We start from the raw sequence: 56,218 nt of genomic DNA, 5'->3' as shown, positions 1-56,218 counted from the left end.
CAAGATTCGCCTCAGTTCCGATCCGGCAAGCCGGTCCAAGTCTATCAAGTCTATAATGGGACCGACCGGTTCTGCGGATCACTTCGGCACCTTGTGGCGGTTGCGCATGAGCATGGCGGGCTGCGTGCAAGGGGGCACAGCAAAAGGAAAAGGCCATGACTAATCCAAAACCCAGGCCAACCATCGCCCATGGCGAAACGCACGCCTATCCCGTGCTGCCGCTGCGCGACATCGTCGTCTTCCCGCACATGATCGTCCCGCTCTTCGTCGGCCGCGAGAAGTCGATCCGCGCGCTCGAAGAGGTGATGAAGAACGATGCGCTGATCATGCTCGCGACGCAGAAGAACGCGTCCGACGATGATCCGGCGCCCGATGCCATTTACGAGACCGGTACGCTTGCCAGCGTGCTCCAGCTCTTGAAGCTTCCCGACGGCACCGTGAAGGTGCTGGTCGAAGGGCTCGAGCGGGCGCGCGTGCAGAAGTACACCGATCGCAGCGAGTATTATGAAGCAACTGCGATTGCGCTCGCCGACACCGATGCGAAATCGGTCGAGGCGGAAGCGTTGTCGCGCTCGGTCGTGTCCGACTTCGAGAGCTACGTGAAGCTCAACAAGAAGATCTCGGCTGAGGTCGTCGGCGTGGTGCAGGCGATCACTGATTTCGCCAAGCTGGCCGACACCGTTGCTTCGCATCTCGCCGTCAAGATCGCGGATCGCCAGCAAATCCTGGAGACGCTGTCGGTCACGCAGCGCCTGGAGAAGGTGCTCGGCTTGATGGAGAGCGAGATTTCGGTGCTCCAGGTCGAGAAGCGCATCCGCTCGCGCGTCAAGCGCCAGATGGAGAAGACCCAGCGCGAGTATTATCTCAACGAGCAGATGAAGGCGATCCAGAAGGAGCTCGGCGACGATGACGGTCGCGATGAGCTCGCCGATCTCGAAGAAAAGATCTCCAAGACCAAGCTCTCCAAGGAAGCCCGCGAGAAGGCGCAGCATGAATTGAAGAAGCTGCGCCAGATGTCGCCGATGTCCGCGGAAGCGACCGTCGTGCGCAACTATCTGGATTGGCTGCTGTCGATCCCGTGGAACAAGAAGTCCAAGGTGAAAAAGGATCTGGAAGCCGCCCAGGCGGTTCTGGATGCCGATCACTACGGGCTGGAGAAGGTCAAGGACCGCATCGTCGAGTATCTCGCGGTGCAGTCGCGCGCCAACAAGCTGACCGGACCGATCCTGTGCCTCGTCGGGCCTCCCGGCGTCGGCAAGACCTCGCTGGGCAAGTCGATCGCGAAGGCGACGGGGCGCGAATTCGTGCGCGTCTCGCTCGGCGGCGTGCGCGACGAGGCCGAGATCCGCGGTCACCGCCGCACCTATATCGGCTCGATGCCCGGCAAGATCATCCAGTCGATGCGCAAGGCGAAGTCGTCCAATCCGCTGTTCCTGCTGGACGAGATCGACAAGATGGGCGCCGATTTCCGCGGCGATCCGTCCTCGGCGCTGCTCGAGGTTCTCGATCCCGAGCAGAACGCGACCTTCAACGATCACTATCTCGAGGTCGACTACGATCTGTCCAACGTGATGTTCATCACGACCGCGAATACGCTCAATATTCCCGGCCCGCTGATGGACCGCATGGAGATCATCCGGATCGCGGGCTACACCGAGAACGAGAAGGTCGAGATCGCGCGCAAGCATCTGATCCCGACAGCGGTGTCCAAGCACGGCCTGGACTCCAAGGAGTTCTCGATCGACGACGACGCGCTGCTGCTTCTGATCCGCCGCTACACCCGCGAAGCGGGCGTGCGTAACCTGGAGCGTGAGCTTTCGACACTCGCCCGCAAGGCGGTGAAGGAGCTGATGATCTCCAAGAAGAAGTCGGTCAAGGTCACCGAGAAGACTCTGGAAGAGTTGCTCGGCGTGCCGAAGTACCGCTTCGGCGAGATCGAGAGCGAGCCGCAGGTCGGCATCGTCACCGGCCTTGCCTGGACCGATGTCGGCGGCGAGTTGCTGACCATCGAAGGCGTCATGATGCCCGGCAAGGGCAAGATGACGGTCACGGGCAATCTGCGCGACGTGATGAAGGAATCGATCTCGGCGGCGGCGTCCTACGTCCGCTCGCGCGCGATCGTCTACGGCATCGAGCCGCCGCTGTTCGACCGGCGCGACATCCACGTGCACGTGCCGGAAGGTGCGACGCCGAAGGACGGTCCGTCGGCGGGCGTGGCAATGGCCACCGCGATCATCTCGGTCATGACCGGCATTCCGGTTCGCCATGATGTCGCGATGACCGGCGAGATCACGCTGCGCGGCCGCGTGCTGCCGATCGGCGGCTTGAAGGAGAAGCTGCTGGCTGCTGCCCGCGGTGGCATCAAGACGGTGCTGATCCCCGAGGACAACGCCAAGGATCTCACGGAGATTTCCGATGCGATCAAGGGCGGCATGGAGATCATCCCGGTGTCGCGTCTGGACGACGTCGTCGCCAAGGCGCTGGTGAAGAAGCCGGTGCCGATCGTCTGGGAAGAGGACACCAAGGTGACGGTGAAGTCCGACGGCGACGAAGCCGCTGGCGGCCTGACCGCTCACTAAGGTTCAACGAAACATGATAAAACGGCGCCTTCGGGCGCCGTTTTTGCTTGGGGGGCAAGGGACGAGGTCAATGCAGATCGACGGGCAATGCCATTGCGGGAAGATCACCTATGAGGCCGAGATCGACCCGGAGGCCGTCTCGGTCTGCCACTGCCGCGACTGTCAGACCCTGACGGGATCGCCGTTCCGGGTGACCGCGGTCTGCACCAGTGCCGACGTCAAGCTGACCGGCGGCATGCCAAGAATCTACGGCAAGCGCGGCGACAACGGTCGAATGCGCTTCCAGCACTTCTGCGGCGATTGCGGTTCCCCGCTGTTCACGAGCGGCGAGGGCGACCAGGCCGACGATTGGGGCATTCGCTGGGGCAGCATCCGCCAGCGCGACGTCTTGCGGCCGAGCCGCCAGATCTGGTGCCAGTCGGCTGTGGTGTGGATCGACGCGGTGCCCGGTCTGCCGGGGAGGCCGGGGGATTGAGCCCGGCTTGCCAAACCGAAGCTCGCGAAGCGGTCGAAGGCTGGTGGGCGGTCACGGATTCGAACCGCGGACCCTCTCGGTGTAAACGAGATGCTCTAACCAGCTGAGCTAACCGCCCCACAGCGTCTCTTTAGCCCCGCGGCGGGTGTTGGAGCAAGGGCCGTACGCGTCGTAGTTCTGCCCCAGGCAATTGGGCGCGGAGCAGGTGTCCGACGGAATGTTGACAGCGGCCCCTTGGCCAAATGCTGTGAGCATTTGACCGCTTTGTTCGCGTCGCACAAGAACCCCCCCGGCAGGTCCCGCTGCCAGGGCATTCCCTTTTTTGCAGTGCGAATCTGTCATCGGAGCAGGATCGATTTCAACGCCCCTTCGCGACGAGGAGGCGATGTTCGTGCCCGCCCGCCGCCGCAGCACTTCGACGAGACCTCCCGCCCGGTCTCAGGCGGTCTTGGTGAACATCGTCAGGACGCCGTCCGCGATGTTGATCGCGACGACTTGCGACGAATTCAAGCCCTTGGCCTTAAGGACGGACGCAGCCTGCGGCGTGGCGTCGATAGACTTCCGAAGCGACTGTATGTCTTCGTCGCTTGTATGCGCCACGATTTCATCGACCTTCGCGCGCACTGCCGGCTGCAATTCCTTGACATCGACGACCTCTATGCTCCGTATCACTGTCTTGGACTGATCGGACTGAGACTCGGTGCCCGGTTGCGAAGAAGGTTTCTGTGCCTGCACGAGAGCCGGCGTTCCGATGGAGAGAGCTGCAACGATGACGGATACCGTGAAGCTGCGCATGGTCATGCCTTTCCGGTTTGAGGAACGGGAAGACTATCGACCAAATCTGGTTGGCGTCTGATTCTGATGTGGCCGTTCGGTGAAACCAATGCGGCTGTAATGCGCACACACCGCGGCGGCTCTGGTAATGTTCCCTCGTCTGCCGGTCTTGGTCCGAAGTCGACGCGTTGAACTGGACAGGATGCAGTCACATGACATTCGTCTTGACAATATTGGAGAGGAATAATGGGCAGCGCTACTGGCCACGAACCCAATGCCGACCAGATCGCCTACTGGAACGGGCCGGGCGGGCAGCGCTGGGCCGATCGCCACGCGGCGCAGGAAAGCCTGCTTGGACCCATTGCCGACGTGCTGATCGACCGCGCCAGGCCGAGGCCGGGCGAACGCGTCCTCGATGTCGGCTGCGGCTCCGGTGCGACGACGTTCGCGTTCGCGAAGGCGGTCGCGCCTGATGGCTTTGCGCTCGGCCTCGACGTTTCCGACCCGATGCTGTCGCAGGCACGCATGCTGGCGCCAAAAGGCCTGCCGCTCGATTTCGTGCTGGCGGATGCGACGGTGCATCCGTTCGAGCCGGCGAGTTTTGATCTGCTGGCCTCGCGTTTCGGCGTGATGTTCTTCGCCGATCCGGTCGCGTCCTTCACGAACCTCCGTCGCGCGCTGAAACCGTCGGGACGGCTGGCGTTTGCCTGCTGGCGCGAGCCGAAGGAAAACCCCTGGATGATGGCGCCGCTGACGGCGGTCTACAAACACGTCCCGAAAATGCCGCCGGTCGGGCCGGAAGAGCCGGGCCCGTTTGCCTTCGCATCCGAAGAGCGCGTGGTGCGCATCCTCAAGGGCGCCGGCTTCGTCGACGTGGCGATGGAGCCGCACAATCTCGCGATGGACATCGCGATCGGCGGTGGTCTCGAAGCCGCGGTCGACGGCTCGCTCCAGATCGGTCCCGCCAGCCGCGCGCTCCAGGGCCATCCGCCGGAGACGTACCAGGCCGCAAAAGCCTCGATCCGCGAGATGCTCGCGCCGTTCCTGAAGGGGCAGAGCGTGGTGTTGCAGGGCGCGATCTGGATCGTGACGGCGAACGCGGCGTAAGGCGCTGCTGTTTGAACGTTGCTGTATGTAAGCTGTTTGCCAAACATTCAGTGTCGTCCCGGCGAAGGCCGGGATCCATACCCCGGGGAGTGGTTGTAGCGTCAAGCTGCAACCCCGAGTCTTCGCCAAACCACGTCCTGTGCTTATGGGTCCGGATCTACGCGCGCTTTGGGCGCGCTTGTCCGGAACGACGCCGGAAATTGGGGCCAAGCCAATACGGCCTCACACCACATCATCCGGCGCCAGCGCGCAGCCATTGTCGGGATGCGTCTCCACCTGAAGCGTGGTGTGGCCGATGCGGAACGACGCCTTCAGCTTCTGTGCCGTCTCCATCAGGAACACGTCGCCGGCGCCGGCGGGCATGACCAGATGACAGGTCAGCGCCGTCTCTGTGGTCGAGATCGGCCAGACGTGGAGATCGTGGATCGCGGCAACACCGGGACGCGCGAGCAAAAAGGCCCTGATCGCCGCAAGGTCAGTGCCCTTGGGCGCCGCCGCCATCGACATGTCGATGGAGCCGCGCAGCAGGCTGGTGGTGCTCCAGAGGATGGTGACGCAGATGATGAGGCTGGTGACGGGATCGAGCCAGAGCCAGCCGGTCCAGATGATCAGCGCCGCCGAAACCACCACGCCGAGCGAGACCGCAGCGTCGGCCGCCATGTGCAGATAGGCGCCCTCGATGTTGATGTCGTCCTTGCGTCCGCGCGCGAACAGCAGGGCGGTGAAGCCGTTGACGAGGATGCCGATGCCGGCGACCACCATCACCGTGATGCCCGCGACCGGCTCCGGCTCGCGCAGCCGCAAAATCGCCTCCCAGCCGATCGCACCGGTTGCGACCAGCAGGAACACGGCGTTCGCCAGCGCTGCCAGGATGGTGGAGGCGCGAAAGCCATAGGTGAAGCGGCCGCTCGGCGCGCGCCTTGCCGCAATCGATGCGCCCCAGGCCACGACGAGGCCGAGCACGTCGCTGAGATTATGGCCGGCGTCCGCGAGCAGGGCAGTGGAGTTGCCGATATAGCCATAGACCGCTTCGGCCACGACCAGCGCTGCGTTGAGCGATATGCTGATCGTGAACGCCTTGCCGAAATTTGCGGGAGCATGGACATGGGCGTGGCCGTGGTCGTGACCATGACCATGCGCCTGGCCGCCATGATCGTGGTGGCGATGACCGTGATGGTCGTGGCTGCTCAAATCTAGCGCTCCGCGGACGCTGCCAAATCAGGCGCCATTGTAGGCGTTTCGTTTGCCGCGTCACGACGGAACAGCACGTAGAGCGCCGGCAGCACCAGCAGCGTCAGCACCGTCGAGGAGATGATCCCGCCGATCACCACGGTCGCGAGCGGCCGCTGCACCTCGGCGCCAGCGCCGGTGGCGAGCGCCATCGGCACGAAACCGAGGGAGGCGACCAGCGCGGTCATCAACACCGGCCGCAGCCGCGTCAGCGCGCCCTCGCGCACGGCCTCCACGATGGGCCGTCCCTCGCTGCGCAGCCGCTCGATGAAGGCGATGATGACGAGGCCGTTGAGCACGGCGACGCCCGACAGCGCGATGAAGCCGACACCGGCGCTGATCGACAGCGGGATGTCGCGCAGCAGCAGCGCCGCAACGCCGCCGGTCAACGCCAGCGGCACGCCGGAGAACACGAGCGCCGCATCCGCCGCCGATCCCATGCCCATGAACAGCAGCAGGAACACCAGCAGGAGCGCCACCGGCACCACGATCGTCAGCCGCTTGGTCGCTGAGACCAACTGCTCGAACTGTCCGCCCCAGCCGATCCAGTAGCCCGGCGGCAGCTTGACCTTCTGCGCCACGGCCGCCTCGGCCTCGGTGACGAAGGAGCGCAGGTCGCGTCCGCGGACGTTGGCCATCACCACCACACGGCGCTTGCCGTTCTCGCGGCTGATCTGGTTCGGGCCCGGCGCGATCTCGATCGTTGCGACAGAGGACAGGGGGACGTACCGCAGCGTTGTACTCGCGGTCCCCGGCCATGCGGTTTTGGTGACGGCTGTCGTGTCCTCGCCCGGCGGCAGCGGGATCGGCAGCGACTTGATTGCATCCGGGCTGGCGCGAAGGTTTTCTGGCAGGCGCACCACGATATCGAAGCGGCGATCGCCCTCGAACAGTTTTCCAACGGGTTTTCCTCCGATCGCGATCTCGACGAGGTTTTGCACCTCGCCGACGCTGAGGCCGTAACGCGACAGCGCCTGGCGGTCGAGCTTCACGGTGAGGATCGGCAGGCCGGCGATTTGCTCCGTCTTGACGTCGGCTGCGCCTTCGATGCCGCGAACCGCGCCGTGGACCTGCTGGGCGATGCCCGCGAGCACGTCGAGATCGTCGCCGAAGATCTTGATGCCGACGTCGCTCCTGATCCCCGCGATCAGCTCGTTGAAGCGCATCTGGATCGGCTGGGTCATGCCATAGGCGGCGCCGGGGAGGGTGTTGGCCGCACGTTCGAGTTCGACGACCACTTCATCCTTTGGCTTCGCAGGATCGGGCCATTCCTCGCGCGGCTTCAGCGTCACATAGGTGTCTGCCACGTTCGGCGGCATCGGGTCGTTGGCGATCTCGGCGGTGCCGACCTTGGAAAAGATGGTCGCCACCTCCGGAACCTGCTTGATTGCCTTCTCCAGCCGAAGCTGCATGTCGACGCTCTGGGTGAGGCTGGTGCCAGGAATCCGGATGGTCTCGATGGTGATGTCGCCTTCGTCGAGGCTTGGGATGAACTCGCCACCCATGCGGGTTGCGGCAAGAAGGCTGCCGGCGACGATCAGGACGGCGCCGAGCGCGACGCTGCGGCGGAAGCGGATGGTGCGGTCGAGCAGCGGGACGTAGAGCCGCTTGGCTGCGCGCATGAACATGTTTTCGTTTTCCGAGATCCTGCCGGTAACGAAGATCGCGACCGCGGCCGGGACAAAGGTCACCGACAGCAATGCGGCGCTGGCGAGCGCCATCAGCACGGTGAGCGCCATCGGCGTGAACATCTTGCCCTCGGTCCCCGTCAGTGTCAGGACCGGAAGATAGACCACGGCAATGATGAGTGTACCGAACAGGCTCGGCTTGATGACCTCGCTGGCGCCCGCGAGGATCGTCTCCATCCGCTCCTCCAGTGAGAGCAGGCGTCCGCGATGGTGCTGCTCGGCGGCGAGCACCCTGAGGCAGTTCTCGACGATGATGACAGCACCATCGACGATGATGCCGAAATCGATCGCTCCCAGGCTCATCAGATTGGCGCTGACCTTGCTCCCGACCATGCCGCTGATCGTGAACAGCATGGAGAGGGGAATGACACAGGCGGTGATCAGCGCGGCGCGGATGTTGCCGAGAATCAGGAACAGCACTGCGATCACCAGCGCTGCGCCCTCGACCAGATTGGTCTCGACTGTCTGGATGGTCGCTTCCACCAGATGCGTGCGGTCATAGACGGCGTGCGCAATCACGCCCTCGGGGAGCGATTTGGCGATCTCCTTGAGCCTTGCGGCGACGCGCTGGGCCACGGTGCGGCTGTTTTCGCCGATCAGCAGCATGGCGGTGCCGAGCACGGTCTCCTTGCCGTTCGCCGACGCCGCGCCCGTGCGCAGGTCTTGGCCCTCCTGCACGTCGGCGACATCGCGGATGCGCACCGGCACTCCGCCGCGCGAGCCGATCACGATGTCCTTGATTTCCTGGATATTGGCGACCTGCCCGGGGGCACGGACGAGATATTGCTCGCCGTTGCGCTCGATATAGCCGGCGCCGACGTTGGCATTGTTGACGGCAAGCGCCGTCATGATGTCGCGAAAGCTGAGGCGATAGGCCATCAGCCGGCCCGGGATCGGCAGCACGTGGAACTGCCGCTCATAGCCGCCGATCGAGTTGACCTCGATCACGCCGGGGATCGTGCGCAGCTGCGGCTTGATGATCCAGTCCTGGACGGTCCGCAGCTCGGTCGGAGTGAAATCGGCGCCGGTCGCCGATTTCGCGCCGGGCTTGGCTTCGACGGAATAGACGTAGATTTCACCGAGGCCGGTGGAGATCGGCCCCATCGCGACCTCGGTGCCGGCCGGCAACTGGTCGCGGGCTTGCTGGATGCGTTCATTGACGAGCTGGCGCGCGAAATAGATGTCGGTGCCGTCCTGGAACACGACCGTGACCTGGCTCAGGCCGTAGCGCGAGATCGAGCGCGTGTAGTCGAGCTTGGGCAAGCCCCCCATTACGGTCTCGATCGGGAAGGTGATGCGCTGCTCGGCTTCAAGCGGCGACAGGCCGGGTGCTCGGGTGTTGATCTGAACCTGGACGTTGGTGACGTCGGGTACGGCGTCGATCGGAAGCCGGGTGAAATTCCAGGCGCCGAAAACGCCAGCCGCGAGCGCGAGGAGAACCACGAGCCAGCGTTGACGAATGGAGACGGCGAGGAGGGCGTCAATCATGATCGGCATCTCCCTTGCCCATCTCCGCCTTGACCACAAAACTGTTTTCGGCGACGTAGCGCTCGCCGGCCGACAGTCCCGCCCGGATCTCCACGAATTGCGGGTCGGAATCCCCGAGCTCGACGGGGCGCGCCTCGATCTTGTCGCCGTCCTCGCGGACGAACACGATGGTCCTGTTCTCCAGTGTCTGGATCGCGCTTCGGCGCACGGCAACCGCGACGTTGCGCGCGGCGAGGATCAACCGCGCCGTGACGAACAGGCCGGGACGCAAACGCCCGTCCGGATTTGACAGCACCACGCGGGCGAGGGCGGTTTGGGTCTCACTACTGCCGATCGGCGCCATGTAGGAGATCGTGCCCTTGATCTCGCCACGGCCATCGTCGGGCTCGATCAGAACTTCGTCGTTGAGGCGAACGCGCCGCAGATCCTGCCGATAGATCGAGAGGTCGACCCAGATGGTGGAGAGGTCGGCGACGACGAAGGCCGGCTTCTGCTCGGAGGCGTATTCGCCGAGTGAAATCTGCCGTTCGATGACGGTACCCGCGATCGGCGCCTTGAGCTCATAGACGGTGAGGCTCTGGTTGCTCTCGATCGTGGCAAGCAATTCGTCCTTGCCGACCTTATCGCCGATGCGCTTCTGGATCGACTTGGCGAGCCCGGGAAAGCGCGGCGTCACCTGCACGACCGCTTCCTGGTTGGCGCGCAAGATGCCGTTGAAAGACAGCGTATCGGTCAGCGTCGCGCTTGCGGCTTGCGCCAGCGTCACGCCTGCGGCCGCCAGCTTGACGTCGGAGATGCGGATGCGATCGGCGCCGTGCTCGTCCTGCTCGACATGGTCGTTCGGCTTCTCCGGCTTCTTCTCCGCGGCGTGCTCGGCGGGCGCGACCCTGGCCGGCGCGAGCATGGAGTAGCCGTAAGCGCCGAGTGCGGCGGCAACGAGCGCGACGAGAATGGTGGAGGACGTCTTCATCGTGCGCTCTCCCGCGCCAGCGCAAAGGGATTGCCGACGAGGCCTTCGATGGTCGCAACACCCGCGTGGAAGTTTTGGAGCGCCTCCTGCTCGCGCAGCCGCGCTTGCGCGACGCTCGCCTGGGCGTCGAGCACTTCGAGCAGGGTGAAGCGGCCCTGGCCGTAGCCCTGCGCGATCGCTTCCGACGCTTCGGTCGCCTTCGGAATCGCGGTGTCGCGCAGCAGCGCGAGCTCGCGCAGCGAGCCCTGGAGCGAATCGTAGGCGCGGCCGGCGACCACGATCAACGTGTTGCGGTTGGCCTCGCGCTCGGCCTTGGTCTTGGTGAGGCTTTCCTGCGCCGAAAGGATGTTGCCCTGGTTCTGATCGAACACGGGGATCGGCACCGAGACGGTGATGCGCGCCGCATCGTCATTGGTTTCGTTGAAGTGACGCCAACCGGCGGCGATCCGCACGTCGGGATAGGGCTTGAGCCGCGCCAGCAACAGCTCCGCGTTGCGCTGCGCATACACCGCGGTCCAGCGCGCCAGTTGGGGATTGGCGTCGATGGCGGCGACCACGGACTGGAACATGGGTGGCCGTCCCGTGTCGAGCCGGCCGGAGACTTCGCCGAATTTCGGCGCGGGATCGCCCATCAGCACCGCAAGCTCGCGCCGGGCGCTGGCCAGGGTTGCCTTGAAGCGTTCGCGGTCCGCCTTGACCAAGGCGGAGGCGACTTCGGCGCGGCCGGTCTCAGCCGGCGAGGAGGCGCCGGCCTCGACGCGGCGGCGCAACAGCGGCGTCAGCCGGTCGATTGCCGCAATCTGCTCGTCGAGGATCTGGATGCGGCGCTGCGCGCCGAGCACGCTCAGAAAAGCGATGGCAGTCTCGGACAGCACCTCGAGCCTGACGGCCTTGCGCTGGATCGCGGCGACCTCGACGCCGGCGACGCCCGCGGCAATCCGCGCGTCGCGCTTGCCGAACAGCTCGAAGGCCTGGCTGATCTGAACCGTGGTCTCGGCCGATTTTGTGCCGCGATAGATGCCCGACCCGAACGAATTGTCCTGTTCATAGGACAGTTCCGGATTGAGCAGGGCGCCGGCCTGGATGCGCTGGCCCGTGGCGATGCCGACGTCGCGCTCCGCTGCGGTGAGCCGCGGGCTCGCAGTCAGCGCGCGCGACAGCGCGGCGCGCATGGTCAAAGTCTGGCCGTGAGACGGAGCAAGCGCCAATCCGGCAATCAGACACGCTGCCGCGCACGTCAGGCGCGCGGCCATTCCCCTGCGAAACATGAAACCGACCTGTGAAGGATGAACCTAATGGGCGCGGGGCACCCGACCAATCCGTTCAGGCAATATGCTTGGGAGGCGGGGAGTCGGTATCGGGGATAATTCCGGTGAGCCGGGGTGCATGTTGCGGGCTCGATGCAGACACGAGCGCGCTCGATGCGGCCGGCGGCGTCGGCTGCGCCACCGTCACCGAGAAGCAGCCATGGCAATGATGGCCGCCGATTGTCTTGTAGTCGCCGTGGCCGGCGGAGCCATCAAGGACCGCGGCGATCTCCGAGCCGCCGCCGGGCGTGGTGACGTCGATGTCGTGCAGGCCGTGCAGCGCGCCCGCGAGCAGATAGACAACCGCGATCAGCACAGACAGCAGCCCGCGCCAGTTGGGCGGGCGGCAAGATCCTGAGGCTTGGCGGTTCGCGAGCACGACGTCACTCTGGTTGCGGTCTGCGCCCGGCCTAACATAGGGGTGGGAACAGTGTCGACCCGCAACATTGTTTCGTCCGTGGAACAATTGCCGCAGCAGCGCGTGCGTTGTGACCGCTTTTCATTGGCGCGCGATGACGCGCGGGCGTGAGGCGAAGGTCTCGATCGCCGCTGTGCGGGCCGGCTCCGGAGCACAGCAAGTGTCGTCAGCCTCAACCGTAATGACGGCGTGATAGCTGGCTTCCATTGCCCGTTCCAGCCATTTAATGGCTTCATCGATCCATTGGTCGTGGTGCTCGGGATCAGCGATCGCCTTCTCCCGGAATGCATTCGCCTGATGCAGGCACGCCGTTCTGCGATCCACGCGGTGCTCCCCATCTGGAGGTTCCGCCCCGAATCGCATCTTTGATGATCGCGGCACCGGCGTCGTTAACATAGGACAAGGAGGGGACAGATTGGGCGGTGCAAACGGAAAGGCCCAGCCCGGGGCTGACCGGCTGAGGCCTTTGTGCTCACAATCTTCATCCTTGGGACTTGAGCAGATAATCCACATCGCCCCGGTTCGTTCCCTGGGGATGCCGAATTAGGAACGTTCCTCATTCCTCCTGATTAGCGACCAAGAATGTTTGACAGGAATGGTTGAGGAGGACGGACCATGGATGGATTGATCTATCTCATCGGCTTGATCGTCGTGATCATGGCGATCTTGTCGTTCTTCGGCCTGCGCTGAGAGAGCTGCGATGGCGATCGAAACTCTGGTGCAGGACAACCTGATGGAAGGCGGACTCGCAGCCGCCGAGGAACGCCGGAGCATCCAGTGGAGCTCCGTCATCGCCGGCGCTTTGGCCGCGGGCGCGATGTCGTTCATCCTGGTCAGCTTTGGCGTCGCCATTGGCCTGGGTGTCAGCTCGGCTTCACCGACCTGGCGCGATGCATCGGCTGCGCTGGCGCTGCTGTCGGGGCTCTATTTGATGATCCAGGCGATCATCAGCTTCGGCTTCGGCGGCTACATCGCCGGCCGGACAGCGCGGCCGGCACCTGCGCTGGCCACGATCGAGGACGACGGCGAGCGGCGCGATGGGCTTCATGGGTTGACGTCCTGGGCTCTCGCCGTCTTGATCGGCGCGGCGCTGCTGGCGATCATCAGCGCGGCCGCGGTCGACCGTTCGTCGATGCGCAACTCGTCCGGGAATGCGACCTCCGCCGAGCCGCTGTTGAGCTACGAGCTCGACAAGCTGTTCCGCGCGCCGCGGCGGCCTCCCAACACCGACATGCGGGACGCCCGCGCCGAAGCCGGACGCATCCTGATGACGTCATCGAGCCATAGCGGCGTCAGTACGGACGATCGCAACTACCTCGTGCAGCAGGTCTCCGCGCTGACAGGATTGGCGGCGGCCGAGTCCGAACGTCGGGTCGACGCCCTGATCGCGGATGCGCGGACGGCAATCAACCGCGCGCGGCGCAACTCGGTCATCGTCGCCTTCTCGGTGGCTGCAGCGGCCCTGATCGGCGCTGCGGTGGCCTGGGCTGCGGCGGCTGCCGGCGGGCGGCACCGCGATGGCAAGCCGCTGCCGAACTGGATGGCGAGCTCGAACCGCTTCCATCGCAGCCCTCGCTCCATGCCGGTGCCGTAGCTCCCAAGATGATGGCTCCCAAGATGATGGCTCTCAAGATGATGGCCGGAGCAAGCCCGGCCACATCGCCTCCAAGAGAGGTATCAAGACAGGTGCTACGCCTTCTCTTCCCAGATCATGGCGAGATGCACGATCGTCTGCACCGCCTTCTCCATGTCCTGCCGGCTGACCCATTCGAGCCGCGAATGAAACGCGTGCTCGCCGGCAAAGATGTTGGGGCAGGGCAGGCCCATGAAGGACAGCCGTGAGCCGTCGGTGCCGCCGCGGATCGCTGTGCGCATCGGGCGCAGGCCGGCGCGGCGGATCGCCTCGACGGCGTATTCGAGGATGTGCGGGTGACGGTCGATCACCTGCTTCATATTGCGGTATTGCTCCCTCACCTCGAACTTGTAGGTCGAGCGCGGATAGTCCTTTATCACGTCCCTGACGATGTTCTCGAGCAGGACTTCCTTCTCCTTCAGCCCTTCCTCGGTGAAGTCGCGGACGATGAAGGAGAGCGTTGCCTGCTCCAGCGCGCCCTCGATGCCGATCGGATGCAGAAAGCCCTGCTTGCCCGAGGTCGTCTCCGGCGAGCAGCCTTCCTTGGGCAGACGCTCGACGATGGCGGCCGCGATCTTGATCGCGTGCTCCATCTTGCCCTTGGCATAGCCGGGATGGGCGCTGACGCCGTTGATGGTGATGGTGGCCCCGTCGGCCGAGAAAGTCTCGTCCTCGACGCAGCCGGCGCTCTCGCCGTCCATGGTGTAGCCGAAATCGGCGCCGAGCTTCTTCAGGTCGACATTGTCGACGCCGCGGCCGATCTCCTCGTCCGGCGTGAACAGGATCTTGATGGTGCCGTGCTTCACGTCGGGGTTGTTGACGAAGAAATACGCGGCATCCATGATCTCGGCGACGCCGGCCTTGTTGTCGGCCCCCAGCAGCGTGGTGCCGTCCGTGGTGATGATGTCGTTGCCGATCTGGTTCTTCAGCGCGGGATGCTCGGCGAAGCGGATCATCTGGCTGGTGTCGCCGGGCAGCGTGATATCGCCGCCGCGATAATTCTTCACCACCTGCGGCTTGACGTCCTTGCCCGAGCAGTCGGGCGAGGTGTCCATGTGCGAGCAGAAGCAGATCACCGGCACCTTCTTGTCGGTGTTGGCCGGGATCGTTCCGTAGACGTAGCCGTAGTCGTCGAGATGGGCGTCCGCGATGCCGATCGCTTTCAACTCCGCGGCGAGCACGCGGCCGAGGTCTTTCTGCTTCTCGGTCGAGGGCGAGGCCGGGGATTCCGGATCGGACTGGGTGTCGATGGTGACGTAGCGCAGGAAGCGCTCGGTCACGGTATGCGTGAAGGTGAGGAAGGACATTTCTGGTCAAACCGCCGGGCCTGAGGGAAGCTGGCGGTATACCAGAAAAGCGGGCCGCGTTGCGGCCGGACCGCGGCCGGATCAGGCTTAACGAAGCGTAAGCTGCTAGATCGCCTCTTTCAGTTCCTTGACCGGGCGGAACGCGACCTTCTTGCTGGCCTTGATGTGGATCGGCTCGCCGGTCGCGGGATTGCGACCGGTGCGGGCGGCGCGCTTGCGGACCTGAAGGATGCCGAGACCGACGATGCGGACACGGTCGCCCTTCTTGAGGTGCCTGGTGATCAGGTCGACCATGTCGGTGAGGACGGCTTCGGCGCGCTTCTTCGAGAGGTCCTGGCTCTCCGCGATGTCAGCGGCGAGGTGCTTGAGCGTGATGGTGGCGGGAGCGGCTGCCTTCTTCGCCATGTCTGGCCTTCCTCGATTGTCCAACGGCAGGGGAATCCCCGGAAAAGTCGAAAAAGGTGAAGGGATCCTCTTGATCCTGGCAGGCCTAGACGATTCGGGCGCCGGCTGACTATGCCGCGGGTCCACCGACAAGCGCCATCGACGGCCAGCGCAGACACGCAGGACCTTGAGAAGTTCGAGCCAAGACTATGAAGGGATTGCCAAAATGGCGCGAGAGACGGGGCTCGAACCCGCGACCTCCGGCGTGACAGGCCGGCGCTCTAACCAACTGAGCTACTCCCGCGTGGTTCGCTCGAAGCGCGCGGAACGAGGGGGGACTTAAAGGCGGGGCTTGGTGAAGTCAAGGATGTTACGCTTCGCCGGGGCGCCTCAGCTAAGTATTGCTCTGGAAAACGAAAAGGCCGCCCGGAGGCGGCCGCTGGTCGGCCCGGAAGGTCGTCCGTCAGCGAATCTCCGAACTCCCCGCGCTGGTCACCACCACCGGCTTGCCGGCCTTGATCACGTGGGTGGACTGGGCGGTCTGGCTGTAATCGGCATTGGTGCGGGCTGCGATCCCGAAACCGGCCACTGCAATGCCGGCCACCAGCGCCACCACCACGATCTTCAGGTGGGTCGCGCGATCAGCAGAGTGAATTGAGTGGTTCATCTGAGCCTCCCGACGGACTTTGCCGCCGTCTATGGCTCCCCTTCTAAGGATCATCTGTTTCCGGATGGTTTCGCGGGTTCCGCAAAATGGTTTCATCTCCCGTCCGGCTGGTTTCGCCGGTTTGCGGGCGGTCGGTCTCAGGCTGCGGCCCGGCCGATATCGTTCCGGATCGTGCAGGCGGCCAGACGAACAGCAGGGCGCCGAGCGTGGTCGTGACCGCCGCCGAGAGCAGGGAATAGCGCACGGCGTGCGCGCCATAAGTGCCCTTCAGGGCGTCGTTGACCACACCCACGGCAAGCGGGCCGACGCCCTGGCCGAAGCAGGTGGCGGTGAGCGCGATGAGGGCGGAGGCCAGAGCCCGCATGCTCGGCGTCAACGATGTTCCAGAATGCGTCTTAATCGCATTTCGATCAGGCTGGGGAGGTTGGGCTACGAACACTTGGCACGCCCTGGCTTTCTTGGCAGAGGTGGATCATGAGCCAGACATCGAGCAGGGATGGGCACGCGTCGCCCGATGCGGACGAAAGTCACTCGCCGGCGCCGATCACCGTGATGCTGTCATCGCGGCTGATGGTGCTCGCCAATTTGCTCAAGCGCGGCGCGATCCTGCGCTACAAGCGCCTCGCCGGACTGTCCTCGGTCGAGTTCGGTCTCGTTGCTTCGCTTGGCCGGCGGCCGCCGATGAGCGTGGCGCGGCTCGCCGAAGCTGTCGGCCAGGACAAGGGCCAGATCAGCCGCGCGCTCGCGGAACTCGTGTCGCGCAAGCTGATCGCGAAATCGGCAAACCCGAAGGACAGCCGCGAGGTGCTGGTCTCGCTGACCGCGGCAGGGCTCGCCGCGCATGATGCGATCGTCGCCGGCGCGCAGGAGCGCAATCGGCAATTGCTGGAACAGTTGAGCAAGGACGAGTTCGAGATGCTGATGGCGCAGATCGACCGTCTCACGGCGACAGCCGAAAAGATGCTCGAAGCCGAGAAAGTTCCGCGCTGATCTCTCGGAAATCTCGGGAAATATTAGATCGTCTCCAAATATTAGATCATTTCTAAGAGTCGTTCTAAGAAGCTTTCAATTAGGGAATTCCCGCGCCCTCCCATAAGCCTCACCTCAAGCGCATGCTGTCCTGGGACCGGCGGCATGATGCATCAAAAATATGCAGCTTTGGGGTGGCGCGTTGAACAGTCTTGGAATGCTGCGGTCGGCCGTCCTGGCGACCGCGTCTGCTTTTGTATTGATGCCGCAGGCATCGCTCGCACAATCGTTAGCGCAAAGTGGCGCACAAAATCTGCCGTCGGTGACCGTGAACGCGCCGGAAGCACGCCGCCGCGCGCCCGCTGCGGCCGTGCGCCGCGCGGCGCGGTCCTCGGTGCAGACCGCCGCCAGCCGTAAACCGCAGCCGCAGCGCAACGTCGGCTTTGTCGAGACGCCCCGCGGACCGGTGAACGGCTACGTCGCCGGTCTCAGCTCGTCAGGCACCAAGACCAACACGCCGATCATGGAGACGCCGCAGTCGGTGTCGGTGATCGGCGCCGACCAGATCCGCGACCAGAAGCCGAACAAGCTCGACGAAGTCCTGCGCTACACCGCCGGCGTGCGCGCCGGAACCTTCGGCGCCGACACCCGCAACGATTGGTGGCTGATCCGCGGCTTCAAGTCCGATGACGTCGGGCTGTTCCTCGACGGCATACAGCTGTTCTACACGTCCTATGCGAGCTGGAAGCTCCAGCCTCCGAATATGGAACGCGTCGAGGTGCTGCGCGGCCCGTCGGCGGTGCTTTACGGCGGATCGAGCCCGAGCGGCATCGTCAACGTCATCAGCAAGCTGCCGCCGGCCGAGCCGGTTCGCTACACCGAGACCGGCGTCAACAATTTCGGCAACGCCTATGTCGGTTTCGATGTCGGCGGTCCCGTGGCGACGCAGCCCCAGGACGGCAAGCTGTTCTACCGTGTCGTCGGCCAGGTCCAGAACGGCCCGACGCAGGTCAACTTCACGCCCGACAACAACTACTTCATCGCACCGTCGTTTACGTGGAAGCCGGACGCGGACACGACATTCACGGTGCTGGCATCGGCCTCGAAGCAGGACACGCGCGGCATCAATTTCCTGCCCTACCAGGGCACGGTGACCAACGCGCCATTCGGCAAGATCCCGACCAGCTTCTTCGTGGGCGATCCCAGCGTCGACAAGTTCACGCGCGAGCAGGAGATGCTCGGCTATCAGTTCGAGCGCAATCTCACCGACGATCTGACGTTCCGGCAGAATGCGCGATTTGCACATATCGACCTGACCTATCGCGGCTACATCGGTAATGGCTGGGACAATATCAATACGGCTACGATGGGTCGCTACAATTGGTATGCAAAGAACACCGCCAATCAGGCCAATCTCGACAACCAACTCGAGTATCGCTTCAACAGCGGCCCGGTCAGGCACACGATGCTGTTCGGTGTCGATCTGAAGGGCTATCAGATCGATGACTATCAGGCCTTCAACTTCGGCACGGTTCCTCCGATCAACGTCTTCAATCCGGCCTATGGTATCGACATCCCCCTCGCGGGCGCGCCGTTCCGCAACTTCCTGCTCACGCAGAAGCAGGCGGGTGCCTATCTCCAGGACCAGATGAAGCTCGGCAATTTCACGCTGGTGCTGAGCGGACGTAATGACTGGGTCGAGACGTCACAGGTCGCGCGCGACACTGGCGCAAACATCGCCCAACGCGACGACAGCAGATTCAGCGGCCGCGCGGGGTTGATCTACAATTTCGACAACGGCATCGCGCCGTACATCTCCTATTCGTCGAGCTACAATCCGATTATCGGTCTCAACGCCCAGAACCAGCTATTCCTGCCGGAGACCGGCAAGCAGGCCGAGATCGGCGTCAAGGTCGCGCCCAAGGGATTTGACGGCTACTTCACCGCCTCAGTGTTCGACCTGAAGCGCCAGAATGTGCCGACGACCGATCCGTCGAATGTGCTGCTGCAGAACCAGACCGGAGAGGTGACCTCGCGCGGCATCGAGCTCGAAGCGGTGGCCAATGCCACGAAGGAGCTGAAGTTGATCGGCGCCTTCACGGCCTATCATCTCTTCAACAGCAGGGACCTCGATCCGACGCTGGTCGGCAAGACACCAACCAACACGCCTCAGACACTGATCTCGGGCTGGGCGGACTACACCTTCAAGGACGGGCCGCTCGAAGGATTTGGTTTCGGCGGCGGCGTGCGTTATGTCGGCTCTTCCTGGGCCGATGCCGCCAACACCCTCGAGGTTCCCTCCGTGGTGCTCGGCGATCTCGCGGTCCATTACGAATGGCAGAACTGGCGCACGGCTATCAATGTGATCAATCTGACCGACAAGATCTATGTCGCGAGCTGTGCCTCGGCGTCGTCCTGCTTCTACGGTGACCGCCGCCGCGTCACAGCCAGCGTCTCCTACAAATGGTGAAGCCGGACGAGGGGAGGATCTCGTGAAGGCGCGCACGGTCAGGCTCTGGTCCGTGGTCCACACCTGGACCAGCCTGATCTCGACCGTCTTCCTGCTCCTGCTCTGCCTGACCGGCCTGCCGCTGATCTTCCATCACGAGATCGATGAGCTCCTGGGCTATGCCCCCCAGCCCGAAGCTCACGCGGGCGCGGCGCGTGCGACGACGCAAGCCGTCGCCGACGCCGCGCTCGCCGCCGATCCCGGCCGCGTGCTGCAATATATCTCCTGGGACAAGGACGAGCCCGGGATCGTCACGGCGTTCACCAACAGCGCCGTCGACGGGCTGCCTGACAACACGACCGTGCGTGCCTTTGATGCAGGATCGACCAAGCTGCTCGGACCGGTCGGCATCGGGCCGATGCTGGTCGTGCTCAAGCTGCACACCGACATGTTTGCCGGCCAGCCCGGAAAGCTGTTCCTCGGCGGGATGGGCCTGCTATTCGCCGTCGCCATCGTCTCCGGCGTGGTGCTGTATTGGCCGTTCACCCGCCGCCAGCGGTTTGCCACCATCCGCGATCACGCCTCGCGCCGCGTGGTCTGGCTCGACTGGCACAATCTGATCGGCGTGGTGACGGTCGCCTGGGCGCTGGTGGTTGGCCTCACCGGCGTCGTCAACACCTGGGCCGAGCTGATGCTCAACCAGTGGAAGGCAACCGAGCTCGCCAGCATGGTCGCGCCCTATGCCGGCAAGCCGCCGCCCTCGCATCTCGCTTCGCTCGACGACGTCGTCGCGCGTGCCAGACAGACGGCTCCCGGCATGGAGGTCGCGTTCATCGCGTTTCCTGGCACGCCGTTCACCTCCTCGCACCATTTCGCCGCCTTCATGCGCGGCGACACGGCGCTGACGGCGCGGCTCCTCAAGCCGGTCCTGCTCGACGGCGAGACGGGGGAGGTCGCCGACAGCCGGGCGCTGCCGGTCTATCTCCAGGCGCTCCTGATCTCGCAGCCGCTGCATTTCGGCGACTATGGCGGGATGCCGCTCAAGGTGATCTGGGCCGTCCTCGATACTCTCACGATCGTTGTGATCGGCAGCGGCCTCTATCTCTGGCTGGCACGGCGGCGCAAGCGTGCGCCCGCCCGGTCCGCCGCATTCGCCAGTCGAACCCCGGTCCCGTCGTGATGCATGGCTCCTCTGACCGCTCGCGCCTGTGGATGCGTGTCTTTGCTGCACCTGTCCTGCTCGCGGTTGCGACCATCACCGGTCTGCTGGCTGCGCTGCTCTGGGGAACGGTTGGCCAGTATGTTGCCTGGGTGAGCGTGGGCGCCCCGGTGCTGGTCATTGTCTGGGTTTGGGTGCGCTGCCGCACTCAAAAAAGCGGGCAATTTTCGCGGGCGACACGCGGCAAATAGCTGTCTCGGCCGGTGCGCCGCAATCTTCGGACAGCTGCCCTGCAAAACCGTGGCCGCCCTTGCTGGGTCTGACGATCTGCTTCATACCAGCGGCGGGGTGATTCCGGGATTTCTACCGTTCTGGGAGCGGCAAAGGGCCTAAAAAGAGCGTGTCTTGCGCCCATTGGTGCACTGCGCTAAGGCTCAGAACAATTCCAAACTGGACGAATCCGCGGCTCCCGAGGCTGCGGGAAAAAGGGCTCGTCAATGAGCGGCATTCTTCAGAACTATCTTCCACTTGTCGTCTTTATAGGGGTGGCGGGCCTCATCGGCCTCGTGCTGCTGATCGCGCCCTTCGTCGTGGCGTTCCAGCAGCCGGACCCGGAAAAGCTGTCGGCGTATGAGTGCGGTTTCAACGCCTTCGACGATGCCCGCATGAAGTTCGACGTGCGCTTCTATCTGGTCGCCATCCTCTTCATCATCTTCGACCTCGAGGTGGCGTTCCTGTTTCCCTGGGCGGTGGCGTTCGGCAAGCTTGGCGCGACCGGCTTCTGGTCCATGGTGGTGTTCCTCGGCGTGCTGACGGTCGGGTTCGCCTATGAATGGAAGAAAGGGGCACTGGAATGGGATTGAACCCTGCACCGTCCGCTGGTCCGGTCATCACACCGGCCCCCAAGGGCATCCTGGATCCGTCGACCGGCAAGCCGATCGGGGCCAACGATCCGTTCTTTCTCGAGGTCAATTCCGAGCTGTCCGACAAGGGCTTCTTCGTGGCCGCGACCGACGACCTCATCACCTGGGCCCGCACCGGCTCGCTGATGTGGATGACGTTCGGTCTCGCCTGCTGCGCGGTCGAGATGATGCAGGTGTCGATGCCGCGCTATGACATCGAGCGCTTCGGTTTCGCGCCGCGTGCCTCGCCGCGCCAGTCCGACGTGATGATCGTCGCTGGCACCCTGACCAACAAGATGGCGCCTGCGCTGCGCAAGGTCTACGACCAGATGCCCGAGCCGCGCTACGTCATCTCGATGGGCTCCTGCGCCAATGGCGGCGGCTATTATCATTATTCCTACTCGGTCGTGCGCGGCTGCGACCGCATCGTGCCGATCGACATCTACGTGCCGGGCTGTCCGCCCACGGCGGAAGCGCTGCTCTACGGCGTGCTGCTGCTGCAGAAGAAGATCCGCCGCACCGGCACCATCGAACGCTAAGGTTTTACGTCATGGACGACGCCAAGCTCGACGCCCTGGGGCAGACGATCGTTAGCGCGCTTCCGGGCGCCGCCCTCGGTCACTCGGTCGCCTTCAATCAGCTCACGGTCGATGTCGAGGCCAGCAAGATCGTCGAGGTGGTCAAGTACCTCCGTGACGACCCGAAGTGCCGCTTCGTCAACTTCACCGACATCACGGCGGCTGACTATCCCTCGCGCGAGAAGCGCTTCGACGTGATCTATCACTTCCTGTCGCCGACCCTGAACACGCGGATCCGGCTCAAGGCCCAGGCCGACGAGACCACGCAGGTGCCGTCGCTGATCGAGGTGTTTCCCGGCGCGGACTGGTTCGAGCGCGAGGCCTACGATCTCTATGGCGTGTTCTTCGTCGGCCATCCGGACATGCGGCGCCTGCTGACCGATTACGGCTTCGAGGGCCATCCGCTGCGCAAGGACTTTCCACTCACCGGGTTCGTCGAAGTCCGCTACGACGACCAGGAGAAGCGCGTAGTGTACGAGCCCGTCAGGCTCAACCAGGAATTCCGCAAGTTCGATTTTTTGTCCCCGTGGGAGGGAGCGGACTATCCCTTGCCGGGCGATGAGAAGGCGGGGCCGAAGGTCTGATCATGAACGAGCAACCCGAACAGCTTCGCAACTTCACCATCAATTTTGGACCGCAGCATCCGGCGGCGCACGGCGTGTTGCGCCTGGTGCTGGAGCTTGACGGCGAAATCGTCGCGCGCGTCGACCCGCATATCGGCCTGCTTCATCGTGGCACCGAGAAGCTGATCGAGCAGAAGACCTATCTCCAGGCGATCCCTTACTTCGACCGCCTCGACTACGTCGCGCCGATGAACCAGGAGCATGCCTTCTGTCTCGCCGCTGAAAAGCTGCTCGGCATCGAGGTGCCGCGCCGCGGTCAGCTGATCCGCGTGCTCTATTGCGAGATCGGCCGCATCCTGTCGCATCTGCTCAACGTCACCACGCAGGCGATGGACGTCGGCGCGCTGACCCCGCCACTGTGGGGTTTTGAAGAGCGCGAGAAGCTGATGGTGTTCTACGAGCGCGCCTCGGGCAGCCGCATGCACGCGGCCTACTTCCGGGTCGGCGGCGTGCATCAGGACCTGCCGCAGAAGCTGGTCGACGACATCGACGCCTGGTGCGATCCGTTCCTGAAAGTGGTGGACGACCTCGACCGGCTGCTCACCGCCAACCGCATCTTCAAGCAGCGCAACGTCGATATCGGCGTGGTGTCGCTGAAGGAAGCCTGGGAGTGGGGTTTCTCGGGCGTGATGGTGCGCGGCTCGGGCGCGGCCTGGGATCTGCGCAAGTCGCAGCCCTATGAGTGCTATGCCGAGATGGATTTCGACATTCCGATCGGCAAGAACGGCGACTGCTACGACCGCTATCTGATCCGCATGGAAGAGATGCGCCAGTCCGTGCGCATCATGAGGCAGTGCATCCAGAAGCTGAACGCAGCCGAAGGGAAGGGGCCCGTCGTCGTCGAAGACAACAAGGTCGCGCCGCCGCGCCGCGGCGAGATGAAGCGCTCGATGGAAGCGCTGATCCATCACTTCAAGCTCTACACCGAAGGCGTTCACGTGCCGGCCGGCGAGGTCTATGCCGCGGTCGAGGCGCCGAAGGGCGAGTTCGGCGTCTATCTCGTCTCCGACGGCTCCAACAAGCCCTACAAGTGCAAGATCCGCGCGCCGGGCTTTGCGCATCTTCAGGCGATGGACCACATCTGCCGCGGCCATCTGCTCGCCGACGTCTCGGCGATCCTCGGCTCGCTCGACATCGTGTTCGGAGAGGTCGATCGGTGATGGCGCAGGCGCCAATCCAGTTTGACCGTGCCTCGGGGGCCCTTGAAGGGGCCAACCTGTGGGAGCGGACGGCTGCCTTGGCGCTGGTGACGGGATCCAAGATATCGTCGCACTTCTCGCACATGGGCTACATCGCCTGCGCGAACCTGCTGCGGAAGACGCTGCCCGAGCGCAACATCGCGATCAAGCTCAATCCCGACGCCGTGTTCGAATTCCCTTACGGCGACGGTTACTGGAGCAAGCTGCTCAACCGCTCCTACAATTACGAGGACGAGCTGGAGCTGCTGTTCGCGGACTCTATCGACGTCGACTACACGCTGCTCGATTGCGGCGCCAATTACGGCTACTGGTCGGTGCTGGTGTCGAGCAAGCGGTTCGGCTCCCACAAGGCGATTGCGATCGAGCCCTCGGGGCAGAACTATCCGAAGCTCGCCAACAATGCGCGCGCCAACGGCAACCGTTTCGACACCATGAAGTGCGCGATCGGCGCGGCCCGCGGCACCGCACGGCTGTCCGGCACCAAGCACGAGGCCTTCAGCATCGCCGGCGGTGTGTCGGCAGGTGGCGAGGAGGTGCCGGTCATTGCGCTGGACAACCTCATCGACGATGGCAAGGTTGCTAGCACCGGCAAATACCTGATCAAGCTCGATGTCGAGGGTGTCGAGATCGAGGCGATCAAGGGCGGCGCCCGGCTGCTTGAGGCCGACAGCGTCATCATGTGCGAGGAGCACGGCAGCGACCGCAGCCACGCAGTGTCGCGCTACATCCTCGAACAGACCCCGCTGAAGCTGATCGTATTCGATCCGCGCAGCAACCGGATGGAGACCGTGACCGAGCTGTCGATCCTCGACCGCATCAAGGTCTCGACCCACGTCGGCTACAACGTTTTCGGCACCGCAAGCGCATTCTGGCAGGACAGGATCGATGCCCTGAATGCGAAAACCACGCGCCGCGTGCAGTGAGAGATTGAAGAGATGTCCGTCCGTCGATTAGCACCGAAGGAAGTCCAGCCCGCGAGCTTTGCGTTCACGGAGGAGAACCTTGCATTCGCCAAGCAGCAGATCGCGAAATATCCGGCCGGACGTCAGGCCTCCGCGGTCATCGCGATCCTCTGGCGCGCGCAGGAGCAGCACGATGGCTGGGTGTCGGAGGCCGCGATCCGCGTCGTCGCCGACATGCTCGACATGCCCTATATCCGCGTGCTCGAGGTCGCAACCTTCTACACGATGTTCCAGCTCGCCCCCGTCGGCAAGAAAGCCCACGTCCAGGTCTGCGGCACCACGCCGTGCCGCCTGCGCGGCGCCGAAGATCTCATCCATGTCTGCGAGCACCGGATCCATCACGAGCCCTTCCATCTTTCCAAGGACGGCGATTTCAGCTGGGAAGAGGTGGAGTGCCTCGGCGCCTGCGTGAATGCGCCGATGGTGCTGATCGGCAAGGACACCTATGAGGACCTGACCAAGGAGAGCTTCGGCAAGGTGCTCGACGGTTTTGCTTCGGGCAATCCGTCCAAGCCCGGCCCGCAGAATGGCCGCCAGTTCTCGGCGCCGATCACGGGGCCGACTACGCTGAAGGAGATCACCTGATGCGTGATCTTTCGTCGTCGGCAGTGGAGGGGAACGGTGCCATGAAGAAGTGGAGCTTCATCGCGATGCATGCCGCGGTCGCGGCGACATTCATCTTTCTCCTGCAACGCTTCGCCCTGAACGCGTCGCAGGAATCCAGCCTGCTCTGGGCGCTGACCTTCGCCGTCTGCGCCGCCGGGCTTGCCTACAAGCAAGCCAACCGTTGATCGGAAAGCACTGAAATGCTCGAGGACAAGGATCGCATCTTCAAGAACCTCTACGGCCTCCACGATTGGGGACTCGAGGGCGCGCGGCGCCGCGGCGCCTGGGATGGTACGAAGAACATCATCGACAAGGGTCGCGACTGGATCATCAACGAGATGAAGGCGTCGGGCCTGCGCGGCCGCGGCGGCGCCGGCTTTCCGACCGGGCTGAAATGGTCGTTCATGCCGAAGGAATCGACCGACGGCCGGCCGAACTATCTCGTCGTCAACGCCGACGAGTCCGAGCCCGGCACCTGCAAGGATCGCGAGATCATGCGGCACGATCCGCACCTCCTGATCGAGGGCTGCCTGATTGCGAGCTGCGCGATGAACGCGCATGCCTGCTACATCTATGTCCGCGGCGAGTTCATCCGCGAGCGCGAGCATCTCCAGGCCGCGATCGACCAGGCCTATGAGGCCAAGCTGGTCGGCAAGGACAATGTCAACGGCTGGCCGTTCGACATCTACGTCGCGCACGGCGCCGGCGCCTATATCTGCGGCGAGGAAACCGCGCTGCTCGAAAGCCTCGAGGGCAAGAAGGGCCAGCCGCGGCTGAAGCCGCCGTTCCCGGCCAATGTCGGCCTGTTCGGCTGCCCGACCACGGTCAACAACGTCGAGTCCATCGCAGTTGCGCCCGACATCCTGCGGCGCGGTGCGGCGTGGTTCGCCGGCATCGGCCGTCCGAACAATGTCGGCACCAAGCTGTTCTGCATCTCCGGCCATGTCGAGCGGCCCTGCAACGTCGAAGAAGCCATGGGCATTCCGTTCCGCGAGCTGATCGACAAGCATTGCGGCGGCATCCGCGGCAGCTGGGACAATCTCAAGGCCGTGATCCCCGGCGGCTCCTCGGTGCGAATGGTGCCGGCCGAGCAGATCATCGACACGCCGATGGATTTCGACAGCCTGAGCAAGCTGCGCTCGGGCCTCGGCACCGCGGCCGTGATCGTGATGGACAAGTCGACCGATTTGATCCGCGCGATCGCCCGCATCTCCTATTTCTACAAGCACGAGAGCTGCGGCCAGTGCACGCCGTGCCGCGAGGGCACCGGGTGGATGTGGCGCGTCTTGACGCGCATGGCCGAAGGCCGGGCGCACAAGCGCGAAATCGACATGCTGTTAGAGGTGACAAAACAGGTTGAAGGCCACACCATCTGCGCGCTCGGCGACGCAGCCGCCTGGCCGATCCAGGGCCTGATCGCGCATTTCCGTCATGAGATCGAAGCGCGCATCGACGAGTATTCGCACAAGGCCGACATCGACGATGCCGGCGTCCGCGATCCCGTGAACATGGTCGCGGCGGAGTAGAGAGAATGACCAAGCTCATCATCGACGGCAAAGAGATCGATGTCCCGCCGGAGTACACGCTGCTTCAGGCGTGCGAGGCGGCCGGCGCCGAGATTCCGCGCTTCTGCTACCACGAGCGGCTGTCGATCGCCGGCAATTGCCGGATGTGCCTCGTCGAAGTGAAGGGCGGTCCGAAGCCGGTCGCGAGCTGCGCCTGGGGCGTGCGTGACTGCCGTCCGGGCCCCAAGGGCGAGCCGCCGGAAATTTCCACGCGTTCGCCGATGGTGAAGAAGGCGCGCGAAGGCGTGATGGAATTCCTTCTCATCAACCATCCGCTGGATTGCCCGATCTGCGACCAGGGCGGCGAGTGCGATCTCCAGGACCAGGCGATGGGCTATGGTGTCGACACCAGCCGCTTTGCCGAAAACAAGCGCGCGGTCGAGGACAAATATCTCGGCGCGCTGGTCAAGACCTCGATGAACCGCTGCATCCAGTGCACGCGCTGCGTCCGCTTCTCGGCGGAAGTCGCCGGCGCCCCCGAGATGGGCGCCACCGGCCGCGGCGAGGACATGGAGATCACGACCTATCTCGAGCACGCGCTGACATCGGAATTGCAGGGCAATCTCGTCGACATCTGCCCGGTCGGTGCGCTGACTTCGAAGCCCTATGCCTTCGCCGCGCGCCCGTGGGAGCTCGGCAAGACCCAGTCGATCGACGTGATGGACGGCATCGGTTCGGCGATCCGCGTCGACACCCGCGGCCGCGAGGTGATGCGCGTGCTGCCGCGCATCAACGAGGCCGTGAACGAGGAGTGGATCTCGGACAAGACCCGCCACGTCGTCGACGGCCTGCGCACCCAGCGCCTCGACCGGCCCTATATCCGCGAAGCCGGCAAGCTGCGGGCGGCGAGCTGGCCGGAAGCCTTTGCCGCGATCGCCGCCAAGGCGGCGCGCACGGACGGCAAGCGCATCGGCGCGATCGCGGGCGACCTCGCCGGTATCGAGGAGATGTTCGCGCTGAAGGATCTGCTGGCCAAGTACGGCTCGGGCAATCTGGCGGTGCAGGGCGGCGACGCCTTCGATCCCGCGCTCGGCCGCGGCTCCTACATCTTCAATCCGACGCTCGCAGGCGTCGAGCAGGCCGATGCGCTGCTCATCATCGGCGCCAATCCGCGGAAAGAGGCGGCCGTGTTCAACGCCCGCATCCGCAAGCGCTGGCGTGCCGGCGGCTTCAAGATCGGCGTGATCGGCGCCAAGACCGACCTGACCTACGACTACGACCATCTCGGCGCGGGCACCGAGACGCTCGGCGAGCTCGCGGCCGGCAAGCACTCGTTCATCGACGTGCTGAAGAACGCCAGGAAGCCGATCATTATGGTCGGCGCGGGTGCGGCCTCGCGTCACGACGGCGCCGCCATCCTTGCCGCCGCCGCCAGGCTTGCGCTCGATGTCGGCGCGGTCAAGGACGGCTGGAACGGCTTTGGCGTGCTGCACGACACCGCCTCACGCGTCGGTGCGCTCGATATCGGCTTTGTCGCCGGCCAGGGCGGGCTGAACGCCGCGCAGATGACGACGTTCGGCACGCTGGACCTGCTGTTCCTGCTCGGCGCCGACGAGGTCAAGCCGTCGGACGGCACCTTCGTCGTCTATATCGGCACCCATGGCGACCGCGGCGCGCATCGCGCCGACGTGATCCTGCCGGCGGCAGCCTATACCGAGAAGTCTGCGATCTACGTCAACACCGAAGGCCGCGTGCAGATGACCGGCCGCGCCGCGTTCCCGCCGGGCGAAGCCCGCGAGGACTGGGCGATCGTGCGCGCCCTGTCGGAAGCGCTCGGCAAGAAGCTCGGCTACGATTCGCTGTCGGCGCTCCGCCAGGCGATCTTCAAGGCCGTGCCGCATCTGATCCGCCTCGACCAGATCGAGGCCGGCTCGGCCGACCAGATCAGGAAGCTGGCCGGGAAGGGCGGCACGCCGGAGAAGGCGCCGTTCAAACCGCTGGTCGAGGACTTCTATTTGACCAACCCAATCGCGCGTGCATCCGCCGTGATGGCGGAATGCTCGCGGCTTGCCTCCGGGCAGATGCTGACCGCAGCGGAGTGAGCCGATGGAATTCTTCGAAAGCGCATTCTGGACCGGGTTCCTCTGGCCCCTGATCATCATGATCGCGGAGAGCGTGCTGGTGCTCGTCGTCCTGCTGGTCGCGATCGCCTACATCCTGCTCGCCGATCGCAAGATCTGGGCGGCGGTGCAGATTCGGCGCGGCCCGAACGTGGTCGGCCCCTTCGGCCTGCTGCAGTCCTTTGCCGACCTGTTGAAGTTCGTGCTGAAGGAGCCGATCATCCCATCCGGCGCCAACAAGGGCGTGTTCCTGCTGGCGCCGCTGGTGTCGTGCGTGCTTGCGCTCGCCGCCTGGGCGGTGATCCCGACCAATCTCGGCTGGGTGATCTCCGACATCAATGTCGGCATCCTCTTCATTTTCGCGATCTCGTCGCTGTCGATCTACGGCATCATCATGGCCGGCTGGTCGTCGAACTCGAAATACCCGTTCCTGGCCGCGCTGCGCTCGGCGGCGCAGATGGTGTCGTATGAAGTCTCGATCGGCTTCGTCATCATCACGGTTCTGCTCTGCGCCGGCACGCTGAACCTGTCGGCCGTCGTCGAGGCCCAGCATGCGCGCGGCCTCGCCAGTCTGATCGGGCTGCCGCAGCTCACCATCCTGAACTGGTATGTGTGGCCGCTGTTCCCGATGTTCGTGATCTTCTACGTCTCGGCACTGGCGGAAACCAACCGTCCGCCGTTCGACCTCGTCGAAGCGGAATCCGAGCTCGTCGCCGGCTTCATGGTCGAATACGGCTCGACGCCGTATTTGCTGTTCATGCTCGGCGAGTATGTCGCGATCGTCACGATGTGCGCGATGGCGACGATCCTGTTCCTCGGAGGCTGGCTGCCGCCGGTGGACCTGCCGCCCTTCAACTGGGTGCCGGGGATCATCTGGTTCTCGCTCAAAGTGTTGTTCATGTTCTTCCTGTTCGCGATGGCAAAGGCGATCGTGCCGCGCTACCGCTACGACCAACTGATGCGCCTCGGCTGGAAGGTGTTCCTGCCGCTGTCGCTGGCGATGGTGGTCGTGGTGGCCGGTGTGCTGCAATTCGCCGGCATCGCGCCGAAGTGAGGGCCGTCATGGGTATCAACGTCAACGCCACTGCACGCTCGCTTCTGCTGTCGGAATTCGTCTCGGCGTTCTTCCTCGCCATGCGCTATTTCTTCCAGCCGAAACCGACGCTGAACTATCCGTTCGAAAAGGGGCCGATCTCGCCGCGCTTTCGCGGCGAGCACGTGCTGCGCCGCTATCCGAACGGCGAAGAGCGCTGCATCGCCTGCAAGCTGTGCGAGGCGATCTGTCCGGCGCAGGCCATCACCATCGAGGCCGGCCCGCGCCGCAATGATGGCACCCGCCGCACCGTGCGCTACGACATCGACATGGTGAAGTGCATCTATTGCGGCCTCTGCCAGGAGGCCTGTCCGGTCGATGCCATCGTCGAAGGCCCGAACTTCGAGTTCGCGACCGAGACCCGCGAGGAACTGTTCTATGACAAGGCCAAGCTGCTCGCCAATGGCGACCGCTGGGAACGCGAGATCGCCAAAGCGATCGAGCTCGACGCGCCGTACCGGTGAGATGAGAGCATGATCCTTCCCGCGCTGTTCTTCTATCTCTTCGCCGGCGTCTGCGTCGCCTCGGCGGTGATGGTGATTGTCTCGCGCAATCCCGTGCACTCCGTGCTGTACCTGATCCTGGCCTTCGTTAACGCCTCCGGCCTGTTCGTGCTGATGGGCGCCGAATTCCTTGCGATGATCCTGATCGTCGTCTATGTCGGCGCGGTCGCGGTCCTGTTCCTGTTCGTGATCATGATGCTCGACGTCGATTTCCTCGAGCTGCGCGAGGGCTTCATCGAGTACCTGCCGGTTGGCCTGGTGATCGGCGGCATCTTTCTGTTCGAACTGCTGCTCACTGTCGGCTTTTGGGTCATCAACCCCGGCGTCTCCAAGACGATCACGGCGGCGATCCCGACCAATGTCAGCAACACCGAGGCGCTCGGGCTCGTGCTCTATACGAAGTACATCCACTACTTCCAGCTCTCGGGTATGGTACTGCTGGTCGCCATGATCGGCGCGATCGTGCTGACGCTGCGCCACAAGGCGAGCGTGAAGCGGCAGGACATCAACGTTCAGAACGCGCGCACGCCTGATATGGCGATGGCGATGCGCAAGGTGGCGCCGGGGCAGGGGCTCTCGGATGCCGACGCGGCGGAGTGGGTGAAATGACGATCGGGCTCGGACACTATCTTGCCGTCGGCGCGATCCTGTTCACGCTTGGGATCCTCGGCATCTTCCTGAACCGCAAGAACATCATCGTCATCCTGATGTCGATCGAGCTGATCCTGCTCTCGGTCAACATCAACCTTGTGGCGTTCTCGACCTTCCTCGGCGACATCGTCGGCCAGGTCTTCGCGCTTCTGGTGCTGACCGTCGCGGCCGCTGAAGCCGCGATCGGTCTCGCCATCCTGGTGGTCTATTTCCGCAACCGCGGCTCGATCGCGGTTGAGGACGTCAATCTGATGAAGGGTTAACGCGCATGATCCGGAAAAGTGGATGCCGGTTTTCCGGTCAAATCATGCGTAAAGAGAAATAAGTCATGGTCCAGGCAATCGTTTTTCTGCCTCTGCTGGGCGCCATCCTTGCTGGCCTGATCGCGCTGTTCGGCGCGCATGCCCGCAACCCCTCGGGCGACACGGTCGAGCATCACGACGATCACGGCCATGGCGCGCACGCCCATGCGGCCGATACGATCAACGAGGATGCCTCGGTCATCCGCGAGACCCATCACGAGCCTGGCGACGGGCACGACGACCACCACGTATCCGAGCCGCCGGCGGCCGGCTCGCGCGGCGCGGAGCTGATCACGACGGCACTGCTGTTCGTGTCGGCGGCGCTGTCCTGGATGACGCTGGTCGATGTCGGCTTCATGCACCACGACATGCGCATCCCGCTGTTGCCTTGGATCCTCTCGGGCGACCTCCAGGTCTACTGGACGCTGCGGGTCGACACGCTCACCGCCGTGATGCTGGTGGTGGTGACGACTGTGTCCTCGCTCGTGCACCTTTATTCCATCGGCTATATGGACGAGGATCCGAACCGGCCGCGCTTCTTCGGCTATCTCAGCCTGTTCACCTTCGCCATGCTGATGCTGGTGACGGCCGACAACCTCGTGCAGCTGTTCTTCGGCTGGGAGGGCGTGGGTCTGGCTAGCTATTTGCTGATCGGCTTCTGGTACCAGAGGCCCTCGGCGAACGCGGCGGCGATCAAGGCCTTCGTGGTCAACCGCGTCGGCGATTTCGGCTTCGCGCTTGGCATCTTCGCAATCTTCATGCTGGCCGGCTCGACCGATTTCGAGACCATCTTCCATGCAGCTCCGAGCCTGACCGGGAAGACTATCGACTTCCTCGGCTGGCACGCCGACGCACTGACCCTGACCTGCCTGCTGCTGTTCATGGGTGCGATGGGCAAATCGGCGCAGTTCCTGCTGCACACCTGGCTGCCGGACGCGATGGAAGGCCCGACCCCGGTCTCGGCGCTGATCCATGCCGCGACCATGGTCACCGCCGGCGTGTTCATGGTGGCGCGCCTGTCGCCGCTGTTCGAGCTCGCGCCGAACGCGCAGGCCGTCGTGATGTTCTTCGGCGCCACCACCGCGTTCTTCGCCGCGACCATCGGCCTCGTCCAGAACGACATCAAGCGCATCGTCGCCTATTCGACTTGTTCGCAGCTCGGCTACATGTTCGTCGCGATGGGGGCGGGCGCCTATTCGGTCGGCATGTTCCACCTCTTCACGCACGCCTTCTTTAAAGCGCTGCTGTTCTTGGGTTCCGGCTCGGTGATCTACGCGATGCACCACGAGCAGGACATCCGCAACATGGGCGGCCTGTGGCGCAAGATCCCCTACACCTATGCGGTGATGGTGGTCGGTACGCTCGCGCTGACCGGCTTCCCGCTCACCGCCGGCTACTTCTCCAAGGACGCCATCATCGAATCCGCCTACGCCGCGCACAATCCGTTCGCGATGTACGGCTTCCTGATGACGGTCATCGCCGCCGGCCTGACCTCGTTCTACTCCTGGCGCCTGATCTTCAAGACCTTCCATGGCGAGCCGCATGACGAGCAGCACTTTGAGGCGGCGCATGAGGCCCCGATCTGGATGCTGATCCCGATCGGCGCGCTGGCGGTCGGCTCCATCATGGCCGGCTTCCCGTTCAAGGAACTGTTCGCCGGCCACGGCATCGAGGAGTTCTTCCGCGAGTCCGTGAAGATGAACCCGCACATCATCGAGGAGATGCACCACATCCCCGAGACCATCGCCGTCCTGCCGACGGTGATGATGGTGCTGGGCTTCCTGGTGTCGTACCTGTTTTACATCCGCCGGCCGTATCTGCCGGTTGAGCTCGCGAACACCCAGCCGATGCTGTACCAGTTCCTGCTCAACAAATGGTACTTCGATGAGCTCTACGACTTCATCTTCGTCCGTCCGGCGAAGTGGATCGGCTACCAGCTCTGGAAGAAGGGCGACGGCTTCATCATCGACGGCCTGGGCCCCGACGGCATCTCGGCCCGCGTACTCGACGTCACCCGCAACGTCGTGAAGATCCAGACCGGCTATCTCTATCACTACGCGTTCGCCATGCTGATCGGTGCCGCCGGCCTGATCACCTGGTTCATGTTCGGCCTTGGAGGCCAGTAAATGACGACCTGGCCCATCCTTTCGGTCACGACCTTCCTACCGCTGGTCGGTGCGCTGATCGTCTATCTCAGCCGCGGCGATGACGAGGCGGCGCGGCGCAATGCGCGCTGGATCGCGCTCTGGACCACGCTGATCACCTTCGCAGTGTCGGTGCTGCTGGTGATGCGCTTCGACCCGTCGAACGCCGACTTCCAGTTCGTCGAGAAGGCGAACTGGCTCGCCACCGGCATCACCTACCACATGGGTATCGACGGCATTTCGCTGCCACTGGTGATCCTGACCACCGCCATCATGCCGTTCTGCATCATTGCGAGCTGGAAGGCGATCACCAACCGCGTCCGCGAATACATGATGGCGTTCCTGATCCTGGAAACGCTGATGATCGGCACCTTCTCGGCGCTCGATCTCGTGCTGTTCTACCTGTTCTTCGAGGGCGGCCTGATCCCGATGTTCCTGATCATCGGCGTCTGGGGCGGTCCGCGCCGGGTCTACGCGTCGTTCAAGTTCTTCCTCTACACTCTGCTCGGCTCGGTCTTGATGCTGCTCGCCATCATGGCGCTGTACTGGAATGGCGGCACCACCGACATCCCGACCCTGATGCACACCGCCGTGCCGCGCTCGTTGCAGACCTGGGCGTGGCTCGCCTTCTTCGCGTCCTTCGCGGTGAAGATGCCGATGTGGCCGGTGCACACCTGGCTGCCCGACGCCCACGTCGAGGCGCCCACGGCGGGCTCGGTGGTGCTGGCTGCGATCCTGCTGAAGATGGGCGGCTACGGCTTCCTGCGCTTCTCGCTGCCGATGTTCCCGCTGGCCTCGCACGACTTCGCGCCGCTGGTCTTCACGCTCTCGGCCATCGCCATCATCTACACCTCGCTGGTCGCCCTGATGCAGGAGGACATGAAGAAGCTGATCGCGTACTCGTCAGTGGCGCATATGGGCTTCGTCACCATGGGCATCTTCGCCGGCACCATGCAGGGCGTCGCCGGCGGCGTGTTCCAGATGATCTCGCATGGCATCGTCTCCGGCGCGCTGTTCCTCTGCGTCGGCATCGTCTACGACCGCATGCACACCCGCGAGATCGCGGCCTATGGCGGCCTCGTCAACCGGATGCCGCTTTACGCGCTGACCTTCATGGTCTTCACCATGGCCAATGTCGGTCTACCCGGCACGAGCGGCTTCGTCGGCGAGTTCATGACGCTGCTCGGCACTTTCAAGGTCTCGATCCCGACCGCGTTCTTCGCCACCTTCGGCGTGATCCTGTCGGCCTGCTATGCGCTCTGGCTCTACCGCAAGGTCGTGTTCGGCGCGCTGGTCAAGCCGTCGCTGATGAGCATGAAGGACCTCACCTTCCGGGAATGCCTGATGCTGTTCCCGATGATCGCACTGACGATCCTGTTCGGAATCTATCCGAAGCCGGTGCTGGACATGTCGGCGGCCTCGGTCCAGCAACTCGTCAACAACTACAACACCGCTGTGACGGCCGTGAAGGCCGCCGCACTGCTCCAGTGAGCGGGCAGGTCAGGATATCGCCATGAGCTTTGAGACTGCAGGTTATCAATTGGCGCCGGTGGTGCCCGAGCTCGTGCTCGCGGTCGGCGCCATGGCACTCTTGATGCTGGGAGCCTATCGCGGAGAGGCGACCACCAAGACGGTCACCTCGCTGGCGGTCCTGCTCCTGGTCGTGGTCGGCGTGCTCGTCTACGCGCAGCCCGCGGGCAAGCAGGTGACGTTCGGCGGCAGCTTCATCGTCGACGATTTCGCCCGCTTCATGAAGATCCTGGCGCTGATCGGCTCGGCCGTGACGCTGGTGCTGTCGACCGAGTTCCTGTCGGATCCGTCGCGCCGCATCTTCGAATACGCGATCCTGGTGCTGCTCTCGACGCTCGGCATGATGGTGCTGATCTCGGCCGGCGATTTGATCTCGCTCTATCTCGGCCTCGAGCTGATGTCGCTCGCGCTCTACGTCGTGGCGGCCTCGAACCGCGACAACGCCAAGTCGACCGAAGCCGGCCTGAAGTACTTCGTGCTCGGCGCGCTGTCCTCGGGCATGCTGCTCTACGGCTCCTCGCTGGTCTATGGCTTCACCGGCACCGTCAGCTTCACCGGAATCGCGTCGGCCGCGACGGTCTCGAATGTCGGCCTGGTGTTCGGTTTGGTCTTCCTCCTCGCCGGTCTCTGCTTCAAGGTCTCGGCCGTGCCGTTCCACATGTGGACGCCCGACGTTTACGAGGGCGCTCCGACCCCGGTCACCGCCTTCTTCGCCTCCGCGCCGAAGGTGGCCGCGCTGGCCGTCTTCACCCGCGTCACGCTCACCGCATTCCCCGGCATCGTCTCGCAGTGGCAGCAGATCCTGGTGTTCGTGGCGATCGCCTCGATGGCGCTCGGCTCGTTCGCCGCGATCGGCCAGACCAACATCAAGCGCCTGATGGCTTACTCCTCGATCGGCCACATGGGCTTTGCCCTGGTCGGCCTGGCCTCCGGCACGGTCGAGGGCGCGCAGGGCGTCTTGATGTACATCGTGATCTATGTCGCGATGACGCTCGGCTCGTTCTCGATCATCCTGGCCATGAAGCGCAACGGCCAGGCCGTGGAGCAGATCAGCGATTTCGCCGGTCTCTCGCGCACCAATCCGCTGCTCGCCTTCATGTTTGCGATGCTGCTGTTCTCGCTCGCCGGCATTCCGCCGCTCGCCGGCTTCTTCGCCAAATGGTACGTCTTCGTCGCCGCGATCAAGGCGAACCTGTTCACGCTCGCCGTGATTGGCGTGCTGACCAGCGTGGTGGGCGCCTACTACTATCTCAGCATCGTCAAGACGATGTATTTCGACGAGCCGGCCGGCCAGGTCGACCCGGTGCGCATCGAAGTGCGGACGGTGCTGGCGGTCGCGGGCCTGTTCAACATCCTGTTCGCCCTGTTTGCGGGCCCGGTGGTGAGCGTCGCCTCCGCCGCCGCCAAGTCGCTGTTCTAGGATGGTGTTCGCGCTCGGTTCTCGCGCACGGTCGGCGGGCTACAAGCTCGCGGCTTTCGAACGGACCGGCTCGACCAATACCGAGGCGATCGAGCACGCGAGGCGCGGCGAACGCGGCCCGATGTGGTTCGTCACGTCCGAGCAGACCGCCGGCCGTGGCCGCCGCCAGCGCGCCTGGATCGCGCCGAAGGGCAATCTCGCGGCCAGCGTCCTCGAGATCGTCGACGTCGCGCCTGCCGTTGCAGCCACGATCGGTTTCGCGGCTGGACTGGCAGAGGAAGCGGCCCTTGAGAAGGTCAGCATCGAGGCCGCCCTGCGGCTCGGACCCGACCGTCCCCGATACGCCCTGAAATGGCCAAATGACGTGCTTGCCGGCCGCAGGAAGCTCGTCGGCATCGGGCTTGAAGCCGAAGCCGTCGGCGATCGCCTTGCCGTGGTGGTCGGCATCGGCACCAACGTGGTTGCTGCGCCGGAGGGCACGCCGACGCCCGCGGTGTCGCTGGCCGCACTCGGCGTCCAGATCAGCGCGGAGGAGCTGTTCTCCGCGCTGTCCGATGCCTGGGTGGAATTCCGCGGCATCTGGGACAACGGCCGCGGCTTTGCCGAGATCCGCAAGTTGTGGCTCGAGCGCGCCGCCGGTCTTGGCGAGAAGGTCGCGATCCACACCGGAACAGTGACGCTCGAAGGCATTTTTGACACCATCAACGATGACGGCTGCCTGATTGTCCGCACTGTTGACGGCCGACGCCTGCCGGTGGCGGCCGGCGAGGTGTTCTTCGGCTCGGCCGCCTCCGTGGGAGCTGCGTGATGGCGAAACCTGACGAACTGGTCTTTGCGCCGCTCGGCGGCGTCGGCGAGATCGGCATGAACCTGTCGATTTACGGCCTCGGCAATCGCCAGCAGCGCGCCTGGCTCGCGGTCGATCTCGGCGTCTCCTTCGGCGACGAGGAGCATCTGCCGGGCATCGACCTGATCATGCCCGACATCAGCTTCCTGGAGAAGGAACGCAAGAACCTGATGGGCCTGGTGCTGACCCATGCCCATGAGGACCATTTCGGCGCCATCATCGATCTCTGGCCGAAGCTGAAATGCCCGATCTATGCGACCCAGTTCAGCGCCGCACTGTTCGAGGCCAAATGCGCCGCCGAGCGCAATGCGCCGAAGATCCCGGTGACGGTGGTGCCGTCAGGCGGGCGCGTCGATATCGGCCCGTTCAACGTCGAGTTCATTCCCGTCGCGCATTCGATCCCGGAAGCGCACGCGCTGGCGATCCACACCACAGCCGGCACGGTGCTGCACACCGGCGACTGGAAGATCGACCCGACCCCGACCTTGGGGAGGCCGACCGACGAGAAGCGGCTGCGCGAACTGGGCGAGGCGGGCGTGCTCGCCCTGATCGGCGATTCCACCAACGCAGTGCGTGACGGCCGCTCACCCTCCGAGGCCGAGGTCGCGCGAACCATCATCGACCTGGTCAAGGCCGCCAAGGGGCGCGTCGCGGTGACGACCTTCGCCTCCAACGTCGCGCGCATCAAGGCCGTCGCCGCCGCGGCCAAGGCCTCCGACCGCGAGGTGGTCGTGGTCGGCCGTGCCATGGAGCGCGTGGTGCAGGTCGCGCGCGAGACCGGTTATCTCGATGGCGTGCAGAATTTCCGTTCGCCCGAGATCTACGGCCACCTTCCGCAGGACAAGGTGCTGGCGCTGTGCACCGGCAGCCAGGGCGAGCCGCGCGCCGCGCTGGCGCGCATCGCCAACGACGACCATCCCGAGATCACGCTCAACCGCGGCGACAGCGTGATCTTCTCCTCGCGCACCATCCCGGGCAACGAGAAGGCCGTCGGCTCGATCATGAACAATCTGGTGCTTCAGGGCGTGGAAATCATCACCGACCGCGACCATCTGGTCCACGTCTCCGGCCATCCCCGCCGCGACGAATTGCGCGACATGATCTCCTGGGTAAAGCCGCAGCTTCTGATTCCCGTCCATGGCGAGGCCCTGCATCTGCACGAGCACGCCAAGCTCGCGCGCGCCGCCGGCGTGCCGCGCGTCCTGGTCGTTCGCAACGGTGATCTGGTCAAGCTCGGCCCCGGCGATCCCGGCGTCGTCGGCCAGGTGCCTTCGGGTCGTCTCTACAAGGACGGCACGATTCTGGAGGACTCCAAATCGCGCGCCGTGATCGAGCGCCGCCGCATGGCCTTCTCCGGCTGCGCCTTCGTCGCGGTGGCGATGACAGAGCAGGGCGATCTGGTCGATGATCCCGAGGTCGATCTCGTCGGCATTCCCGAGAAAAACAGGGCCGGCGAGCCCTTCGACGATCTCGTCTTCGACGCCGTGGTCTCCACGATCGAGGGCCTGCCGAAGGCGCGCCGCCGCGATGCGGATGCGCTGGCCGAGTCGGTGCGACGCGCGGTGCGGGCCGTCATCAACGAACATTGGGGTAAAAAGCCCCTCTGTCTGGTACATGTCCTGACAGTCTAAATCGTTCAAGCATGGTCGGAAACGGATCATGCTCCAGGGGAGAGAACCATGCTGGGCCGGCTCAATCACGTCGCGATCGCGACCAAGGACGCCGTCAAGGCCGCCAAGATCTACGGCGCGGCGTTCGGGGCGCAGATCTCGGAGGCCGTGGCGCTGCCCGAGCATGGCGTCACCACCGTGTTCGCGACGCTGCCCAATACCAAGATCGAGTTCATCGAGCCGCTCGGCGAGGCCTCGCCGATCGCAAAGTTCCTCGAGCGCAATGCCGACGGCGGCATCCACCATGTCTGCTACGAGGTGGTCGACATCATCGCTTCGCGCGACACGCTGGTGAGGGAGGGCGCCCGGGTGCTCGGCGACGGCGTGCCGAAGATCGGTGCCCACGGCAAGCCGGTGCTGTTCCTGCACCCGAAAGATTTTTCCGGCGCGCTGGTCGAAATCGAGCAGGCATAGGGCCGCCCCATGGCCATCCAGATATCGACCGCGGTTGCGATCTACTTCGTCATCTGGTGGGTCGCGCTGTTTCTGACGCTGCCGTTCGGTGTGCGTAGCCAGCACGAGGACGGCGTGGGCGCGCCAGGCACCGATCCCGGCGCGCCGATCCTGACGCGGATGCGAGGCAAGCTGATCTGGACCACGATCATCTCGGCGATCATCTACGGGATCGGCATAGCGGCCTATCACGCAGGCTATCTCTCGATCGAACGCCTGTCGAAATTGATGGGAATGCCGTTCTAGTTTCACCTCTCCCCGGAGGGGAGAGGTCGGATTGCGCAGCAATCCGGGTGAGGGGCCGCAGTAGGCGGTGAGACTGTAACCCCTCACCCGGATCGCATCTTTCGATGCGATCCGACCTCTCCCTTCGGGCTAAGGCATGCACACATCTCAAAAACGGAATCTAATACAGGGACTTAGATGACCCCAGGTTTCGGAACCGCCCAAAGAGCGGTCGGTCAGCTATCATTGAAAAGACTTGCGCTTTCTATTGATGCTGACCAACGGCCGAAAGATGTGTGCACGCCTTAGCCCTTCGGGAGAGGTGTAGCACCTCGGCAGACCTTGTTTAGTCTCGTCACTTGCTTAGAATTTTGTCTGCGTCGTTGTTGGGGGGAACGAATGACTTTTCAGAGGATGGTCATCGCGCTTCTGGTGCTGATCGTCGCCGGCCTTGGCGGCATTGGCTATTTGGAGTGGAAGATGGCCGTGCAGGTCCGGACGCTGAAGGCGTTCGTCGAGGGCTACGTCTTCAATGAAGCCGTGATGGCCTGCGAGCAAGCAAAGAGCTCGACGCCGTTCAAATGGAACGGCGGCAAGAGCACCTCGGTCATCGGGCTGAACTCGGTCAAAACAGACAAATACACCGTGAGCGCCAGCTACACGCTGGTGGCGGACAGCGTCTATTGCGATTACGATCCGATCAAAAGAAAGGCCGAGATCGGCTCGAGCTTCCTGGAGCGGGAGTAGCGATCCGGCCATGCCAGGCATGGGATGGGATCGTCATGACCGAGGGGAAGGCGGAAGACTACCGGATTCTGCATGAGGCGGTCCTGCGGGACTATCTCGCAGGCGTTCCGGACCTCAAGGCGCTCCTTGGCGGCGAGCCCGCCGCCTGGGAGATCACCGAAGTCGGCGACGGCAATCTCAATCTCGTCTTCATCGTCAAGGGCGGCCGCGGCGGTGTCGCCGTGAAACAGGCACTGCCTTATGTCCGGCTCGTCGGCGAAAGCTGGCCGCTGCCGCTGTCGCGGGCCCATTACGAACATTTGGCTTTGTCCCGGCAGGCCCAGCTCGCCCCCGGACTCGTGCCGGGCCTGCTGCATCACAATGAGACACTGGCGCTGACGGTGATGGAGCTGCTCGAGCCCCACATCATCATGCGCAAAGGGATGGTCGCCGGCACGCAGTACCCGCGCTTCGCCGGTGACATCACCACCTTCATGGCGCGGACGCTGTTCTTCACCTCCGACCTCGCGCTTTCCGCCGCCGAGAAGAAGGAGGGCATCGCGGCGTTTGCCGGCAACCATGCGCTCTGCAAGATCACCGAAGACCTGATCTTCACCGATCCCTATCGCATCGCCGAGCAGAACCGCTGGACCGTGCCCTATCTCGATGCTCTGGCTGCTGAATTGCGCGATGACATGGAGTTGCACGTTGCGATCTCCCGGCTGAAGCTGAAGTTCATGGCAAGCCCGGAGGCGCTGCTCCACGGCGATCTCCACACCGGCTCGATCATGGTGACGGAGGGCCAGATCCGCGTGATCGATCCCGAATTCGCGTTCTACGGCCCGATGGGGTTCGACGTCGGCGCCGTGCTGGCCAATTTGCTGATGGCCTATTTTGCGTCAGCGGGCCACGAACGCGCGCCGGGCGAGCGGATCGCGTTCGAGAGTTGGGTGCTGGAGACGGTGGAGCAGGTCTGGAGCGAGTTCGCGCGAAAATTCCTCGAGCTCTGGCGCGCGGGCGCCGCCGGCGACGCCTATCCGGTCTCGCTCTTCGCCGGCGAGAAGGGCGCGGTACGCCTGGAAGCCGAGCGGCAGGCCTACATGCAGCGTCTGTTCGCCGACACGGTCGGCTTTGCCGCCGCAAAGACCATCCGCCGCATCTTCGGCCTCGCGCACAATATCGATTTCGAGCTGATCGAGGATCCGCGCAGACGGGCGATCAGCGAGGCCCGCGCCGTGCGGCTGGCGAGGGCTATGATGGTGCAGACGTGGGCGTTTCCAGCGATCGCCGATGTTGCCGCTGCGGCGCAAAAATTGCGCGACTGGCAGCCGGAGTTTGCGACCGGCTAGGGCGCGGACTCACAAATCGGGAGCTCGCGAGCGCTACATTCGCATACGCCCCCTCAAGGAGCTTGCGCTCGACATGCTGCGAATGATCAACTCGCTGATCGGAGCACGCCTGCATTGTCGGAGGAAACATGACGTTCAGGATGATGGCGATCGTTGCTGGTTTGGGACTGACGCTCGCCGCCACGGCAGAGGCCCAGACCCCGCGCAAGAGCGGAACCATCCGCATGACCGCGCCCTATGGCTCGAGTTTCACCAGCCTGGACATTCACACCACCCAGCGCGCCCAGGACGAGATCTACGCCAAGGCTCTGCACCGGTCGCTCTACATCTGGGACTCCGCTGCGGGCAAGCCGGTTCTCGAGCTTGCCAAGGAGGATTTGGTCTCGGGCGGGGGTCTCGTCCACACCTTCAAGCTGCGCGACGACGCCTATTTCCACCACGGCCGCAAGATGACGGCCGACGACATCATCTGGTCCTACAACCGCATCATGGACGGCACCAAGGCCTATCCCGGCGCGCGCTTTGTCCGCGTGATCGAGGGGGCGGCCGCGGTCGAGAAGGGCCAGGCCAAGGACATCTCCGGCCTCAAGAAGATCGACGATTTCACTATTGAGATGAAGCTGACCGAGAAAGTCGACCCGGGTTTCTACTTCTTCAACGCGCTGACGTCGATCTATCCCGCCGACGAGGCCGCGAAGGAAAGTTACCTTCAGAAGCCGATCGGTCTTGGACCCTTCAAATTCGTCGAGCACGTGCCGGGATCGCGCATCGTTCTGGAGCGGTGGGACCGGTTCTACAAGGCCGGCAAGCCCTACGCCGACAAGGTCATCGTGTCGGTCATGGGTGAAGCCGCGGCACGCGATGTCGCCTTCCGCAACAAGGAAATCGACACCTCGGTGCTGGGACCTGCGCAGTATGTCGCCTATCAGAACGACGCCGACCTCAAGGGCACCATCGTCGAAGTCGCCGAGGTCTTCACGCGTTACATGGGGATGAATCCCGCATTCAAGCCGTTCGCGGACAAGCGCGTCCGGCAGGCGATCAACTACGCGATCGATACCGACCTGATCATCAACAAGCTGGTCAAAGGCAAGGCCTATCGCGCCACCAGTTGGCTGCCGCTGACCTCTCCCGCCTACGACAAGGCCATGAAGCCCTACGCCTTCGATCCCGCCAAGGCCAAGCAGCTGCTTGCCGACGCCGGCTATCCCTCAGGATTCGAATTCGAATGGACCACCAGCCAGAATGAAAGCTGGGGCCTGCCGATCGTTACGGCCGTCATTCCGATGCTCGATAGAGTGGGCATCAAGGCGAAGGTCAAGCAGGTCGAGACCGCGGTGCTGGCGGAGGTGATTCGCAGCGGCGACTACCAGGCCTTCGTCTATTCCCAGGCGACCGGCCCGGATCCGCAGGCGGCGCTGAAATGCTTCCACTCGTCGACGCCGCAATCGGCCTGCAACTACATGAACTTCAAAAATGCCGAGTTCGACAAGTTGGTCGATGAGGCCGGGCAGAGCGACGACGTCGCAAAGCGCGGTCAGCTGCTGCAAAAGACCAACGCCTTACTCTATGAAGAGGCGCCGGTCTGGTTCTTCAACTACAACAAGGCAGTCATGGCCGTGCAGCCGTGGCTCAAGGGGATACAGTTGAACGCGACGGAGCTGACCCATCAGAACGTCGAAGACCTCTGGGTGGACGAGAACTCGCCCGCGAAGTGACACGCGCTCTCGCGCTCTCTCCATTGCAACAAGCGATGGAGGGAGAGAGGAAAAGTGCCGATGCTCTCCTTCCTGTTCCGTCGTCTCTTGCAGACCGTTCCGACCGTGCTCGCTGTCGTGCTGCTGGTCTTTGTGCTGTTCAGCGTCGTTCCCGGCAGCATCGCCTCGACCATGAGCGATGATGCCGATCCGCAGGTCGAGATGCGCATGAAGAAGCAGCTCGGCCTCGACGAGCCCGTCTACGTCCGTTTCAGCGCCTACATCGCCAAGCTCGCGACCGGGGATTTCGGGACGTCGTTCCGGACCCGCGAGCCGGTCACAGCCATGATCGCCAAACGGACATGGCCAACGCTGCAACTGATATTCGCAGCCATGGCGTTCGCGATCGTGGTCGGCGTGCCGCTCGGTTTCGTCGCTGCGTTGCGGCCGGGCGGTATCGTCGACACGGTCTCGATGGTCGTGGCGGTGTCGGGCCTCTCGATGGCCAAATTCTGGCTCGGGCTGCTGCTGATGTACCTGTTCGCGTTGAAACTCGGCTGGCTGCCGAGTTTTGGCTATGGCGACGGAGGGGGCAAATATCTGATCCTGCCGGCCGTGACACTCGGCGTCTCGCCGATGGCGCTGCTGGCCCGGACCACGCGCGCCGCGGTCCTCGAGATCATGACCGCCGATTTTGTCCGCACGGCGCGCTCCAAGGGCATGAGCGAGACTCGGGTCGTGAAGTGGCACGTGATGCGCAACGCGCTCGTCCTGATTCTCACGACAATGGGCCTGCAATTCGGCGCGTTGATGGGGCAGGCGGTCGTCGTCGAGAAATTGTTCTCGTGGCCAGGCATCGGCTCGCTGCTCGTCGACAGTGTCCTGCAGCGCGACATTCCGGCCGTCCAGGGCTCCATTCTCATGGTGGTGCTGTTCTTTCTCGCGATCAACTTGCTGATCGACGTGCTCTACGGCGTGATCGATCCCAGGATCAGATACGCATGAAGCTCCGTGCCAATCTCGTCATGGGTGGCGCCTTGTTTGCGCTTGCCATCCTGGTCGGCCTGCTCGCGCCCTGGCTGGCGCACACGGATCCCGTCCTGGACGCCAACCTGATGAATGCGGAAGAGGCGCCGAGCTGGACCTGGTGGTTCGGGACCGACGGGCAGGGCCGCGACATCTATTCCCGCGTCGTCTACGGCGCGCGCATCTCGCTGACGGTCGGCATCGTCTCGCAGCTGATCAACAGCGTCATCGGCGTGGCCCTGGGCCTGAGCGCCGGCTATTGGGGCGGCTGGTGGGACGATGTCGTCAATGGCCTGACCAATCTCATGCTCGCAATCCCATCCCTGATTTTCGCGCTTGCCATCATGGCGGTGCTTGGCCCCGGCCTGACCAGCCTGCTCATCGCACTCGGGTTGACCAACTGGTCCTTCACGTGTCGGATCGCTCGGGCCTCGGCGCTGTCGCTTCGGAGCCAGGGCTATGTGCAGGCCGCAACCGTGCTCGGCTACGGTGACTTGCGGATCATGATCACGCAGCTGCTGCCTAACATGCTCGGACCCATCGTCGTTATCGGCACGCTGGGCATGGGCAGCGCGGTCTTGTCCGAAGCCGCGCTTTCGTTCCTCGGCCTCGGCGTCCGCCCGCCGTTTCCAAGCTGGGGCAGCATGTTGTCGGAAGCCCGCGACCAGATCACGACGGCGCCGTGGCTCTCGGTTTTTCCAGGCCTTGCCATCTTCCTGACGGTGCTCGGCCTCAACCTGCTCGGCGACGGCCTGCGCGACATTCTCGATCCACAATCGCGGAGCCGACGGACATGACCGGCTCGCCGCTGATCGAAGTCGAGGATTTGCGCATCGATCTCAACCATGGATCCCGCAAGGTTCCCGCCGTGGAGGGCGTGTCGTTCCGCATCGATCGTGGCGAGACGTTCGGCCTGGTCGGTGAATCCGGCTGCGGCAAGAGCATTACGGCTCTCGCTTTGATTGGCCTGTTGCGACAGCCGTTGTCGGTCGGCGGCGGCGTCATTCGATTTGAGGGGCGGCAGATCCAGCACCTTTCAGCGGCCAAACAGCGGGAGCTGCGCGGCAATCGCATCGCCATGATCTTCCAGGAGCCAATGACGGCACTGAACCCTGTCTCACCGGTGGGGCGGCAGATCGCCGAGATGTTCGTGCTGCACAAGGGCAAGAGCTGGCGAGAGGCCAACCGGCTGGCGGTCGAGGCGCTGGCCAGCGTCCGTGTCCCCGCGCCGGAGCGGCGCGTCAACGATTACCCGCACCAGCTCTCCGGCGGCATGCGTCAACGTGTGATGATCGCCATCGCACTCGCATGCGGTCCGGACCTGCTGATCGCCGACGAGCCGACCACGGCACTCGACGTGACCGTGCAAGCCGAAATCATCGAGCTGATGCGGAATCTGTGCGCCGAGCGAGGAACGGCGATCTTGATGATCACCCACGATCTCGGCCTGGTCGCCAATGTCTGCCGCCGCGTTGCCGTCATGTATGCCGGCCGCATTGTCGAGGAGCGCGGCTCGGCCGAAATTTTCCGCGCGCCCTCGCACCCCTATACCCAGGGTCTTGTCGACTCGCTGCCGCGGCTCGGCAGTCGCGCCGCGGTTGGCCGCAACCGGCTCAAGGAGATCGCGGGCGTCGTCCCGGCCATCACGAATTTCCCTGACGGCTGCCGGTTCAATCCGCGTTGCGGGCAGGCGACCGACATTTGCCGGACCACCGCACCGGAGACGACATCGCTGGCATCAGGCGGTTTGGTGAGGTGTCATCACCATGCATGAGCCGCAGGGCAGGCCGGACGACGATATCATTCTCAGCGTCGAGGATCTCGCGGTCCATTTTCCGCTGGGGGGCGGCCTGCTGGGCCGCGGCCGCCGGCTGCTCCGTGCCGTCGACGGTGTCGATCTCAGGCTGAAGCGCGGCGAATGCCTCGGCCTCGTCGGCGAGTCCGGCTCCGGCAAATCGACGGTTGCGTTGTCGATCCTTGGTCTCTTGACGCCGACGCGCGGCCGCATCGTGCTGGACGGACAGGTCGTGACGAACCGGCAATCGGGTGATCGGAAGGCGCTGGCCCGTATCGTGCAGATGGTGTTTCAGGATCCCTACGCTTCGCTCAATCCGCGCCAGACCGTTCGTCGCACGCTTGAAGACCCGCTGCGTGTGCATGGCGTGACCGCCGCGGGCGAGATCGAGGACCGCGTTGCGACGATGCTGCGGCATGTGGGCCTGCGGCCCGAACAGTCGGGCCGCTACCCGCATGAATTCTCGGGCGGCCAGCGCCAGCGCATCGGCATTGCGCGTGCGCTGATCCTCAATCCCAAAATCGTCATCTGCGACGAACCGGTCTCGGCGCTCGATGTCTCGATCCGTGCCCAGATCATCAACCTGCTGCTGGAATTGAAGGAAACGCTCGGCCTCTCCTACATCATGATCAGCCACGATCTCGGCGTCGTCGAACATATGAGCGACAGGGTCGCCGTCATGTATCTCGGCCGCATCGTGGAGAACGGCGACTGGCGCGAGATCTTCGAACGTCCCGCGCACCCGTATACGCAAGCCCTGATCGCCGCGATTCCCGATCCCTTGCGCCATGCACCGCTCGGGACGACAGGGGGTGACCTTCCCAATCCCCTCGATCCGCCGGACGGATGCGCGTTCAGCCCGCGCTGTCGTTACACCGAGGCCGTGTGCCGGAGGGAGCCGGGGCCGTCGCTGGAGACGCGCGCTGACGGGCATGCGGTGAGGTGTTGGCGGGCCGAGGAGATTGCGGGGCGGGCGGTATTGGCTTCGACCGAAACCGGGCATCGCTAGGAAGGAGGGGGCGCCCGACGAGTGATCGGTCGATTCCACGTCACTTGCATCATCGCCCAGCGATCGATCCCTCGGTTTGCATGGCGAGGATTTCAGACTCCGCGTAACCGATTTCACCGAGTATCCCTGCGGTGTGTTCGCCGACCAGAGGCGACCGGCTGCGGCTGATCGGTTGGCTCGCAAAGGGGGACGTCCCCGGTATCTGCGCGACCGCAATCGTGCCGACGCCGGGATGTTCGACATACTCCACCGTGCTTAGAGCCTTGGTTTGCGGATGATCGAGAAAATCGCCGTAAGTCTGCACGGGCGCGTTCATCACGCCGGCCGCCGTCAATTTTCCCGCCCAATAGGCGGTCGGCTGTTTAGCGAACTCTGTACGCAGGATCGCGAGCAGAGACGCTTCGTTTTTTATCCGCAGTTCGCGGCCTTGATAGACCGGATTGGCCGCCACATCGGGCCGTCCAATGACTTCGCACAGGGCAACGAAGTGCTGCTCCCGCATCGCCGTGACGTTGAGATAGCCGTCGCTGGTACGCATCGTCGCTACAGGAGAATAGAGCGGCTGCGGCTCGCCGCCTTCCAGATGATATTCCATGATCTTTGCCGCCTGGAATGCCGCTGCAGCCTGCATCAGGCTGGCTTCGATATAGCCGCCCGTTCCAAACCGAAACTTGCGCACCAATGCGGTCGCGACCGCCTGGAACGCATAGAGACCGGTGACGACGTCGACCGGGATCATGGTGAGACGGTTGGGCACGCCATCGCTTGACCGGGCGACCGTCATCAAGCCCGAAAAGGCCTGGATCACCGCGTCTGTCACCGGCAGCATCGCGTTCGGGCCCTGGCTGCCAAATCCATTGATCGACAGATAGATGATGCCAGGATTGGCGGACTTCGCCTCCTCATAGGCAAGACCGTATTTCGCCATCACGCCGGGCCGGAACGCCTCGATGACGACGTCGCTCAGTTTCATCAGCTTCCGCGCGACTTCGAGCCCACGCGGTTTGGTCAGGTCAAGGGCGATCGACCGCTTGCCCCGGTTGAAGGCGATCGAGTGCGCAGTGTTCTGACCATAGGGGCGGCCGAGGGTGCGCCCCCAATCTCCTGCGATCGGCTCCACCTTGATGACGTCGGCGCCGTGCTGTGCCAGCAGCATGGCGCTATGAGGTCCCGCGATGCCCTGGCTAAGATCCAGAACGCGAATTCCACTGAAGGCTTCCTTGTCGGTCATAATGTTTTCGTCTGTGTCCGCGTACGCCTATTCCAGGGGCACGTTGGCGGTCTTCACTACGGCAGACCATTTCTTGATTTCGGCATCCACAAAACGCGTGAAATCAGCCCCCGACAGTTTGCCGGGAGCGACGCCTTGAGTTGCAAACTTCTCGGCGATCGCCGGCGTAGCCAGGATTTCCTTCATCACTTCCACTAGGCGGGTATAGGCCGCATTGCCATTGGCTGCCGGCATGTACATGCCAAACCACGCGGTGGCTTCAAAGCCTCTGACGCCGGCCTCGTCGAGCGTCGGGACATCGGGAAGCGACGCGGCGCGCGTCATGCTGGTGACGGCGAGCACGCGGATGTTGCCGGCCGAAGCCGCCGGAAGCACGGTCGGCAGCGTGTCGAACATGATCGGGATATGGCCGCCAAGCAGATCGTTCATTGCCGGCGCGGCGCCCTTGTAGGGAATGTGAACGATATCGACGCCCGCCATTTGCTTGAACAACTCGCCGGACAGATGATTGGCGCCGCCGATGCCCGAGGAGCCGAACGACAACTTGCCCGGATCTTTCTTGGCCATGGCGATCAGTTCGGCCACGGTCTTCGCCGGAAAATCCTTGGAAACCACAAGCGCGTTCGGCGCGCTCGCGACCACGGCCACGGGCGAGAACGCGGTTTCCGTATCATATGGCAGCTTGCGGAACAGGCTCGGATTGATGACGTGGTGGGTTGCGGTGATCAGCAGCACGCTGCCGTCCGCCGGGGATTTCGCCACCATCTCGGACCCGATGGTACCTGACGCACCGGCGCGATTTTCCACGATGGTCGAAACGCCGAGCTTTTCGCCGAGGTATTGCGCGATGAAGCGCGCAAGAATGTCCGTTGTGCCGCCGGCCGGGAACGGAACAACGATCTTGATCTGACTCGGGGGAAACTGCTGGGCAGACGCCGAGCCCGGCGAGATCGTGAGCGATAGCAGCGCCAAGCCAATAGCGAGCCGGAGCGTCTTCACCCTTGCAGTCCAGTTCATGTCGTTCTCCCATCGAGCGGTCGACGCGCGCTCGTCTTGTTATCGTTGTCGTAAAGGCTTGGCGCGATCGATGCCGATCTCGGCGCTGCGAAGCGCAGTGTTACGCCCGGGGTCAGGCCGCGATTGAACCGGATACCGGAAATTCAACCATGGCTTCACCGGCTGCGACGTGTTCGCCCTTCTGATTGCGGACTAGCACGTCGATCAGCACCCAGCGCGATTTCTGCGTCGACTGCTTGGATTTCACCACGCCCAAGGGCTGAATCGTGTCGCCGGGTTTGACCGGCTTGAGCCAGCGCGTCTCCAGGCGACGCTGAATGGCACCGGCAGGATAGGCCCAATCGGTCAGCATTCGGGTGATCAGCCCGAAATTGTTCATGCCGTGCATGATGATGCCGCCGAAATTGGTCTTGCCGAAACTGTTCTTCATGTAGTCGTCGTCGAGATGCAGCGGGTTGTAGTCGAGCGATCCGTCGCAGAACAGGCGGATGGACTCCCGCGAGACGTCGAACTTCGGGCCGTTGATAGTGTCGCCGACGGAGAGATTTTCGAAGCTGGTGCTCATGCCGTGTTTCCTTTTCTGTCGTTGCGATCAAGCGGGGCGGATGGTCTGGCCGCGGCCGGAACAGATGACGTCGCCGTGCTGATTGAAGAACACGTTGTCGTGGACGACGAAGAGGCGCTCGCGCTTGATGAACTTATCCAGTGCGCGGGCTTGCAGGGTGATGGTATCGCCGGGCCGCGCCGGCTTGTTGTAACTCCAGGATTGGCCGGCATTGATGGTCCCCGGCGTTCGCATCCAGTCGTCGGTTGGGGTGCAGGCGAACATCAGCAAGATGTGGATCGACGGCGGCGCGATCAGCCCGCCATACGGGGTCTTCCTGGCGTAAGCCTCGTCGAAATAGAGCGGGTGATCTTCGCCGACCGAGCGGCAGTAGAGCTGGATGGCCTCCAAAGTCAGCTTGTAGGGAAGTGTTTTGCGCGGCTCACCGGGGACGATCTCGTCCCATACCTTGCGCAGATTAGCGTCCTTCCAGAAATCGGTCTCGAATGCGGGCGCTTGCGTCATCGCGTCTCCTCCCATATTGTTCGCCAGGCGAACGAATTAGTCGATTTGTGAAACACTATGCGCGGAGCTTGCCCGACTCCGCAAGGGGCTTTGAAATTGCCAAAAGAGAGTGATGGATATGTTCGAGCGATAGAACGAGGTTTCGCCCTGATCGAAGCGCTTGGCCGATCCCCAGGTCGGCACACGCTTTCGGAGGCCGCCGTCCACGCGGGCCTCAATCGCGCAACGGCGCGACGCATGCTCGCCACCCTCGTCACGCTGAAATATTGCGAAGCCGACGGCCGTTACTTCCGCCTGCGGCCTCGCGCTCTCGGTCTTGGATTGTCCTATCTGAACGCCTTGCCGTTCTGGGGCTATGCCCAGCGGGCGCTCGAAGATCTCCGCAACGACATCGGCGAATCCTGCGCGCTCGCCGTGCTCGATGAAACTGATATCGTCTATGCCCTGAGACTTCCGGCGCGGCGTATCCTCTCGGCCAATCTCGGAATCGGCAGCCGGCTCCCCGCGCATCTCGTCTCGCTGGGACGGGTGCTTCTGGCTAATCTTCCGCCGGAGCAGCGAGACCGACATTTGGCGAACACGCCGCTCAGGTCAGTTACGCCACGCACCATCATCGACACCGATCGCCTCGCTCGGGAGCTGCGATTGACGCAGGAGCGGGGCTACGCCTGGGTCGATGGCGAACTCGATCCGGCGATTTGCGGCATCGCCGTTCCTATTCGCGATCAGGGTGGTAGCGTCGTTGCCGCGATCAGCATCAATTTGATTTCCGGTACTGTGAGCGAAGTCGCCGCAAAGAAACGATATCTCGTGCGGCTTCAAAAGACCGCGCAGGACATTCGGACTCAATCGGTCTCGACGTCGTGATTCAGGAAGAGGCGGCCGGGTTCAGGAGCATCAAGCCGGCGAGACGCGCACTCCGGAAAAGCGCTCGCCGCAGCGCGCACCGAGCGGCGGATCTCAGGCGACACGGTGCCGCCGCATGATGTGATCTTGCGCCTGTTTTGCCCGACGTGTCAAACGCCCCTGAGGCGCCGGCCTGGGCCACCCAGCGCAAAATTCTTCAATGATTTGTACTGTGCATGGGGTTGTTTTCGCGTTTTTTGTTTGGAGGGCGCTACTCCGCCGCTTTTTCCCTTAGCCGCTGGGCATAAACATTGATCACCAGCGCCGCCAGCAGGATGAGGCCGCGGATCAGGATCTTCAAAAAGCTGTCGATGTTGACGTGGTCGAGGCCGTTGTTGAGCACCCCTAACACGAACAGGCCGACGATGGTGTTGCCGATGCCGCCGCGGCCGCCGAACAGGCTGGTGCCACCGACGACGACGGCGGCGATGGAGTCGAGCAAATAGGTGTCGAACTCGTTCTGCTGCGCGCTGCCGAAATGGGCGACGCCGAGCATGCCGCCGATGCCGGAGCACACCGCCGAGATCACCATGACGGCACCGAGGATGAGCTTGACGTTGAGGCCGGAATATTCGGCCGCCTCGCGGTTGCCTCCGACCATGTAGACATAGCGGCCGAAGCGCGTGTAGGTCAGCACCAGATGGCCGCCGAGCAGCATGATCGCCGCGACGATGACGATCCAGGGAATGCCGCCGATCGATCCTGAGCCGAGCGTGGTGATCACGCCAGGCACCTTGTAGGCGATCTGGCCGCGCACCAGCAGCGCGGAGATGCCGGCCGCGATCTGCATCATGGCGAGGGTCATGATGAAGGAGGGGATGCCAATCACGGTCAGCCCCAGCGCATTGACGAGCCCGAGCAGCGCGCACAGCAAAATCGCCATCAGGATTGCGGCGGCGCCGGGGAGGGGAATGTTGGGGATGTTGACGTAGGATTCCTGCAGCGTGAAGTAGGCAACCGCGATGCCGGTGACGTTGGCGATGCTGGCGATCGAGAGGTCGATCTCGGCGCAGAGGATCACGAAGGTGAGGCCGACGGCGATGATGCCTGTGACGGAGACTTGCGTCAGGATGTTGCCGAGATTGTCCAGCGTGGCGAAGGACGGGCTGGCGAGAGCGAAGAAGGCGGACAGGAAGATCAGGGTGAGGAACGGTGCGATGTTGCGCATCTGCGAGCGCAGGAACGGCGCGATGCCCCGCGCCCGCTGACCTGCCGCCAAAGCCGTTTCACTGCTCGCCATTGTACCTCTCCGTCACGCCGCTTGCAGCAGGCGGTCCTTGCTGACCGGCTCGTTCCTGAATTCCCGCACCACCGTGCCGCGCTTGAGCACGAGGATGCGGTCGGCCAGCGACAGCACCGTTTCCGGCTCGGTCGACAGCACGATGATCGCAAGCCCCTTGGCACGGAGGTCGCGGACGATGTTGATGACGTCGTTCTTGGCGCCGACATCCATGCCGCGGGTCGGCTCGCACAACACCAGCAGCTTCGGCGGAAAGGTCAGCCATTTTGCCAGCGCGACTTTCTGCTGGTTGCCGCCGGAGAGCATGCCGAGATCGAGACCGACCACCGGTGGCCTGATCTGCAATTGCTCCACCTGGCGCCTCGCGATATCGCGCTCCCGCGCCGGCTTGAGCAGCAGGGCCGAGATGCGGTCGAGGATGCTGATCGAGACGTTCTTGTAGACCGGCTCCTGGTGGAACAGCATCGCGCGCCGGCTCTCCGGCACCAGCGCCACGCCCGCGCGTCGGGCCGCCGCCGTGCTGGCGAAGGTTTTGGGCTTACCCTCGACGGCGAGCGTGCCGCCGTCCGGCTTCAGCTTGCCAAAGAGGATGCGCGACAGCTCCTGCTGGCCGCAGCCCATGAACCCGTAGACGCCGAGCACCTCGCCGGCGCGCGCTTCGAAGGAGATGTCCTTCAGGCTGCGGGCCAGCGACAATTGGTCGACCTTCAGGACCACCGCGCTGTCGCTCGGCCGGGGCAGCATGAGGTCATCGGTGTAGCTGTGCTCGAGCGCTTCGCCGCCGCGGCCGATCATGGCCTCGATCAGCGCACCCTTGCTGGTCGCGGCCGCCGCGGTCTCGGCGACCTTCCGTCCGTTGCGGAACACGGTCACCGTGTCGGACACAAGCAAGATGTCCTCGATGAAATGCGAGATGAAGACGATGCCGGTGCCTTGCTCGCGCAATCGTCGGAGTGTGGAAAAGAGCCGTTCGACCTCGGGCGGGGAAAGAGCGGAGGTCGGCTCGTCCAGGATGACGATGCGCGCGCCGGAAAACAGCACGCGCGCGATCTCGATCAATTGCTGAAGCCCGATCGGGAGGTCGCCGAGCCTGCTCATCGGATCGACGTCGATGCCGAAGCGGGCGAGCTGCTCGCCGGCCTCGCGCGCCATCCGTCGCCATTGTACCAGGCCGAGCCGGTTGGTCGGCTGGTTGCCCAGGAACACGTTCTCCGCGACTGTGAGATCGGGCGCGACGCTCAGCTCCTGGTGCACCATGGCGATGCCGGCCGCGTGTGCATCGCGGGCCGAGCGGAAATGCGTCTGCTTCCCATCGATCAGGAAGCGGCCGGAAAATTCGCTGTGCACGCCGGCGATGATCTTCATCAGCGTGCTTTTTCCGGCGCCGTTCTCGCCGACGAGACCGTGGATCTCGCCGGCTGAGAGCGCGAAATCGACACCGCGAAGCGCTTCGACGCCGCCGAAGCTCTTCGTGATGCCCTGCAGTTCCAGGATGGGCTGACGTCCCTCAGGCATGGAGGGTCAGATCAGGAAGTGATCCTCCATCCACTGCATACCGGGTGCGTTGGCCTTGGTCACAACCGGACCGTCGGTGACGACGTTCTTGGGAATGCCCTGTCCGCTCTTCTCCCCGCCGACGACCGCGGAAACGCCCGCGACGATCGCGCCGCCATGGATGCGGCAGGACGGATTGCGGACGGTCGCGAACATGCGGCCTTCACTCACGGCCTGGATCGCCGGCGGCATCGCATCGACGCCGCCGATCAGGATGTTGGTGCGGCCCCGCGCTTTCATGATGTTGGCGGCGGCAAGCGCCATGTCGTCATTGTGGAAGAACGCTGCGTCGATCTGCGGGTACTTGGTCAGATAGGTTTCCCAGAGACGTGCGGTCTTGGAGACGTCCCAATCTGCGGGTTGAGTATCCAGCACCTCGATGCCAGGGAATTGCTTCACGACATTGTTGAAGCCTTTGGCACGGCCCTGCGCGCCGGTATGGCCGAGCGCGCCCTGCGTCATGATGATCTTGCCCTTGCCGCCCATGGCGTTGCACAGCGCCTGCGTCACGGACGCGCCCATGAACTCGTTGTCGGGGGCGAGGAAAGAGTGGACGTTGATCTGGTCGAGAGGGGCAATCAGCGTGTCCATGTCGATCACGGGCGTGCCGGCGTCGATCATCTTCTGCACGGGCTGGGTGAGGGTGCCGATGCCAAAAGCCTGGATGGCGACGAAATCCCATTTCTGCGAGGCCATGTTGTCGATTGCCGCGCGCTGCTTCACCGCATCGAGCTGGCCGTCGAACCAGGTGACCTCGACGTTAAACAGCTTGCCCCAGAACTCCGCGGCCTGCTTGCCCTGCGCGCACCAGGTGGCCTGGAGGCCCGCATTGGAGAACGCCGCCTTCAGCGGCTTCTCGCTTCGTCCGACTTCGGCTGCAAGGGCGGGGTTTATGCCCATGCCGCCGAGGATGGCAGCCCCGGCGCCGGCGGTTGCCGCCGCTTGAAGAAGATCGCGCCTCGTCGTCGAGAAATCTTTCGTCCCGGACATCGCTCGCTCCCATATATTTATCGTCGGCGCGTCATTGATTGCGCGACCGATACGGAAAGTGTCTCACAAGAGTTGATGCCACTCAATCTGCAATCACGCGAGATCGCCGCAACCGGTGTTGGTGCAGCGCAAGCGTCAGGCCTGAACGGCGGCAAATGCGTCGATCTCGATGAGCAGTCGGTCCCAGGCCTGCGCGACATCCGGCGACCATTCATCGCCGAGCAACCCGCGCAGCGTATCCCTGATCACGGCAAAGAAGGCGATGAACAGCTCGCGCGGCGTGCCGTAGCCATCGTGCGAGGCGACCTCGCACGCGATCAGCCGGAAATGCCCGCGACGATCACCGGCGAAGTCGAGAATCGCCTCGATCGTCAGCGCGAGCATCGATCCCATCACGAGCTCGCTGCCTTGCGTGCGGAACATCGCCCGCGTTTCGGGATGCTGTTCGAAGAGCCGTTGGTAAACGAGTGGCGTGAGATCCGCGCAGCGCGAGGCTGCGAGTTCGAAGCTGTTTTCGATTGGATTAGGGGGAGCATTCATCGGCGCTTCAGCCACGCGGAATCGGCATAGGGGGCGACCTTGTGGGTCGCTCCCCTGCCACACCACCCGGCATGCGGGTCCGCACCGGGCGGTTCGAGAAGTTGAGGTCATGAGAGACGGGGCAATCCCAGC

At 63.9% G+C, this 56,218-nt stretch carries 54 protein-coding genes, 2 tRNA genes and 1 pseudogene; 36 read left to right on the top strand and 21 right to left on the bottom strand.

From position 1 onward, the window contains the following. The first annotated feature begins 155 nt into the window (after positions 1-155). Positions 156-2,579, top strand: a complete 2,424-nt coding sequence (gene lon / locus IVA80_RS13465) for an endopeptidase La (protein ID WP_247430289.1) — start codon at positions 156-158, stop codon at positions 2,577-2,579. 70 nt (positions 2,580-2,649) lie between these two features. Beyond that, entirely contained in the window at positions 2,650-3,054 is a 405-nt protein-coding gene (locus IVA80_RS13460) for a GFA family protein (protein ID WP_247430287.1), read from the top strand. Positions 3,055-3,095: 41 nt separating this feature from the next. Here the strand turns inward: IVA80_RS13460 and IVA80_RS13455 are convergent. Beyond that, positions 3,096-3,172, bottom strand: a tRNA-Val gene (locus IVA80_RS13455). Positions 3,173-3,492: 320 nt separating this feature from the next. Beyond that, positions 3,493-3,855, bottom strand: coding sequence for a hypothetical protein (locus IVA80_RS13450; RefSeq protein WP_247430284.1), 363 nt, complete (start codon positions 3,853-3,855; stop codon positions 3,493-3,495). Positions 3,856-4,074: 219 nt separating this feature from the next. On the opposite strand from IVA80_RS13450, the gene IVA80_RS13445 reads away from it, so the two are divergent. Beyond that, the gene (locus tag IVA80_RS13445; protein ID WP_247430280.1) at positions 4,075-4,935 is read left to right on the top strand and encodes a methyltransferase domain-containing protein; all 861 of its coding nucleotides are present in this window, start codon (positions 4,075-4,077) and stop codon (positions 4,933-4,935) included. A 222-nt stretch (positions 4,936-5,157) separates the two neighbouring features. Here the strand turns inward: IVA80_RS13445 and IVA80_RS13440 are convergent, their stop codons facing one another. The 6 genes from IVA80_RS13440 to IVA80_RS13415 all read right to left on the bottom strand — a co-directional run bounded on the left by IVA80_RS13440 (position 5,158) and on the right by IVA80_RS13415 (position 12,360). Further along, positions 5,158-6,126, bottom strand: a complete 969-nt coding sequence (locus IVA80_RS13440) for a cation diffusion facilitator family transporter (protein ID WP_247430277.1) — start codon at positions 6,124-6,126, stop codon at positions 5,158-5,160. A 2-nt stretch (positions 6,127-6,128) separates the two neighbouring features. Continuing rightward, positions 6,129-9,341 (bottom strand): CusA/CzcA family heavy metal efflux RND transporter, encoded by a 3,213-nt coding sequence (locus IVA80_RS13435; RefSeq protein WP_247430274.1) that lies wholly within the window; start codon positions 9,339-9,341, stop codon positions 6,129-6,131. Further along, positions 9,334-10,311: a divalent metal ion exporter adaptor subunit IhpB gene (gene ihpB, locus IVA80_RS13430; protein WP_247430271.1), complete on the bottom strand. Its 978-nt coding sequence runs from the start codon at positions 10,309-10,311 to the stop codon at positions 9,334-9,336. Before ihpB ends, IVA80_RS13435 begins: the two co-directional genes overlap by 8 nt. Further along, a complete protein-coding gene (ihpA, locus tag IVA80_RS13425; RefSeq protein ID WP_247430268.1) occupies positions 10,308-11,579 on the bottom strand; it encodes a divalent metal ion exporter subunit IhpA in 1,272 nt (423 codons plus the stop codon). Before ihpA ends, ihpB begins: the two co-directional genes overlap by 4 nt. A 55-nt stretch (positions 11,580-11,634) precedes the next feature. Further along, positions 11,635-11,997: a hypothetical protein gene (locus IVA80_RS13420; RefSeq protein WP_247430265.1), complete on the bottom strand. Its 363-nt coding sequence runs from the start codon at positions 11,995-11,997 to the stop codon at positions 11,635-11,637. Between the two features lie 120 nt (positions 11,998-12,117). After that, positions 12,118-12,360, bottom strand: coding sequence for a hypothetical protein (locus IVA80_RS13415; protein ID WP_247430263.1), 243 nt, complete (start codon positions 12,358-12,360; stop codon positions 12,118-12,120). A gap of 376 nt (positions 12,361-12,736) precedes the next feature. On the opposite strand from IVA80_RS13415, the gene IVA80_RS13410 reads away from it, so the two are divergent. Then, complete coding sequence (locus IVA80_RS13410; RefSeq protein WP_247430260.1) at positions 12,737-13,630, top strand: hypothetical protein; 894 nt, start codon at positions 12,737-12,739, stop codon at positions 13,628-13,630. Positions 13,631-13,725: 95 nt separating this feature from the next. On the opposite strand, the gene pepT is transcribed toward IVA80_RS13410, so the two are convergent. The 5 genes and pseudogenes from pepT to IVA80_RS13385 form a co-directional block, all read right to left on the bottom strand. Next, a complete protein-coding gene (gene pepT / locus IVA80_RS13405; protein WP_247430257.1) occupies positions 13,726-14,976 on the bottom strand; it encodes a peptidase T in 1,251 nt (416 codons plus the stop codon). 105 nt (positions 14,977-15,081) lie between these two features. Then, complete coding sequence (locus tag IVA80_RS13400) at positions 15,082-15,381, bottom strand: HU family DNA-binding protein (RefSeq protein ID WP_247430253.1); 300 nt, start codon at positions 15,379-15,381, stop codon at positions 15,082-15,084. Positions 15,382-15,587: 206 nt separating this feature from the next. Further along, positions 15,588-15,664: transfer RNA gene (locus IVA80_RS13395), tRNA-Asp, on the bottom strand. A 159-nt stretch (positions 15,665-15,823) separates the two neighbouring features. Further along, positions 15,824-16,027, bottom strand: a complete 204-nt coding sequence (locus IVA80_RS13390) for a hypothetical protein (protein WP_025576489.1) — start codon at positions 16,025-16,027, stop codon at positions 15,824-15,826. 137 nt (positions 16,028-16,164) lie between these two features. Next, positions 16,165-16,397, bottom strand: a pseudogene (locus IVA80_RS13385) (MFS transporter); the annotation flags it as partial. A 104-nt stretch (positions 16,398-16,501) separates the two neighbouring features. Between IVA80_RS13385 and IVA80_RS13380 the strand changes: the two are divergent. From IVA80_RS13380 to IVA80_RS13230, 31 genes are all read left to right on the top strand, one after another. Then, positions 16,502-17,017, top strand: coding sequence for a MarR family transcriptional regulator (locus tag IVA80_RS13380; RefSeq protein ID WP_247430246.1), 516 nt, complete (start codon positions 16,502-16,504; stop codon positions 17,015-17,017). Between the two features lie 196 nt (positions 17,018-17,213). Then, entirely contained in the window at positions 17,214-19,466 is a 2,253-nt protein-coding gene (locus IVA80_RS13375) for a TonB-dependent siderophore receptor (RefSeq protein ID WP_247430243.1), read from the top strand. 22 nt (positions 19,467-19,488) lie between these two features. Continuing rightward, positions 19,489-20,625, top strand: a complete 1,137-nt coding sequence (locus IVA80_RS13370; protein WP_247430240.1) for a PepSY-associated TM helix domain-containing protein — start codon at positions 19,489-19,491, stop codon at positions 20,623-20,625. Between the two features lie 32 nt (positions 20,626-20,657). Further along, complete coding sequence (locus IVA80_RS13365; protein WP_247430238.1) at positions 20,658-20,855, top strand: hypothetical protein; 198 nt, start codon at positions 20,658-20,660, stop codon at positions 20,853-20,855. Positions 20,856-21,101: 246 nt separating this feature from the next. Next, positions 21,102-21,467, top strand: a complete 366-nt coding sequence (locus IVA80_RS13360; RefSeq protein ID WP_151649921.1) for an NADH-quinone oxidoreductase subunit A — start codon at positions 21,102-21,104, stop codon at positions 21,465-21,467. Next, positions 21,458-22,045 (top strand): NADH-quinone oxidoreductase subunit B, encoded by a 588-nt coding sequence (locus IVA80_RS13355; protein ID WP_247430235.1) that lies wholly within the window; start codon positions 21,458-21,460, stop codon positions 22,043-22,045. The genes IVA80_RS13360 and IVA80_RS13355 overlap by 10 nt, the downstream gene beginning before the upstream one ends. Positions 22,046-22,056: 11 nt before the next feature. Then, positions 22,057-22,668: an NADH-quinone oxidoreductase subunit C gene (locus IVA80_RS13350; RefSeq protein WP_247430232.1), complete on the top strand. Its 612-nt coding sequence runs from the start codon at positions 22,057-22,059 to the stop codon at positions 22,666-22,668. Between the two features lie 2 nt (positions 22,669-22,670). Continuing rightward, positions 22,671-23,867: an NADH-quinone oxidoreductase subunit D gene (locus IVA80_RS13345; protein ID WP_247430229.1), complete on the top strand. Its 1,197-nt coding sequence runs from the start codon at positions 22,671-22,673 to the stop codon at positions 23,865-23,867. Continuing rightward, positions 23,867-24,829, top strand: a complete 963-nt coding sequence (locus IVA80_RS13340; RefSeq protein ID WP_247430224.1) for an FkbM family methyltransferase — start codon at positions 23,867-23,869, stop codon at positions 24,827-24,829. The genes IVA80_RS13345 and IVA80_RS13340 overlap by 1 nt, the downstream gene beginning before the upstream one ends. Positions 24,830-24,841: 12 nt before the next feature. Continuing rightward, positions 24,842-25,453 carry an NADH-quinone oxidoreductase subunit NuoE gene (gene nuoE, locus IVA80_RS13335; RefSeq protein ID WP_247430222.1) on the top strand — a complete coding sequence of 204 codons (612 nt, stop codon included), beginning with the start codon at positions 24,842-24,844 and terminating at the stop codon, positions 25,451-25,453. Beyond that, positions 25,453-25,659 carry a hypothetical protein gene (locus IVA80_RS13330; RefSeq protein WP_247430218.1) on the top strand — a complete coding sequence of 69 codons (207 nt, stop codon included), beginning with the start codon at positions 25,453-25,455 and terminating at the stop codon, positions 25,657-25,659. The genes nuoE and IVA80_RS13330 overlap by 1 nt, the downstream gene beginning before the upstream one ends. 15 nt (positions 25,660-25,674) lie before the next feature. Continuing rightward, positions 25,675-27,000 carry an NADH-quinone oxidoreductase subunit NuoF gene (gene nuoF / locus IVA80_RS13325; protein ID WP_247430215.1) on the top strand — a complete coding sequence of 442 codons (1,326 nt, stop codon included), beginning with the start codon at positions 25,675-25,677 and terminating at the stop codon, positions 26,998-27,000. Positions 27,001-27,005: 5 nt separating this feature from the next. Continuing rightward, positions 27,006-29,081 (top strand): NADH-quinone oxidoreductase subunit NuoG, encoded by a 2,076-nt coding sequence (nuoG, locus tag IVA80_RS13320; protein ID WP_247430213.1) that lies wholly within the window; start codon positions 27,006-27,008, stop codon positions 29,079-29,081. A 4-nt stretch (positions 29,082-29,085) separates the two neighbouring features. Further along, complete coding sequence (gene nuoH, locus IVA80_RS13315; RefSeq protein WP_247430211.1) at positions 29,086-30,153, top strand: NADH-quinone oxidoreductase subunit NuoH; 1,068 nt, start codon at positions 29,086-29,088, stop codon at positions 30,151-30,153. Between the two features lie 14 nt (positions 30,154-30,167). Continuing rightward, positions 30,168-30,656, top strand: a complete 489-nt coding sequence (nuoI, locus tag IVA80_RS13310) for an NADH-quinone oxidoreductase subunit NuoI (RefSeq protein WP_247430640.1) — start codon at positions 30,168-30,170, stop codon at positions 30,654-30,656. A 9-nt stretch (positions 30,657-30,665) separates the two neighbouring features. Then, positions 30,666-31,304, top strand: coding sequence for an NADH-quinone oxidoreductase subunit J (locus IVA80_RS13305; RefSeq protein WP_247430209.1), 639 nt, complete (start codon positions 30,666-30,668; stop codon positions 31,302-31,304). Next, the gene (gene nuoK, locus IVA80_RS13300) at positions 31,301-31,609 is read left to right on the top strand and encodes an NADH-quinone oxidoreductase subunit NuoK (RefSeq protein WP_008547737.1); all 309 of its coding nucleotides are present in this window, start codon (positions 31,301-31,303) and stop codon (positions 31,607-31,609) included. Before IVA80_RS13305 ends, nuoK begins: the two co-directional genes overlap by 4 nt. A gap of 65 nt (positions 31,610-31,674) precedes the next feature. Continuing rightward, a complete protein-coding gene (nuoL, locus tag IVA80_RS13295) occupies positions 31,675-33,774 on the top strand; it encodes an NADH-quinone oxidoreductase subunit L (protein WP_247430206.1) in 2,100 nt (699 codons plus the stop codon). After that, positions 33,775-35,283 carry an NADH-quinone oxidoreductase subunit M gene (locus IVA80_RS13290; protein ID WP_247430203.1) on the top strand — a complete coding sequence of 503 codons (1,509 nt, stop codon included), beginning with the start codon at positions 33,775-33,777 and terminating at the stop codon, positions 35,281-35,283. Positions 35,284-35,305: 22 nt separating this feature from the next. After that, positions 35,306-36,742 (top strand): NADH-quinone oxidoreductase subunit NuoN, encoded by a 1,437-nt coding sequence (gene nuoN / locus IVA80_RS13285; RefSeq protein ID WP_247430201.1) that lies wholly within the window; start codon positions 35,306-35,308, stop codon positions 36,740-36,742. A gap of 1 nt (position 36,743) precedes the next feature. Then, entirely contained in the window at positions 36,744-37,550 is an 807-nt protein-coding gene (locus IVA80_RS13280; protein ID WP_247430191.1) for a biotin--[acetyl-CoA-carboxylase] ligase, read from the top strand. After that, the gene (locus IVA80_RS13275) at positions 37,550-39,220 is read left to right on the top strand and encodes a ribonuclease J (RefSeq protein ID WP_247430189.1); all 1,671 of its coding nucleotides are present in this window, start codon (positions 37,550-37,552) and stop codon (positions 39,218-39,220) included. The genes IVA80_RS13280 and IVA80_RS13275 overlap by 1 nt, the downstream gene beginning before the upstream one ends. Before the next feature lie 48 nt (positions 39,221-39,268). Continuing rightward, positions 39,269-39,673 (top strand): methylmalonyl-CoA epimerase, encoded by a 405-nt coding sequence (gene mce / locus IVA80_RS13270; protein ID WP_247430187.1) that lies wholly within the window; start codon positions 39,269-39,271, stop codon positions 39,671-39,673. A 9-nt stretch (positions 39,674-39,682) separates the two neighbouring features. Beyond that, a complete protein-coding gene (locus IVA80_RS13265; RefSeq protein ID WP_247430178.1) occupies positions 39,683-39,958 on the top strand; it encodes a DUF1467 family protein in 276 nt (91 codons plus the stop codon). A 378-nt stretch (positions 39,959-40,336) separates the two neighbouring features. After that, complete coding sequence (locus tag IVA80_RS13260) at positions 40,337-40,684, top strand: hypothetical protein (protein ID WP_247430176.1); 348 nt, start codon at positions 40,337-40,339, stop codon at positions 40,682-40,684. A 35-nt stretch (positions 40,685-40,719) separates the two neighbouring features. Beyond that, entirely contained in the window at positions 40,720-42,012 is a 1,293-nt protein-coding gene (gene mtnK / locus IVA80_RS13255; RefSeq protein WP_247430173.1) for an S-methyl-5-thioribose kinase, read from the top strand. A 128-nt stretch (positions 42,013-42,140) separates the two neighbouring features. Next, complete coding sequence (locus tag IVA80_RS13250) at positions 42,141-43,730, top strand: ABC transporter substrate-binding protein (protein WP_247430170.1); 1,590 nt, start codon at positions 42,141-42,143, stop codon at positions 43,728-43,730. 60 nt (positions 43,731-43,790) lie between these two features. Continuing rightward, positions 43,791-44,714, top strand: a complete 924-nt coding sequence (locus tag IVA80_RS13245) for an ABC transporter permease (RefSeq protein ID WP_247430637.1) — start codon at positions 43,791-43,793, stop codon at positions 44,712-44,714. Continuing rightward, positions 44,711-45,532 (top strand): ABC transporter permease, encoded by an 822-nt coding sequence (locus IVA80_RS13240; RefSeq protein ID WP_247430167.1) that lies wholly within the window; start codon positions 44,711-44,713, stop codon positions 45,530-45,532. Before IVA80_RS13245 ends, IVA80_RS13240 begins: the two co-directional genes overlap by 4 nt. Beyond that, positions 45,529-46,509, top strand: a complete 981-nt coding sequence (locus tag IVA80_RS13235) for an ABC transporter ATP-binding protein (RefSeq protein ID WP_247430163.1) — start codon at positions 45,529-45,531, stop codon at positions 46,507-46,509. Before IVA80_RS13240 ends, IVA80_RS13235 begins: the two co-directional genes overlap by 4 nt. Further along, on the top strand, positions 46,502-47,539 hold the full coding sequence (locus tag IVA80_RS13230; protein WP_247430160.1) for an oligopeptide/dipeptide ABC transporter ATP-binding protein: 1,038 nt from the start codon (positions 46,502-46,504) through the stop codon (positions 47,537-47,539). The genes IVA80_RS13235 and IVA80_RS13230 overlap by 8 nt, the downstream gene beginning before the upstream one ends. Positions 47,540-47,588: 49 nt before the next feature. Here the strand turns inward: IVA80_RS13230 and IVA80_RS13225 are convergent, their stop codons facing one another. The 4 genes from IVA80_RS13225 to IVA80_RS13210 form a co-directional block, all read right to left on the bottom strand. After that, the gene (locus tag IVA80_RS13225) at positions 47,589-48,770 is read right to left on the bottom strand and encodes a CoA transferase (protein ID WP_247430157.1); all 1,182 of its coding nucleotides are present in this window, start codon (positions 48,768-48,770) and stop codon (positions 47,589-47,591) included. A gap of 27 nt (positions 48,771-48,797) precedes the next feature. Next, positions 48,798-49,787, bottom strand: a complete 990-nt coding sequence (locus tag IVA80_RS13220) for a tripartite tricarboxylate transporter substrate binding protein (RefSeq protein WP_247430154.1) — start codon at positions 49,785-49,787, stop codon at positions 48,798-48,800. Between the two features lie 112 nt (positions 49,788-49,899). Beyond that, on the bottom strand, positions 49,900-50,352 hold the full coding sequence (locus IVA80_RS13215) for a MaoC family dehydratase (RefSeq protein ID WP_247430152.1): 453 nt from the start codon (positions 50,350-50,352) through the stop codon (positions 49,900-49,902). Positions 50,353-50,379: 27 nt separating this feature from the next. Then, positions 50,380-50,856: a MaoC family dehydratase gene (locus tag IVA80_RS13210; protein WP_247430149.1), complete on the bottom strand. Its 477-nt coding sequence runs from the start codon at positions 50,854-50,856 to the stop codon at positions 50,380-50,382. Between the two features lie 57 nt (positions 50,857-50,913). Here IVA80_RS13210 and IVA80_RS13205 point away from each other — a divergent pair, with 57 nt between their 5' ends. Beyond that, entirely contained in the window at positions 50,914-51,723 is an 810-nt protein-coding gene (locus tag IVA80_RS13205) for an IclR family transcriptional regulator C-terminal domain-containing protein (protein ID WP_247430146.1), read from the top strand. Positions 51,724-51,973: 250 nt separating this feature from the next. Here the strand turns inward: IVA80_RS13205 and IVA80_RS13200 are convergent, their stop codons facing one another. From IVA80_RS13200 to IVA80_RS13185, 4 genes are all read right to left on the bottom strand, one after another. After that, positions 51,974-53,002, bottom strand: coding sequence for an ABC transporter permease (locus IVA80_RS13200; RefSeq protein WP_247430144.1), 1,029 nt, complete (start codon positions 53,000-53,002; stop codon positions 51,974-51,976). A 12-nt stretch (positions 53,003-53,014) separates the two neighbouring features. Then, positions 53,015-54,517 carry a sugar ABC transporter ATP-binding protein gene (locus IVA80_RS13195; protein WP_247430141.1) on the bottom strand — a complete coding sequence of 501 codons (1,503 nt, stop codon included), beginning with the start codon at positions 54,515-54,517 and terminating at the stop codon, positions 53,015-53,017. 6 nt (positions 54,518-54,523) lie between these two features. Next, on the bottom strand, positions 54,524-55,546 hold the full coding sequence (locus tag IVA80_RS13190) for a sugar ABC transporter substrate-binding protein (protein WP_247349284.1): 1,023 nt from the start codon (positions 55,544-55,546) through the stop codon (positions 54,524-54,526). A 135-nt stretch (positions 55,547-55,681) separates the two neighbouring features. Continuing rightward, complete coding sequence (locus IVA80_RS13185) at positions 55,682-56,086, bottom strand: globin (protein WP_247430633.1); 405 nt, start codon at positions 56,084-56,086, stop codon at positions 55,682-55,684. Between the last annotated feature and the right edge of the window lie 132 nt (positions 56,087-56,218).

Source organism: Bradyrhizobium sp. 139 (assembly GCF_023074175.1).
Taxonomy (GTDB): Bacteria; Pseudomonadota; Alphaproteobacteria; order Rhizobiales; family Xanthobacteraceae; genus Bradyrhizobium.
Note: the sequence above shows the minus strand (reverse complement) of the source record. Positions and strands in the feature narration are given on the sequence as shown.

Excerpts from the sequence above, each read along its gene's own strand:
- lon (WP_247430289.1), top strand. The coding sequence starts at position 156 with ATGACTAATCCAAAACCCAGGCCAACCATCGCCCATGGCGAAACGCAC.
- IVA80_RS13460 (WP_247430287.1), top strand. The coding sequence starts at position 2,650 with ATGCAGATCGACGGGCAATGCCATTGCGGGAAGATCACCTATGAGGCC.
- IVA80_RS13450 (WP_247430284.1), bottom strand. The coding sequence starts at position 3,855 with ATGACCATGCGCAGCTTCACGGTATCCGTCATCGTTGCAGCTCTCTCC.
- IVA80_RS13445 (WP_247430280.1), top strand. The coding sequence starts at position 4,075 with ATGGGCAGCGCTACTGGCCACGAACCCAATGCCGACCAGATCGCCTAC.
- IVA80_RS13435 (WP_247430274.1), bottom strand. The coding sequence starts at position 9,341 with ATGATTGACGCCCTCCTCGCCGTCTCCATTCGTCAACGCTGGCTCGTG.
- ihpB (WP_247430271.1), bottom strand. The coding sequence starts at position 10,311 with ATGAAGACGTCCTCCACCATTCTCGTCGCGCTCGTTGCCGCCGCACTC.
- ihpA (WP_247430268.1), bottom strand. The coding sequence starts at position 11,579 with ATGTTTCGCAGGGGAATGGCCGCGCGCCTGACGTGCGCGGCAGCGTGT.
- IVA80_RS13410 (WP_247430260.1), top strand. The coding sequence starts at position 12,737 with ATGGCGATCGAAACTCTGGTGCAGGACAACCTGATGGAAGGCGGACTC.
- pepT (WP_247430257.1), bottom strand. The coding sequence starts at position 14,976 with ATGTCCTTCCTCACCTTCACGCATACCGTGACCGAGCGCTTCCTGCGC.
- IVA80_RS13400 (WP_247430253.1), bottom strand. The coding sequence starts at position 15,381 with ATGGCGAAGAAGGCAGCCGCTCCCGCCACCATCACGCTCAAGCACCTC.
- IVA80_RS13390 (WP_025576489.1), bottom strand. The coding sequence starts at position 16,027 with ATGAACCACTCAATTCACTCTGCTGATCGCGCGACCCACCTGAAGATC.
- IVA80_RS13380 (WP_247430246.1), top strand. The coding sequence starts at position 16,502 with ATGAGCCAGACATCGAGCAGGGATGGGCACGCGTCGCCCGATGCGGAC.
- IVA80_RS13375 (WP_247430243.1), top strand. The coding sequence starts at position 17,214 with ATGCTGCGGTCGGCCGTCCTGGCGACCGCGTCTGCTTTTGTATTGATG.
- IVA80_RS13365 (WP_247430238.1), top strand. The coding sequence starts at position 20,658 with ATGCGTGTCTTTGCTGCACCTGTCCTGCTCGCGGTTGCGACCATCACC.
- IVA80_RS13360 (WP_151649921.1), top strand. The coding sequence starts at position 21,102 with ATGAGCGGCATTCTTCAGAACTATCTTCCACTTGTCGTCTTTATAGGG.
- IVA80_RS13355 (WP_247430235.1), top strand. The coding sequence starts at position 21,458 with ATGGGATTGAACCCTGCACCGTCCGCTGGTCCGGTCATCACACCGGCC.
- IVA80_RS13350 (WP_247430232.1), top strand. The coding sequence starts at position 22,057 with ATGGACGACGCCAAGCTCGACGCCCTGGGGCAGACGATCGTTAGCGCG.
- IVA80_RS13345 (WP_247430229.1), top strand. The coding sequence starts at position 22,671 with ATGAACGAGCAACCCGAACAGCTTCGCAACTTCACCATCAATTTTGGA.
- IVA80_RS13340 (WP_247430224.1), top strand. The coding sequence starts at position 23,867 with ATGGCGCAGGCGCCAATCCAGTTTGACCGTGCCTCGGGGGCCCTTGAA.
- nuoE (WP_247430222.1), top strand. The coding sequence starts at position 24,842 with ATGTCCGTCCGTCGATTAGCACCGAAGGAAGTCCAGCCCGCGAGCTTT.
- IVA80_RS13330 (WP_247430218.1), top strand. The coding sequence starts at position 25,453 with ATGCGTGATCTTTCGTCGTCGGCAGTGGAGGGGAACGGTGCCATGAAG.
- nuoF (WP_247430215.1), top strand. The coding sequence starts at position 25,675 with ATGCTCGAGGACAAGGATCGCATCTTCAAGAACCTCTACGGCCTCCAC.
- nuoG (WP_247430213.1), top strand. The coding sequence starts at position 27,006 with ATGACCAAGCTCATCATCGACGGCAAAGAGATCGATGTCCCGCCGGAG.
- nuoH (WP_247430211.1), top strand. The coding sequence starts at position 29,086 with ATGGAATTCTTCGAAAGCGCATTCTGGACCGGGTTCCTCTGGCCCCTG.
- IVA80_RS13305 (WP_247430209.1), top strand. The coding sequence starts at position 30,666 with ATGATCCTTCCCGCGCTGTTCTTCTATCTCTTCGCCGGCGTCTGCGTC.
- nuoK (WP_008547737.1), top strand. The coding sequence starts at position 31,301 with ATGACGATCGGGCTCGGACACTATCTTGCCGTCGGCGCGATCCTGTTC.
- nuoL (WP_247430206.1), top strand. The coding sequence starts at position 31,675 with ATGGTCCAGGCAATCGTTTTTCTGCCTCTGCTGGGCGCCATCCTTGCT.
- IVA80_RS13290 (WP_247430203.1), top strand. The coding sequence starts at position 33,775 with ATGACGACCTGGCCCATCCTTTCGGTCACGACCTTCCTACCGCTGGTC.
- nuoN (WP_247430201.1), top strand. The coding sequence starts at position 35,306 with ATGAGCTTTGAGACTGCAGGTTATCAATTGGCGCCGGTGGTGCCCGAG.
- IVA80_RS13280 (WP_247430191.1), top strand. The coding sequence starts at position 36,744 with ATGGTGTTCGCGCTCGGTTCTCGCGCACGGTCGGCGGGCTACAAGCTC.
- IVA80_RS13275 (WP_247430189.1), top strand. The coding sequence starts at position 37,550 with ATGGCGAAACCTGACGAACTGGTCTTTGCGCCGCTCGGCGGCGTCGGC.
- mce (WP_247430187.1), top strand. The coding sequence starts at position 39,269 with ATGCTGGGCCGGCTCAATCACGTCGCGATCGCGACCAAGGACGCCGTC.
- IVA80_RS13265 (WP_247430178.1), top strand. The coding sequence starts at position 39,683 with ATGGCCATCCAGATATCGACCGCGGTTGCGATCTACTTCGTCATCTGG.
- IVA80_RS13260 (WP_247430176.1), top strand. The coding sequence starts at position 40,337 with ATGACTTTTCAGAGGATGGTCATCGCGCTTCTGGTGCTGATCGTCGCC.
- mtnK (WP_247430173.1), top strand. The coding sequence starts at position 40,720 with ATGACCGAGGGGAAGGCGGAAGACTACCGGATTCTGCATGAGGCGGTC.
- IVA80_RS13250 (WP_247430170.1), top strand. The coding sequence starts at position 42,141 with ATGACGTTCAGGATGATGGCGATCGTTGCTGGTTTGGGACTGACGCTC.
- IVA80_RS13245 (WP_247430637.1), top strand. The coding sequence starts at position 43,791 with ATGCTCTCCTTCCTGTTCCGTCGTCTCTTGCAGACCGTTCCGACCGTG.
- IVA80_RS13240 (WP_247430167.1), top strand. The coding sequence starts at position 44,711 with ATGAAGCTCCGTGCCAATCTCGTCATGGGTGGCGCCTTGTTTGCGCTT.
- IVA80_RS13235 (WP_247430163.1), top strand. The coding sequence starts at position 45,529 with ATGACCGGCTCGCCGCTGATCGAAGTCGAGGATTTGCGCATCGATCTC.
- IVA80_RS13230 (WP_247430160.1), top strand. The coding sequence starts at position 46,502 with ATGCATGAGCCGCAGGGCAGGCCGGACGACGATATCATTCTCAGCGTC.
- IVA80_RS13225 (WP_247430157.1), bottom strand. The coding sequence starts at position 48,770 with ATGACCGACAAGGAAGCCTTCAGTGGAATTCGCGTTCTGGATCTTAGC.
- IVA80_RS13220 (WP_247430154.1), bottom strand. The coding sequence starts at position 49,787 with ATGAACTGGACTGCAAGGGTGAAGACGCTCCGGCTCGCTATTGGCTTG.
- IVA80_RS13215 (WP_247430152.1), bottom strand. The coding sequence starts at position 50,352 with ATGAGCACCAGCTTCGAAAATCTCTCCGTCGGCGACACTATCAACGGC.
- IVA80_RS13210 (WP_247430149.1), bottom strand. The coding sequence starts at position 50,856 with ATGACGCAAGCGCCCGCATTCGAGACCGATTTCTGGAAGGACGCTAAT.
- IVA80_RS13205 (WP_247430146.1), top strand. The coding sequence starts at position 50,914 with ATGCGCGGAGCTTGCCCGACTCCGCAAGGGGCTTTGAAATTGCCAAAA.
- IVA80_RS13200 (WP_247430144.1), bottom strand. The coding sequence starts at position 53,002 with ATGGCGAGCAGTGAAACGGCTTTGGCGGCAGGTCAGCGGGCGCGGGGC.
- IVA80_RS13195 (WP_247430141.1), bottom strand. The coding sequence starts at position 54,517 with ATGCCTGAGGGACGTCAGCCCATCCTGGAACTGCAGGGCATCACGAAG.
- IVA80_RS13190 (WP_247349284.1), bottom strand. The coding sequence starts at position 55,546 with ATGTCCGGGACGAAAGATTTCTCGACGACGAGGCGCGATCTTCTTCAA.
- IVA80_RS13185 (WP_247430633.1), bottom strand. The coding sequence starts at position 56,086 with ATGAATGCTCCCCCTAATCCAATCGAAAACAGCTTCGAACTCGCAGCC.